The organism is bacterium (genome assembly GCA_022763185.1).
GTDB lineage: Bacteria > Bdellovibrionota_G > JALEGL01 > JALEGL01 > JALEGL01 > JALEGL01.
This window is the reverse complement of the sequence record JALEGL010000012.1, coordinates 1-57671: the sequence shown is the minus strand read 5'-3', so window position 1 is coordinate 57671 and position 57671 is coordinate 1. Positions and strand designations below refer to the sequence as shown.

The 57671-nt window shown below is 36.0% G+C and carries 60 protein-coding genes, 2 tRNA genes and 1 pseudogene (1 of these 63 running past the window's edge); 26 read left to right on the top strand and 37 right to left on the bottom strand.

Going from position 1 to position 57671, the window contains the following annotated elements:
- Positions 1 to 246, bottom strand: the 5' portion of a protein-coding gene (gene rpmB / locus MRY82_07355; GenBank protein ID MCI5072736.1) for a 50S ribosomal protein L28. 27 nt of this gene lie to the left of the window's left edge; 246 of the gene's 273 nt are visible here — the first part of the coding sequence; its start codon is at positions 244 to 246; its stop codon lies off the left edge, out of view.
- A gap of 29 nt (positions 247 to 275) precedes the next feature.
- Positions 276 to 467 carry a 50S ribosomal protein L33 gene (gene rpmG / locus MRY82_07350; GenBank protein MCI5072735.1) on the bottom strand — a complete coding sequence of 64 codons (192 nt, stop codon included), beginning with the start codon at positions 465 to 467 and terminating at the stop codon, positions 276 to 278.
- A 188-nt stretch (positions 468 to 655) separates the two neighbouring features.
- Between rpmG and rpsN the strand changes: the two genes are divergently transcribed.
- Positions 656 to 961 (top strand): 30S ribosomal protein S14, encoded by a 306-nt coding sequence (gene rpsN, locus MRY82_07345; GenBank protein MCI5072734.1) that lies wholly within the window; start codon positions 656 to 658, stop codon positions 959 to 961.
- Between the two features lie 74 nt (positions 962 to 1035).
- A complete protein-coding gene (locus tag MRY82_07340; GenBank protein MCI5072733.1) occupies positions 1036 to 1419 on the top strand; it encodes a hypothetical protein in 384 nt (127 codons plus the stop codon).
- A gap of 22 nt (positions 1420 to 1441) precedes the next feature.
- Here MRY82_07340 and MRY82_07335 read toward each other — a convergent pair whose 3' ends face one another.
- From MRY82_07335 to MRY82_07305, 7 genes are all read right to left on the bottom strand, one after another.
- Entirely contained in the window at positions 1442 to 1951 is a 510-nt protein-coding gene (locus MRY82_07335) for a hypothetical protein (protein MCI5072732.1), read from the bottom strand.
- Between the two features lie 104 nt (positions 1952 to 2055).
- Positions 2056 to 2631, bottom strand: a complete 576-nt coding sequence (locus MRY82_07330) for a hypothetical protein (GenBank protein MCI5072731.1) — start codon at positions 2629 to 2631, stop codon at positions 2056 to 2058.
- Positions 2632 to 2777: 146 nt separating this feature from the next.
- A tRNA-Met gene (locus tag MRY82_07325) sits at positions 2778 to 2854 on the bottom strand.
- Positions 2855 to 2911: 57 nt separating this feature from the next.
- On the bottom strand, positions 2912 to 4012 hold the full coding sequence (locus MRY82_07320) for a PQQ-like beta-propeller repeat protein (protein MCI5072730.1): 1101 nt from the start codon (positions 4010 to 4012) through the stop codon (positions 2912 to 2914).
- Between the two features lie 5 nt (positions 4013 to 4017).
- Positions 4018 to 4668 carry a hypothetical protein gene (locus MRY82_07315; protein ID MCI5072729.1) on the bottom strand — a complete coding sequence of 217 codons (651 nt, stop codon included), beginning with the start codon at positions 4666 to 4668 and terminating at the stop codon, positions 4018 to 4020.
- Between the two features lie 22 nt (positions 4669 to 4690).
- Positions 4691 to 5353, bottom strand: coding sequence for a tetratricopeptide repeat protein (locus MRY82_07310; GenBank protein ID MCI5072728.1), 663 nt, complete (start codon positions 5351 to 5353; stop codon positions 4691 to 4693).
- Positions 5354 to 5732: 379 nt separating this feature from the next.
- Positions 5733 to 5819 (bottom strand) — tRNA-Leu (locus MRY82_07305).
- On the opposite strand from MRY82_07305, the gene MRY82_07300 reads away from it, so the two are divergent.
- Together MRY82_07300 and MRY82_07295 are read left to right on the top strand one after the other, a co-directional pair.
- Positions 5783 to 6592 (top strand): hypothetical protein, encoded by an 810-nt coding sequence (locus MRY82_07300; protein ID MCI5072727.1) that lies wholly within the window; start codon positions 5783 to 5785, stop codon positions 6590 to 6592. The two genes, MRY82_07305 and MRY82_07300, sit on opposite strands and share 37 nt — an antisense overlap.
- A gap of 123 nt (positions 6593 to 6715) precedes the next feature.
- Positions 6716 to 7606 carry a hypothetical protein gene (locus MRY82_07295; protein ID MCI5072726.1) on the top strand — a complete coding sequence of 297 codons (891 nt, stop codon included), beginning with the start codon at positions 6716 to 6718 and terminating at the stop codon, positions 7604 to 7606.
- A 400-nt stretch (positions 7607 to 8006) separates the two neighbouring features.
- Here the strand turns inward: MRY82_07295 and MRY82_07290 are convergent, their stop codons facing one another.
- Positions 8007 to 9191: a hypothetical protein gene (locus MRY82_07290; GenBank protein MCI5072725.1), complete on the bottom strand. Its 1185-nt coding sequence runs from the start codon at positions 9189 to 9191 to the stop codon at positions 8007 to 8009.
- A 26-nt stretch (positions 9192 to 9217) separates the two neighbouring features.
- Here MRY82_07290 and MRY82_07285 point away from each other — a divergent pair, with 26 nt between their 5' ends.
- Positions 9218 to 11335 carry a transglycosylase SLT domain-containing protein gene (locus MRY82_07285; protein ID MCI5072724.1) on the top strand — a complete coding sequence of 706 codons (2118 nt, stop codon included), beginning with the start codon at positions 9218 to 9220 and terminating at the stop codon, positions 11333 to 11335.
- 123 nt (positions 11336 to 11458) lie between these two features.
- The gene (locus MRY82_07280; GenBank protein MCI5072723.1) at positions 11459 to 11737 is read left to right on the top strand and encodes an HU family DNA-binding protein; all 279 of its coding nucleotides are present in this window, start codon (positions 11459 to 11461) and stop codon (positions 11735 to 11737) included.
- A gap of 58 nt (positions 11738 to 11795) precedes the next feature.
- Here MRY82_07280 and nei read toward each other — a convergent pair whose 3' ends face one another.
- The 5 genes from nei to MRY82_07255 all read right to left on the bottom strand — a co-directional run bounded on the left by nei (position 11796) and on the right by MRY82_07255 (position 16362).
- On the bottom strand, positions 11796 to 12611 hold the full coding sequence (gene nei, locus MRY82_07275) for an endonuclease VIII (GenBank protein ID MCI5072722.1): 816 nt from the start codon (positions 12609 to 12611) through the stop codon (positions 11796 to 11798).
- A gap of 298 nt (positions 12612 to 12909) precedes the next feature.
- Complete coding sequence (locus MRY82_07270) at positions 12910 to 13905, bottom strand: succinylglutamate desuccinylase/aspartoacylase family protein (GenBank protein MCI5072721.1); 996 nt, start codon at positions 13903 to 13905, stop codon at positions 12910 to 12912.
- Between the two features lie 2 nt (positions 13906 to 13907).
- Complete coding sequence (locus MRY82_07265; GenBank protein MCI5072720.1) at positions 13908 to 15113, bottom strand: RimK family alpha-L-glutamate ligase; 1206 nt, start codon at positions 15111 to 15113, stop codon at positions 13908 to 13910.
- Positions 15110 to 15556, bottom strand: coding sequence for a RimK/LysX family protein (locus tag MRY82_07260; protein MCI5072719.1), 447 nt, complete (start codon positions 15554 to 15556; stop codon positions 15110 to 15112). The genes MRY82_07265 and MRY82_07260 overlap by 4 nt, the downstream gene beginning before the upstream one ends.
- On the bottom strand, positions 15553 to 16362 hold the full coding sequence (locus MRY82_07255) for a mechanosensitive ion channel family protein (GenBank protein MCI5072718.1): 810 nt from the start codon (positions 16360 to 16362) through the stop codon (positions 15553 to 15555). Before MRY82_07255 ends, MRY82_07260 begins: the two co-directional genes overlap by 4 nt.
- 83 nt (positions 16363 to 16445) lie before the next feature.
- Here MRY82_07255 and MRY82_07250 point away from each other — a divergent pair, with 83 nt between their 5' ends.
- Both MRY82_07250 and MRY82_07245 read left to right on the top strand, forming a co-directional pair.
- Positions 16446 to 17366 (top strand): mechanosensitive ion channel, encoded by a 921-nt coding sequence (locus MRY82_07250; GenBank protein MCI5072717.1) that lies wholly within the window; start codon positions 16446 to 16448, stop codon positions 17364 to 17366.
- A 223-nt stretch (positions 17367 to 17589) separates the two neighbouring features.
- Positions 17590 to 19482 (top strand): hypothetical protein, encoded by a 1893-nt coding sequence (locus MRY82_07245; protein MCI5072716.1) that lies wholly within the window; start codon positions 17590 to 17592, stop codon positions 19480 to 19482.
- Positions 19483 to 19684: 202 nt separating this feature from the next.
- Here the strand turns inward: MRY82_07245 and MRY82_07240 are convergent.
- The 22 genes and pseudogenes from MRY82_07240 to MRY82_07135 form a co-directional block, all read right to left on the bottom strand.
- Positions 19685 to 19855: pseudogene (locus tag MRY82_07240) on the bottom strand (nucleotidyltransferase domain-containing protein).
- Positions 19856 to 20010: 155 nt separating this feature from the next.
- On the bottom strand, positions 20011 to 21054 hold the full coding sequence (locus tag MRY82_07235; protein ID MCI5072715.1) for a Fic family protein: 1044 nt from the start codon (positions 21052 to 21054) through the stop codon (positions 20011 to 20013).
- Between the two features lie 436 nt (positions 21055 to 21490).
- A complete protein-coding gene (locus MRY82_07230) occupies positions 21491 to 22363 on the bottom strand; it encodes an alpha/beta hydrolase (GenBank protein ID MCI5072714.1) in 873 nt (290 codons plus the stop codon).
- 52 nt (positions 22364 to 22415) lie between these two features.
- Entirely contained in the window at positions 22416 to 22565 is a 150-nt protein-coding gene (locus MRY82_07225; protein MCI5072713.1) for a hypothetical protein, read from the bottom strand.
- A gap of 30 nt (positions 22566 to 22595) precedes the next feature.
- The gene (locus tag MRY82_07220; GenBank protein MCI5072712.1) at positions 22596 to 23342 is read right to left on the bottom strand and encodes a glutaredoxin; all 747 of its coding nucleotides are present in this window, start codon (positions 23340 to 23342) and stop codon (positions 22596 to 22598) included.
- Positions 23342 to 23854, bottom strand: a complete 513-nt coding sequence (locus MRY82_07215; protein MCI5072711.1) for a DUF305 domain-containing protein — start codon at positions 23852 to 23854, stop codon at positions 23342 to 23344. The genes MRY82_07220 and MRY82_07215 overlap by 1 nt, the downstream gene beginning before the upstream one ends.
- Positions 23855 to 24050: 196 nt before the next feature.
- Positions 24051 to 24590, bottom strand: coding sequence for a hypothetical protein (locus MRY82_07210; protein ID MCI5072710.1), 540 nt, complete (start codon positions 24588 to 24590; stop codon positions 24051 to 24053).
- Between the two features lies 1 nt (position 24591).
- Positions 24592 to 25122, bottom strand: a complete 531-nt coding sequence (locus tag MRY82_07205) for a heme-binding domain-containing protein (protein ID MCI5072709.1) — start codon at positions 25120 to 25122, stop codon at positions 24592 to 24594.
- A 14-nt stretch (positions 25123 to 25136) separates the two neighbouring features.
- Entirely contained in the window at positions 25137 to 28820 is a 3684-nt protein-coding gene (locus tag MRY82_07200; GenBank protein ID MCI5072708.1) for an efflux RND transporter permease subunit, read from the bottom strand.
- Positions 28821 to 28835: 15 nt separating this feature from the next.
- On the bottom strand, positions 28836 to 30332 hold the full coding sequence (locus MRY82_07195; GenBank protein MCI5072707.1) for an efflux RND transporter periplasmic adaptor subunit: 1497 nt from the start codon (positions 30330 to 30332) through the stop codon (positions 28836 to 28838).
- Positions 30332 to 31696 carry a TolC family protein gene (locus MRY82_07190; protein MCI5072706.1) on the bottom strand — a complete coding sequence of 455 codons (1365 nt, stop codon included), beginning with the start codon at positions 31694 to 31696 and terminating at the stop codon, positions 30332 to 30334. Before MRY82_07190 ends, MRY82_07195 begins: the two co-directional genes overlap by 1 nt.
- Positions 31697 to 31778: 82 nt before the next feature.
- Positions 31779 to 32201, bottom strand: coding sequence for a hypothetical protein (locus MRY82_07185; protein MCI5072705.1), 423 nt, complete (start codon positions 32199 to 32201; stop codon positions 31779 to 31781).
- On the bottom strand, positions 32202 to 32516 hold the full coding sequence (locus tag MRY82_07180) for a metal-sensitive transcriptional regulator (protein MCI5072704.1): 315 nt from the start codon (positions 32514 to 32516) through the stop codon (positions 32202 to 32204).
- Between the two features lie 247 nt (positions 32517 to 32763).
- Entirely contained in the window at positions 32764 to 33354 is a 591-nt protein-coding gene (locus MRY82_07175) for a cation diffusion facilitator family transporter (protein MCI5072703.1), read from the bottom strand.
- 11 nt (positions 33355 to 33365) lie between these two features.
- Positions 33366 to 34223, bottom strand: coding sequence for a cation diffusion facilitator family transporter (locus MRY82_07170; protein MCI5072702.1), 858 nt, complete (start codon positions 34221 to 34223; stop codon positions 33366 to 33368).
- Between the two features lie 3 nt (positions 34224 to 34226).
- The gene (locus tag MRY82_07165) at positions 34227 to 37346 is read right to left on the bottom strand and encodes a CusA/CzcA family heavy metal efflux RND transporter (GenBank protein MCI5072701.1); all 3120 of its coding nucleotides are present in this window, start codon (positions 37344 to 37346) and stop codon (positions 34227 to 34229) included.
- A 12-nt stretch (positions 37347 to 37358) separates the two neighbouring features.
- A complete protein-coding gene (locus MRY82_07160; GenBank protein MCI5072700.1) occupies positions 37359 to 37934 on the bottom strand; it encodes a hypothetical protein in 576 nt (191 codons plus the stop codon).
- Positions 37931 to 39157 carry a TolC family protein gene (locus MRY82_07155; protein ID MCI5072699.1) on the bottom strand — a complete coding sequence of 409 codons (1227 nt, stop codon included), beginning with the start codon at positions 39155 to 39157 and terminating at the stop codon, positions 37931 to 37933. The genes MRY82_07160 and MRY82_07155 overlap by 4 nt, the downstream gene beginning before the upstream one ends.
- A gap of 759 nt (positions 39158 to 39916) precedes the next feature.
- The gene (locus MRY82_07150) at positions 39917 to 40414 is read right to left on the bottom strand and encodes a hypothetical protein (protein MCI5072698.1); all 498 of its coding nucleotides are present in this window, start codon (positions 40412 to 40414) and stop codon (positions 39917 to 39919) included.
- Positions 40415 to 40569: 155 nt separating this feature from the next.
- Positions 40570 to 42090 carry a serine/threonine protein kinase gene (locus MRY82_07145; protein MCI5072697.1) on the bottom strand — a complete coding sequence of 507 codons (1521 nt, stop codon included), beginning with the start codon at positions 42088 to 42090 and terminating at the stop codon, positions 40570 to 40572.
- 3 nt (positions 42091 to 42093) lie between these two features.
- Positions 42094 to 43269, bottom strand: coding sequence for a hypothetical protein (locus MRY82_07140; GenBank protein MCI5072696.1), 1176 nt, complete (start codon positions 43267 to 43269; stop codon positions 42094 to 42096).
- Positions 43270 to 43424: 155 nt separating this feature from the next.
- Positions 43425 to 43790 carry a helix-turn-helix domain-containing protein gene (locus MRY82_07135; GenBank protein MCI5072695.1) on the bottom strand — a complete coding sequence of 122 codons (366 nt, stop codon included), beginning with the start codon at positions 43788 to 43790 and terminating at the stop codon, positions 43425 to 43427.
- A gap of 160 nt (positions 43791 to 43950) precedes the next feature.
- Between MRY82_07135 and MRY82_07130 the strand changes: the two genes are divergently transcribed.
- From MRY82_07130 to MRY82_07045, 18 genes are all read left to right on the top strand, one after another.
- The gene (locus tag MRY82_07130; protein MCI5072694.1) at positions 43951 to 44427 is read left to right on the top strand and encodes a hypothetical protein; all 477 of its coding nucleotides are present in this window, start codon (positions 43951 to 43953) and stop codon (positions 44425 to 44427) included.
- A gap of 13 nt (positions 44428 to 44440) precedes the next feature.
- Complete coding sequence (locus tag MRY82_07125) at positions 44441 to 44716, top strand: hypothetical protein (GenBank protein MCI5072693.1); 276 nt, start codon at positions 44441 to 44443, stop codon at positions 44714 to 44716.
- Between the two features lie 148 nt (positions 44717 to 44864).
- On the top strand, positions 44865 to 45626 hold the full coding sequence (locus tag MRY82_07120) for a type IV toxin-antitoxin system AbiEi family antitoxin (GenBank protein ID MCI5072692.1): 762 nt from the start codon (positions 44865 to 44867) through the stop codon (positions 45624 to 45626).
- Complete coding sequence (locus MRY82_07115) at positions 45623 to 46537, top strand: nucleotidyl transferase AbiEii/AbiGii toxin family protein (GenBank protein MCI5072691.1); 915 nt, start codon at positions 45623 to 45625, stop codon at positions 46535 to 46537. Before MRY82_07120 ends, MRY82_07115 begins: the two co-directional genes overlap by 4 nt.
- Positions 46538 to 46859: 322 nt before the next feature.
- Positions 46860 to 47153, top strand: coding sequence for a hypothetical protein (locus MRY82_07110; GenBank protein ID MCI5072690.1), 294 nt, complete (start codon positions 46860 to 46862; stop codon positions 47151 to 47153).
- A gap of 55 nt (positions 47154 to 47208) precedes the next feature.
- Entirely contained in the window at positions 47209 to 47550 is a 342-nt protein-coding gene (locus MRY82_07105) for a hypothetical protein (protein MCI5072689.1), read from the top strand.
- On the top strand, positions 47547 to 47831 hold the full coding sequence (locus MRY82_07100; GenBank protein MCI5072688.1) for a hypothetical protein: 285 nt from the start codon (positions 47547 to 47549) through the stop codon (positions 47829 to 47831). The genes MRY82_07105 and MRY82_07100 overlap by 4 nt, the downstream gene beginning before the upstream one ends.
- Positions 47832 to 47836: 5 nt before the next feature.
- Complete coding sequence (locus MRY82_07095) at positions 47837 to 48157, top strand: hypothetical protein (protein MCI5072687.1); 321 nt, start codon at positions 47837 to 47839, stop codon at positions 48155 to 48157.
- Positions 48141 to 50615 (top strand): TraC family protein, encoded by a 2475-nt coding sequence (locus MRY82_07090; GenBank protein MCI5072686.1) that lies wholly within the window; start codon positions 48141 to 48143, stop codon positions 50613 to 50615. Before MRY82_07095 ends, MRY82_07090 begins: the two co-directional genes overlap by 17 nt.
- Positions 50612 to 51298, top strand: a complete 687-nt coding sequence (locus MRY82_07085) for a hypothetical protein (protein MCI5072685.1) — start codon at positions 50612 to 50614, stop codon at positions 51296 to 51298. The genes MRY82_07090 and MRY82_07085 overlap by 4 nt, the downstream gene beginning before the upstream one ends.
- Positions 51298 to 52167, top strand: coding sequence for a hypothetical protein (locus MRY82_07080; protein MCI5072684.1), 870 nt, complete (start codon positions 51298 to 51300; stop codon positions 52165 to 52167). The genes MRY82_07085 and MRY82_07080 overlap by 1 nt, the downstream gene beginning before the upstream one ends.
- Positions 52168 to 52183: 16 nt before the next feature.
- Complete coding sequence (locus MRY82_07075; protein ID MCI5072683.1) at positions 52184 to 52954, top strand: hypothetical protein; 771 nt, start codon at positions 52184 to 52186, stop codon at positions 52952 to 52954.
- Complete coding sequence (locus MRY82_07070) at positions 52951 to 53661, top strand: pilus assembly protein N-terminal domain-containing protein (protein ID MCI5072682.1); 711 nt, start codon at positions 52951 to 52953, stop codon at positions 53659 to 53661. Before MRY82_07075 ends, MRY82_07070 begins: the two co-directional genes overlap by 4 nt.
- The gene (locus MRY82_07065; GenBank protein MCI5072681.1) at positions 53658 to 54572 is read left to right on the top strand and encodes a hypothetical protein; all 915 of its coding nucleotides are present in this window, start codon (positions 53658 to 53660) and stop codon (positions 54570 to 54572) included. Before MRY82_07070 ends, MRY82_07065 begins: the two co-directional genes overlap by 4 nt.
- Positions 54573 to 54582: 10 nt before the next feature.
- The gene (locus MRY82_07060; GenBank protein MCI5072680.1) at positions 54583 to 56088 is read left to right on the top strand and encodes a hypothetical protein; all 1506 of its coding nucleotides are present in this window, start codon (positions 54583 to 54585) and stop codon (positions 56086 to 56088) included.
- Entirely contained in the window at positions 56075 to 56830 is a 756-nt protein-coding gene (locus MRY82_07055) for a hypothetical protein (protein MCI5072679.1), read from the top strand. Before MRY82_07060 ends, MRY82_07055 begins: the two co-directional genes overlap by 14 nt.
- Positions 56831 to 57011: 181 nt before the next feature.
- On the top strand, positions 57012 to 57401 hold the full coding sequence (locus MRY82_07050) for a hypothetical protein (protein MCI5072678.1): 390 nt from the start codon (positions 57012 to 57014) through the stop codon (positions 57399 to 57401).
- The coding region (locus tag MRY82_07045) for a helix-turn-helix domain-containing protein (GenBank protein MCI5072677.1) at positions 57398 to 57671 on the top strand (274 nt) is incomplete at its 3' end. The genes MRY82_07050 and MRY82_07045, both read left to right, overlap by 4 nt.

The window sequence follows — 57671 nt, the reverse complement described above, 5'->3', positions numbered from 1 at the left end:
TTGCAAACGTTCAGACAACTTTGATGCGTCTGTTTTAACAATCGCTGCACTGATACCGCCCATTTTCTCAATTGAACGAATTGCACTGGTTGATAATGTTAATGTAATATTACGCTTCGCTTCTGGAATATAATATTTTTTTGATTTCAAGTTAGGTAACTGTCTATGTTTGGTCTTATTATTGGCATGACTTACTCTGTTGCCTGTCATAGGTTTAATTCCAGTTATTTCACATACTTTAGCCACAATCTTATCTCCTAAAACTTATAATAAATTTACAACTGACTTGAAAAGTCTTTTCCTTTAGACTTGCTCAGCTTTCTGTCTTCAATGAAAACAACATGCTTTCTTACTTTGGGATCATATTTTTTAATTTTTAATTTCTCGGTGCTGGTTCGCTTATTGCGCATGGTTGTATAAAAATACCCTGTGCCAGCTGTTGACAATAAATAAATAATTTCACGCATGATTCAATCCTTTTTGGCCATGACACAAGACATAAGGTTTTTTATACTTAAAAACTGACTTAATATCTGACCTTGTGTATAAAATTACAAACTGCTGGCTTGGTTTACTTTAATTTAGAAAAAAATCAAGCTAATTATGCATTTTTTGTTTGCATTTTATATTTTCTTGCGTTAAACCTGCTCTCCTAATGGCAAAACAAGGAAAAATAGCACAAAACAATCATAGAATTGATCTTGTAAAAAAATACAAAGCTAAGCGTGAGGCCTTAAAAAAGCTGACCACAGACTTATCCATCCCTCTTGAGGAAAGAATGCTTGCAAGTCAAAAGCTTGCTGCATTACCCAGAAACTCAGCACCTTCTCGTGTGAGGAACCGCTGTTTGCTTTCAGGCCGTCCTAGAGGAAATTATCGTAAGTTTAAGCTTTCTCGTCTTATGTTCAGAAAACTTGCTTCTGAAGGGCAAATATCTGGCGTGAGAAAAGCAAGCTGGTAGCTTAGTAACATATAAACCATAAAATTTTTTTAATGGATTAGGCAAGTTCTTGTAAAATTAACTTGCCTTTTTTTATGATGTCTCAAGCCCTAATATTTTATTTCAATCCCTCATGCAGCAAGTCTCAAAAAGCATTTGAAATACTCGATCAGTACAACTGTTCTTATTGTGCTGTTGATTATATTAAGGTGGGTTTACAACGGCAAGAATTGGCTGACCTGGTCCGTATTCTTAACGTTTCTGCTTGGGACATTGTTCGTCATAAGGATTTAGACACCTACTCTATAGAGCTCAATGCAAGCTCCACTCAAGACCAAATCTTTTCTGCATTGATTACTCACCCCATATTATTGCAACGCCCTATTCTTCTTTTTAACGCTAAACATGGGATTATTGCTCGGCCACCTGAAAAAATAGAGTCTTTTCTTGAGTCAATTAAAATCAAAGCAAAAGATTAATTTTTCAATATTATCAATCAGTTCACTGGTTTAGTTCATGCTTTACTTTCTCAATAAAGTCTTGATCTTCATTGGATAAAAATAAAGTTTGATACCAAATACATTTTTTCTCTAACCATTGAATGGCTATGCTTGAAGACAGCATGTACACTTTAAATTCAGTAGAAAAATGATGGGTAAGTCTTTGGACTAAATCTGCTTTTATTTTGGGTTGATAAACACCGCAGAGATTCATTGTTTTTGCTGTTTGTGCAAAGTTTCTATAATGCGGTAAAAAACTGTATGGAGCGTAAATGGAACCATTCATTTTTTGAGCCAGTTCATTGACGTAAGGTCCGCTTTGCATATGGCATGAACTTAACCAAATTTCTGTTTTTTTTTGTTGTATTTCTTTGGGTGTTACCTGCTTTAAAATAGCTGCATGATTTAAAGCAGGATCAATGATAATGGTATGTTTTGCTGTTCTGGCAATCCATGTATCTGGAAAATTAGCTTTTGTGCTCTCAATGAAAGATATGTCGAGTTTTGACATACCCTCTACTCTATCTTAATTTTTTGAAAAACACACAACAATCATGTCTAAGCTTGATCCTAATTCTGCAAAATTAATGCTTTATTCACGGTATGGCTTTGAGTTTATACCTTCCAAGGCAATAAAACAATTGGAGCCTGATTATCTACTTTAAGCAATAAAACAAAATAAGCGTATCCTCGGCTGCTGTAACGTTTTTGCAAATCTACACTCACGGTTTCTGCTTCTCTTAAGGCATGCAGTTGTTTTGTATTTAAATCAATTTTACTCGATTGAACGTCAAACTCCAATACTCGGTCATGACGTCCATTATGAGCATATTGTTTTTCTTCAAGATTTAAGATGTTTTTAACCTTGTGATTGCCGGTTTTTGGATCCAAACTGGGCTTCACTGCTTTATAGCTCGTGGCTTGAATATTTCTTACCACACCAGAAAATGACTTAATGTATCGTTTAGCATAATCTACTTCAATCAATATATCGCCATCACGCAAGTTAAACGCAACCATATTGTTGGTATTGCTGGTTGAGCTGTAGTAACGGTCTTGGATTTTATATTCTTTACTCCAAATCTCATTTTGTCGAAGCACTTTGGCGTCGACAGAAAAACTGAGAAGTCCAAGTATTGCCATGAATGTTCTTAATTTTTTAACTTTTTTAGTATCAATTTCATTTCCCATAGTGAGCACTATAATTTGCAAAAACTATTCCAACAAATAAAGCAATATTTACAAGCACTTACAAAGAAAAGTAACTGCCTAAATTTAAGCACTGCGCGCATTGAATCACAGAATTTTGGGCGCCCTGAAAAATCTTTTGATGTGTATGGTAGCGACGAGCAGATTTGAACTGCTGACCTATGGCTTATGAGACCATCGCTCTAACCAACTGAGCTACGTCGCCACAAAAGATTGCTCTTCATAACACAAGCGAACAGTCTAAGCAAAATTTTTGTATCATTCATCTTAGCTTTAAGGTGTAAATGGCCCCTTCTTGCGTAAACAGAGACACCTTTCCCTTATGTACAACGGGATGACCAATAATGTTGCGTCTATGCTTGAAGGTCCACAAAAGATCACCCTTGTTGCTATCTACCAGGTAGGTATTGCCTCTGGAATCAGACAGTAATAAAAAATCTTTGTATTTAGCCATGGACAGCCACGAGTTGGTTTTAAGATTAGATGTCCATAAAACTTCACCGGTATTCAAGTTTATTTTTTCTACACTCCCATCCCATAATGGCATATACGCTCTATCTTGTGTCAGCACAGGCAGTGCATAGGTTCCCAAGCTGCTGGTTTCCCAAACAATGTCTCCAGATTCAGTATTTTTTAAAAACGTTTTGGATTTGTACTGAGCGATGTAAATATGCTGTTTAAATTGCTTATGCGCAGACAAACCTTCATTTTTGATAACAGAAAACTGAGTATTTTCATCTAGACTTCTACCATTGGCTAAATTTAACTGTATGATTCTTCCATCCAAGAGAGGAAATTGGCCCGTGTTTTTATTGATATCCAGCACTGGAGCGGCCCACAAGCCAGTCATGTTTTTTGCTTCATAAAATTCTTTTTCGTATTTCCAAATGACTTTGCCCGAGGCTTGATCTAAGGCAACCACGCTATCTTGAGCCGTTGTCACATAAATGTAACGTTCATCACCTACAATTGTACCAATACCCGCTTCTTTAATATTATTGGCCCATAGGTTTTTTTTAGTTTTGATATCAATGCCGTAAACCGTACCTTTGATGGTTGCTACAAACACATTGCCATTGTTTATAAAAGGCGTGCTGTCCACACGTGCATCCAATTTATATTTTCTTATAACTCTTCCTTTGTCCAGATTATAAGCAGCCAGTTTGCGTGCTCCCAAGGGGAAAAAGACCAAATTCTCATGATGGGCAAAAACATCAAGCCCCAAATAATTGCGTTTGAAGCCCGTTTTAAGTCCAGAAGCAACATCTCTTTGCTTGACCAACGTTAAAGGTGCTTTAGTGCATGCTTGACTAAGAAAACAAAACAGTAAAAAAAACAAAACTTTATATCTTGGTTTAAACATAAGCATTAAAAAGTATGAAAGGTAAAGGTTCCCATGATTGAAATTGCATTAAATGATATTTTATCGACATTTAACAGGTTCAACACATCTTGCTCTTGATTCTCTCCAAACAAAAACCTGTACATAAACTCTACATCAAAAGAAAACCTATCTTTGGCATAAAAGCTTCTTAAACCCACAGACACAGGCACTTCAAAGTTAAATGGAAAGGCTAACGCTGTTTGAGCATCTTCACCAAAAAAATGATACCCGCCCACTCCAACTGAAACATAGGGTTGAAAACGCCTTTTATCAAAAACATAACTGGCTCTGATCACTTGTTCTGATATACCCGCTCTGGTCAATAAGGGGTCTGCACCCGATACAGGGTCTGGTGAGTAAAATTTAAAACTGGAGACTTGATAAAAAACCTCAGCGATTAAATTTTTACTGAGATGGTGCCCAGCCATAATACGAAAAGAAAAACCATGCCTGCCCTCTATTGTGTCTCCACCATGAACCAACTGCGTACTTCCAAAACCAACTCCAAAATTAAAATGCGGCCGATCCAAATAGGTTAATTTCTTTTTAGGGAGTTCAAAGGCATTGGCAGTGTCAAAGCTTCCCATGAGGGATACAGCAATCGTAATACTTATCAATAGTTTTTTTAACATCATAAAAATCCAAGTCTTTACCGGCTTACTGAGCACAATAAATTTTGACTTTATCCAAAAAAGCTGACTCCGGATAACGTTGAGAAAAATTTTCACATAAGCTGTTTAGATCTTCTAATTTATTGTCTTGCTTGTATAACACAATCAAGTTCCAAGCATAATAGTCTTGAAGAGGAACTTCTTTCATTCTAAGAATATCTTGATAATACTTTTGAGCCTCTCCTAATTTTTCTTGTTTTGATGCCAGCTGGGCCAGAGATTCTAGAGCAAAAATCTTTTGATTGTGTGGTAATTTTTCTTTAGCCAACTCAAAAGCCTTCTGAGCTTCTTGTTCTTGACCAAGGTTCATCTGTTCAATACCAGAATACATATAGGCCATAGCAACAATGGGGGTATTTTTATACTTATTGATGTATTGATCTATTCTTTCTACTTTTTTATTGGGCTCATCTATGCTTTTCAAGTCATCCTGAAGCTCAATAAAAGCATCCATCGCAACTGTGTGACGCTTTTTATCCAAAGCTTTTTTATACGTTATGCCTGCAACTGCCAACACAACAACTACCGCTAGAAGGATAATTTTTTGCTTATGTTCGGCAAACCATCCACCCACAGAATCCCAAAAATTTTCAAATTGGTCAGGGGCTTTGATTTCATCTCTAAATTGTTTTCGTTCACTTCTTGCCATCGCAGCTTCGTAACAAGAGAACGCTTAAATGTCTATTTTTTATGCTGATTGTTTACTCTGATTTATCAAACATTTAAGTGCTTCTATACAGTGCTCAAGGCCCATGCCAGAGAATCAAGCTTAACAAAAGACGAGCGGCAAGCGCTCAGAGTAGCCTGGGCAAAATTCTATTTGATTAGAAAACATAAAATAAGCACCCAATAAAAATATATAAACGGTACTTGCAATAGCTTTGAATTTGCTGGGGACATGTGAGCATAGCGAGCTCAATTAAAGTCGAACGGCGACCGCATGGAGCCTGGGTTGGATTACCCTCAATTGGATTTAGGTTTAAGGATTAGCTATTAATGACCACTGAAACGAAGAATCTATGTTTCAGTGGTACCGAGGGGGGGAATCGAACCCCCACATTGTTGCCAATACTGGATTTTGAATCCAGCGCGTCTACCAGTTCCGCCACCTCGGCAGGTGAAAAATGGGCTATACCTATTTTTTCTTACAAAAGCCAGAAATAATTGGCTTGTCATAAAATCAATCCTTTTGAGCCATATTGACGCACCGAAAGAAAGGGCTTCACTTAAGCTGCTCTTGCATGCTATTGAAAGTATGTTTTTAATTAAGGAGAAACTATACATGCCTGTAAAAAAAATAAAACTATTGTTTTTAACAGTATTATTATCAACAACAGCTTTTGCTCAAAGTCCTGCAGTAGCTCTCAAGGAACTTGACATTAATCCCGATATTTTACCTGAGATTGAAAAACACCTAACTGCACTTTCAGAACAAGCCACGTATAAAAAGGACGATCTTTTTGGCCGATTTCAAAAAATGAATGCTTCGCTTTCAGCATATTTTGATGTCAGCCAACTTTCTGTTGAAGAACTAAAAGTTACAATAAGTAATATTAGTGAAACCCTACCTTTAAATAAAAATTTATCCAGCTTTAAAGGAAAGTTGTCTTCTACGACTCAAAACAATGAGAGAGAGAGAACCACTTACATCAATCATGCCATATACTTGGGGCTTATGGGTAAATGCGTTAAAGCGTATGCTTCAAAAGCGTTAGGCTATAATCTATCTGATCGATTCACTGTTGGTAGGTTCATTCTTGCAATATCTACAAGCAATTCTGATGATTATACGTTTATCAAAACCTATTTTGATAATTTATCTTTTCTGCTTAACGACGTTTTCGAAGTTGATTATGTGTATCAAACGGATCTTGTTGTACAAATGTAAACATTCTAAATTTTCAGGATAAATCATTAAATGGCATATTGACGCATTTTATTTTTTCACTTTACCACAGACTGAAAAATCAGTAATTCTGTGGCAAACACAAACCATTTTAGGAGGAAACATATGTTTAAAAAATTAGTATTAAGTTTAATTTTGGCGGGCTCAACGCTGAGTATGGCTCAAAGCCTTCTTGAGGCTAAAAGAGCTCTTTATGAAACAATCAAAAGTAAACATACGGCTGAACAGGACTTATGGTCTGTTCTAAATAATGCCCTATTAGAACTCAGTCATGAAGAGTATTTTATATATGATGAAGAGGATGAAGTTTTTATATCAAAAATTTATTATTCTCCTCAACGGCTAACGTCTAGTCAAAAAGACGAAATCCGTAGACTGTATAGCAATGTTGAAAAAGCAATTACCTTGACCCTATCAAGTAAAGAAAAGAGTTTGATTCGTTCATATTTAGATTCATCTGAATCCAATAGAAGCAATTACTATAATGATCAAATAATATTAGATTATATAAAAGAGAATTTGTACAAAGATTATTTTGTAATTCTCAAAGACATGTACAACAATGACCTAGATAATCGTAAGCCTGAGCATAGTTTGTCCGTTAATTATGGCACAACTATTGACCCTAAGAAAAAACGTAGTTTGATCGAATTATTTTATGCCCTTAACTTAAGTTCTTTCTTAACATCAGTGCCTGGGTGTACAAAATATCTTGAGGATGGTGATGAAAGTCCGGAGTACAGTGCCTATCTAACCAATGTCGGATACCAAACTCGCATCATTCCATTTGATTTTCTTGCTGCTAATGACCTATATTCTAAATCTTATGCTTATGAATATGAAGCATCTCTATCTAGAGTTTTTAACTTCAACTTTGTAGAGCAGTCTGAGCAAATGAAAACATTGCTGGGTGATAAAGATGAAAGAACAGGAAAGTACAGCAACTGTCCACGAATTCAAAATTTTCTTGCTGAAAACGGTTATCTAGAAAACTAAAATTTTATAAAAGCAAAGAAGTGCCCCTCTCAAATTTCTTGTGAGGGGTTCTTTTTTGCCACCAAAACAACTACTATCAGCTTTGATTTCACCAAAAAAAAAATTTTTATTTCAACTTCTGAAATATTTTCTCTTAGCTAAATAAATAATGATAAGTCCCTCTTATTAGTATTAATTGTTGATTGTTCAATCAACCCTGATGCATACCAACTTTTTAATACAAAAAAGCTTTATTAAGCTTTCATTTTTTTTCGCTAAACTCATTCCAAGTACTTGTATCTTCTAACATACGAATAGCTCTGTTAATGCCTAAAAATAAAAAGCAGCAAGATATAATAATACCTTACTGCTTGATATGAGATAACTTACAAGTTTTATTTTATTTAAACGCAGTAAACAGTTAAGGTCCTTGAACCTCTATATCAACTGAACCTCTGCCTTTTTTAACAATAATATTGTCTCTAGAATCTGGCATCTGGCTCAGTAAAATAAATACTCTTGCAATACTGCTGCCCTGAGGGTTCACAAATTGCTCTGTTTTTATGCCTGTAACGTTACCGCCTGAGCTTTGAGAAACCTGCAGTTTGTTTAAGGATACGTCTTTCAGCTCAACCACAGCCTGGTTTGGGCGTCTTAGAAAACGTTTAATAGGCACTCTTCCACCTTCATGGTTAATGCTGACACGCCCACCTCCATCAACATTGATATTGGTGATTGAAGGAAGGTTAGCTAAAGCAGCACTGGTATCAATCATGGGCTCTTGTGCCTGTTCATTGGCAGCAAATGCATCATCAATGGATGCGGCTTCATCAGTAAACCCTGGATCATCTGCAAAAGGATCATCAGACAGTGCTAAATCATCCGGTTGAACGGCCCCACCTAAATCATCTTCAAAGCCTAAATCTTCTTCTGTGCCTCCCAAATCAAAATCATCTCCTGTGTCTGTAGCTGGCGCACTATCCTCAAAACCTAATTCTGAAATCAAATCATCTGGCTCAGGAGCGGGTGCAGGTGCTGGAGCTGGGGCAGGTTTTCTTGGTGCTGGCTTGGGTCTACTGGCTTGTCTTCTTACCGGTTGAGATGGCGCTTGAGGTGCTGTCTCCTCAGCTGCTGCGAGCTCATCACCCATAACCTCTGCCTGACCTTCTCCAGGTCTATTAAAACGAACCATCAACATATTACCAACGAGTTCAGCATTATGTTCAAAAGCTTCGGTCAAGGTAATTTTTACTTTTGAGCCAGAGCCAGACTCTTCTGCTTCAATCAATTCAATCATAGGGTGAGGCAAAGGAATCATTTTTCTTTCTAAGCTTAGTGGCGTTTGAGGAAACTCAATCAGCAATGTACGTTCATCATTGGTTTGCGCTGAATAATCCATATTGTCAGCACCCACAATTTCCAAAAAGACTCCAGTGTCTGCCTGAGATACATTTAGACTTTGAATACCATTATTGGAGTTTTGTGTTTCTTCCACTTTTGCTTCTTGTTTCTTATTTTTATCTCCAGGTAGAAAAATAGAAAACAAAGCAAAGAATAAAACAACCAAAATAACTATTCCAGAACCAATTTTTAGTAGTGACTTCATCGTTTTTTATGTAACCTTTCTTGGACATGATTAGACATTCCAGTTTTGTATACGCTTACTTATTAATTTTACACATATTTTTTATCTTTACGAGTTTTTACCGCATCCAAGCACAAAATATTTTTGATCAAAATGCACTTTTTTTGTCATCGTTTAAAGAAAATATCAGCAAAAAAAACTTTGAAAGCCTCAATGCTCAGGAACAACAAGCTTTGTATGTGTTTAAAGCACAATCTTCGCTTGAACAAAAAAAGTATAAAACCGCCTTACAATGGGTTGAAAAAATATCCAGTAAAGGCTTTTTTGCGTCCATAAAGCCTTATTTAAAGTTTAAAATATACTTAAATAACTGCCATGACCTTTTAAATAGCACTAGTTTTACTAAAAAAACATTGAAATCATTCAATAAATGTCATCAGAAAAGTTTACACTATATTGGAAATCTTAATTTGGGTCTTTTGCCCGGTCTAAAACAAACTATAAGCCGTGAACTTGAATTGCTCATGTTTCATAATTATCTCAGCTACTTCACTGATAAAAAGAATTTAGCCCAAGAACAGCCCTACTTGTTGACACACATTAAACTTAATGAAGAACAGAAAAAAACAATTGAAAAAGTAATTCAAGTTTTTCCACGTAAAAAACAGCGTCAGCATGCACAACAACTTTTTCAAAAAGAAAGTTTCACACAAGCACCTGTCAATATCAGCAAGCAAGCTCTTCCTGAAAATGATGCCTCTCTTGTATATTTCAATCAAATTGGCTCAGGGACACGGCAAAATGATATTGAAAAACATTTAAAGCTCATAAGTCTTTATCCAAACAGTTTAGGCGCTAAACGTTCTTTCAATGCAATCCTTACTGCTTGTCGTCAAAATGCTAAAAGTACTTTTTTAACCCTTTATTACAGCAAACAATCTGCATTGCCCTTTGAGTTGCTTTATAAAGTTGGCCATATTTTATGGAATCAAAAACTTTATACTAATGCACAAATGGCTTTTGAAAAAGCTGTTAAATTGAATACTTTTCATGAAGATGCTCATAAAGCAAAATTTTATACGGCAAGAATTTATGAAGACCAATTAAAATGGAATCAAGCTAAACAAGAATACATGAATTTTATTGCAACTTACCCTTCTTCTGATTTGTATAAACGATCTATTTTTAAACTAGGCTTAATCAGTTATATCTTAAACCAAGAAGAAAAATCTCGCAGGTATCTCAACACATTTTATAGTTTAGCAGAGTCTGCGAATGAAAAAGGCCAAGCTCTGTATTGGCAACTAAAACTAGCTCAAAAATTTGGACAAAAAAATCGTATTGACACCCTAAAACAAGCTTTGAAAGAAGAAGCTCCTTTGTCATTTTATACGGCCAAAGAAAAACTTTGGCCTGACTTATTTCAAAGCTCGAACTATACCCATAGTATTTCTTCTCAATCAAAGTTATATTCAGCTTATATCTGGACACTTGCAGGTTTTAAAGAACTCGCTCTTTGGGAGTTGGAAAAACTTTCTTCAGTAGATTATAAAGATAAAGAGTTTGCTAACTATCTCAACCTTTGGCATGCCAACCAAGACCATACAACACCTGTTATTTTAGCGTATAGAGCCATTCATGCTGAAACAGGTAAACCTATTGATAGCCGATTAATAGCAAGTGTTTTCCCTAAGCAGTATCAACAAGAGATAAAAACAACGGCAGAAAAGTTAAAGTTATCCAATGAACTGGTGCTTGCCATCATAAAACAAGAAAGTGCTTTTAACCCAAAAGCAAAAAGTCCAGCCGGTGCCTATGGTTTGATGCAACTTATGCCCAATACTGCAAAACAGTTTTTTGGTTTACTTGAAGATAAAAAGACTTTTAATGAAGCTTTTTTATATGAACCCAAAACCAATATAAAGCTTGGTAAGTTATACCTTCAGAAATTAACACAAGATCATAATGATAATTTAGTTTATATTACTTCAAACTATAATGCAGGCGCAAACCCTTTAAAAATATGGCGTAGAAGATGGGAAAGTTTAGATGAAGACCTTTTTATTGAAATGATTCCCTATAAAGAAACCCGCCATTATGTAAAGCTTGTTCTACGCAATTATTATTTTTATCGCTTCTTAAACCATAAAAATATTGACAAATAAAAATATATCATTCGCAAACCTATATTTAAAGCCTTCTTGCAAAACAATTTTATTGACGTACCTGATAGTACGCGGTAACAAAGAGTATAGTTATTATTAATCTAACTTTTCAAGGAGAAGAGAATGACAAAAGCTGAATTAGTTGAAAAAGTAACCAAAGAAGTAAAACACAGAGAGCTTTCAAAAGCTGCTATCAATGAAGTATCTGATGCTATTTTTACTGTGCTTTCAAAAGGCATTAAAAAAGACAAAAGATTTACTTACCCAGGATTTGGTACTTTTACAGTTAGATCAAGAAAAGCTAGAAAAGGTAGAAACCCACAAACAGGTGAAGCGATCAGCATCCCTGCTAGCAAAACTGTAGGTTTTAAACCTTCACCAGATTTTAAAACTTCTTTATAAGCCAAGTTTTAAATTTCAAAAAAGCTCTGTTTCATTTTGAACGGAGCTTTTTTTGTTTTTAGCTCTGACAGCGTGGACAATAATAAAGACGTCTACTGGCAACATTAATTTTTTCAATTTTTGCCCGACATGCATAACAGTTCTCTCCGACTCTAGTAAACACAGCATGCCTGTATTTTCTTCGAGAAAAACCTTTCTGCTTTAAACCCTCTGCTCTTTTAAGATCATTGGTAACTCCGCGGTGCTCCAGAGATTGTAATGACAAACGTTGACAGGTTCTATATAAATTTAAAACTTGTTCTTTACTCAAGGCTTTTAGCTTTTCATAAGGATGAATTTTTGAAAAAAATAAAGCTTCACTTCTAAGATAATTGCCCATCCCTGCAATAAACTCTTGATCCAGCAATAAATTTCCCACCCACCGATTCAGAAACTTTTTAGTGTAAAGATAATCAATCACCTCTTTATCTGTATAACTGTCAAACACGTCTAAGCCCAGCTTAACAAGATAGCTGTGTTGAGCAAGGTCATCTTTGTGAAGTACATCAATATCCGATGCGCTGTAAAGAAATGCAGAGTAATCCTTGTTTTGTAGTTTCACTCTCAGATCTCTATTGGTTTTTGGATCTTGACCATTCTTTTTTATGAACCACTTGCCGTACAGTTGATTATGAGAATACATCACCCAATCATTATTGAAGTGAATAAGCAAAGCTTTTCCTTTTGAGTCAACGCGAACAATGGATTGCCCTTCCAACTCTTCTTCATACGATTTTAAAAAAGAAAACTTAAAAAACAATGCTGTTAAAGGAGTATTTAAAAACCTTCGCTCAATGGATTGAGCGACTTTTTTTATTTCGGGACCTTCTGGCATACGCATCATATATCACTAGAGCTGTCACTCATACTAGAAGAAAGTCTTTCTTAAACGATGTCTGAATTAATTGATCGTTTTTTAACCGATAAACAATGGTCTTTATAATTCAAATTAAAATGATTATTTACTGCAAAGTATCGGATACAATTTTTTTTAATATGTATTTTTTAAAAATGTTTATAAACGCTACTTCAAAGTTCATAAATTAGAGCTGAGGCAGAGGATAAAATAAAAAACTAAACGCTAACTCAGCATGAATACGAATAATTTCAATGATATTTAAGTTTATATGAAATCAATTGATATCTTCTATACGGTCTATGGCTTTACGAACTTTGCTGACATTTTCAAATGTAGCAATATGAAACATGGCATCTCCTCGATTAACTAGCGGGATGTTACTTATACCAATAATAATCCCATTTTCATCGGTTTTAACTTCATATTCATGGTTACCAAAGGTATCGGATATGACTGCAAGCGTTTCGCCAACAGAAACTGTCTCGCCAAGTTTTTTTAATGTCCTAAACGATCCACTTCGTCCAGCGCGCAGCCAAAAGCTATCTTTGGCAATGTAGGCTTTTTTGTGTCTTTTGACATCGCTTTTTTTAGATTTTCTTAGCATGCCAATGTCTCTCATCACTGCAATACAGCCTTTTAGCCCAACTCTGATGACGTCTTCTTCAAATCTCAATGCTTGCCCCCCCTCAAACAGCAGCATGCTGATATTCTTTTTTCTTGCGGCTTCTCTTAGTGATCCATCACGTAAGCTCGAATCAATGATGACTGGTGCGTTAAAGACAGACGCCAAACGCCTGGTTTCATCGTGATCAAGGCAAGCTCTAATTTGAGGTAAGTTGGATCGATGCAAACTTCCGGTATGGAGATCTATACCATGCGTGCACTTTTCAACAACCTGCTTCATAAAAATGTACGCAATACGCCTAGCCAGCGAGCCTTTTTTTGAACCTGGAAAACTGCGATTTAAGTCTCTTCTATCTGGCAAATAACGAGACTTAGCATTAAACCCAAATACGTTCACCACTGGAACAATAATCAAACTGCCAGAAATAGTTTTTGTTTTTAAATATTGTAATAGTCTTTTGATGATTTCTACACCATTGATTTCATCACCATGAATTGCAGCTGAGACAAAAAGAACGGGACCGTCTTTTTTTCCACGGATTACCTCAATGGGTATGCTCAAGTTGGTGTAGTCATAGAGTGCGCCAACGTCTAGGTGAATTGTTTTACACTCACCTTTGTTTACTTTTTCTTTTCCAAATTTCATGGTCATGGATCAATGTGAATGTCTCGTGCCGAAGCAGGCAGCTGCTTCAGTTTAGGTCTTCTGCGTTTTCTTTCTTTTTCAGGAATTAACGTTTTCATCTCTTTTAACTTACCAAAACACAACAACCTATCTTCAGCTTCAAGCACACGTGCCGCTTTTGGATTAGGAATAACTTTTACTCCTCTATATAAGGTGAGTATATTAATGTCTTTTTCTCTTAAACCTGTTTCTTCAATCGTTTGCCCTAAATAATCTGAACCTTCAGGTATATAAAGCTCTGCCACACCATAACCACTACTGACGGTCAACCTTTGGCGAATATCTAGCTCTGGAAAATCCACTTGTGCCGCAATATAATCAACAATGGATCCAGCAACATCCAAGCCTGAGCACATTTCTATACCTTCTAAACCTGGAGAAGAGTTGATTTCCATAACTTGCGGGCCTTGTTCACTCTCTAGCATATCTACACCTGCAACTTTTAAACCCATAATTTGAGCAGCTCTAACTGCTGTTTTTTTGTATGTTTCATCTAACTCAACTTGCTCAGTTTTTCCGCCTCTATGGATATTACTTCTAAACTCTTGTCCTTGCGCAACTCTACGCATGGCTGCAACCACTTGATCACCAACGACAATCGCTCTGATGTCTTTACCACGGCTTTCTTTGACAAATTTTTGAATTAAAATGTTTTGTTTTTGACTTTGTAAAAGTTCAATAATAGAGGCTGCAACCTCAGCTTTCTCCGCAAGAAGCACACCAATACCTTGAGTGCCTTCAATCAACTTAATAATCACTGGTGCTCCCCCTACTCTTTCAATTGCAGGAAACACATCATTTTTTTGTTTTACAAAAGTTGTTTTAGGCAACCCAATATTATGGCGACTTAAAATTTGAAAACTTTTTAGCTTGTCTCTTGAGTTTAAAATGCTATCTGCCGTATTCACACAAAAAACATTCATTTGTTGAAACTGCCTCACCACTGCCGTACCAAAGTATGTTAAAGATGCGCCTACTCTAGGTATAACGGCGTCGTATTCGGCAAGTCGTTTTTGCTTGTAAAACAACTCAGGGGCTCCCATTTCAAGGTCAATCGCAAATTTATCTGTATCGAGAACTTTTACTTTATGCCCCCTGCTTAATGCAGCCTCTCTTAACCTTTGTGTGCTGTAGAGTTTTTTATTCCTTGATAAAATTGCTAACTTCATAAAGTTTTTACCCCCTTCGATGTTATAAAAGATTTAGAGACATCAATTAAAAACCGTTTAGAAATACTGGTTCTGCCCAGCAACATTCTAAAGCCCATTTCATCCCTGTTGGTTAATGATAAATTGATCAACCAAGACTGATCCATTATTTTTATAATGGTTTGTACAATGGGGCGCTTTTCTGTCAAGCCATTAGAGCTTTTTATATTTCTATATTCTATAATTTTTGCTTCACAAAAAACTTTGTCTTTAGAAGAGTCTTGATGAGGATGAACAAAAAACTGAGCATAGTCCCCATCACTTTTTTTTATAAGCTTGAGCTTATGCGCATGCAAACTTGAGGTTCTTGCTCCAGAGTCAACTTTAGCCTTAATCTTCTCTATTTCTAACTCAGGTAAAGCAATCCATTCTCTCCAACCAATAATATTTAAGTTTTTTTTCATATAGACTCTAAAAATGCGCGGGTTATTTTTTGTTCTATAAAATTAGCTTCACCCTCAGGGCAGGCGATTCTAACGGTAAATTTAATTTTTTCTGCCTCAGAAAGATCAATGGCTATTTTTGGCTCTGTAGACGGTTTGTAAATACCTTTTTCTTGAGCCAATGCTGATATGGCCTTTTTAGCTTTGGCTTCAAAGACTTGATATTCATTGAAACATACTTTTAACAAGTTTTCTTCATGTATTTTCCATTTTTCATCTAATTTAAGAACAATTTGAAATGAATGAAAGATATATTGACTGCCCAGACTTTCATTTTTAATCACTTGCACCAGTAGCTGGCTGTTAGGAATAAAAACTTTCTTTCCTGAAAGATGATGAACGGTTTCTCCAGGGCCAATTTCCATTAATGTTGTTCCTAAAAGACTCTGACGAATAACAATCCCTCTAACTGGACCAATTTGAATTCTATCACCAAAGGTAAAAGCTTGATTCGATGACTTAACAATACTTCCTAATACACACAGCAATAGCTCTTTGGTAGCTAATACAAGGGCCGCTGCAAATGCCGCTATAGAAACCGCAAATCCTTTAATCGAGGCTCCCCAAATCATAAAAACTGCAAACAACAAGACCACAGACAAAACTCTTTTTAAGGTGTTTCTATACTTTAACTGCATCTCAAAACTGGGAATGTTCCAGGTATTGATTACCTTTTTACCCATGAATCTTAAAAAGACCGTTACAATAAAAATACCCGCGGTCAATAGCAACTTTAAAGAGTAATCATCATTGAAGTTTTCAAACATATTGCCTTTATAAACCATTTTTATAGACAAATCTCACTATATTTTCTTTACCAAAGTATTGATTTTGCATAGAAGTAAAAACAATGCACTTTATGGTCAACCCTACTTTCCAATCGCAATATTTAGAAAAGTTTACAGCTATCTGGAATTTTCCTTTAGTAACTTTTTCTGGAAGAACCATTGCAATCAACAATATTATCATTGCTGTTTTAGTTCTCATCTCAGGTCTCATTTTATCCAAACTGATCAGCAAGTTTTTAGAACGTCACTTTTTTAAAAAGTTTAAACTGGATATTGCAACATCTGCAACGGTAAGGGTAGTAACCAACTATATTTTTATTGTTTTATTTTCGTTATTAGCACTGCATTTTGCCAACATTCCCTTAACAATATTTACGTTTCTTGGCGGTGCTATTGCTTTGGGAATTGGTTTTGGAAGTCAAAATATCATCAATAATTTTATCAGTGGTCTGATTGTTCTTTTTGAACGCCCCATTAAAGTCGGTGATTTTGTAGATATTGATCAAAATTTAGGCCTGGTAGAGCATATCGGCCCGCGCAGCACAAGGCTACTCAAGCCAGATAACACCCATGTCATTGTTCCCAACAGTTGGTTACTTGAAAAGAAAGTATTAAACTGGAATTTCAGAGATAGAAAGGTCAGAACCTCTGTATTGGTAGGTGTTGCTTACGGCAGTGATCTTGAAACCGTTTTTAAACAACTCTACCAGGCATGTGAACAAAGCTCTCAAATTTTAAAAAAACCTGCTCCCACGGTGCTGTTTGAGTCTTTTGGTGATAACGCTTTGTTATTTGATGTCATTTTTTGGGTAGAAGTGGATACTTTATTACAAAGAAGACAAATAGAAAGCGGACTAAGGTTTGAAATCAATCAACTCTTTATAAAAAGCAATATTACCATTGCTTTCCCACAAAGAGACATACACCTAGATGCCTCAAAACCTTTACCCATACAGCTAATCAATAAATCAAAAATAAATTGATAAAAAACTTACTTAAACAAATAGGTCCAACTCTAAATTTCACTCAAAAACTATGTCGATCTGTTCATAATAAGTAAATTTTTTCATTAATACACTCTTTTTTTACTTTTAATGTTATGTATTTTTAATAATGTATAAACTTAGCATTTGCATAAGTATTATATTATGATTATTTTAGATATTACATAAATTTTAAAAGCTTTGGACCAATGAGGAAAATAAAATGAAGAAATATACGTTCATAGAATTAATTGTTAGCATTATATTTATTCTTATTTGTTCTGGCTGTGGATCAAATTCAGATTCTGATAAGCCCATTAATCCTCCTGATACTGCAACACAGTGGAACCAAAGAAGTGAACCGCTTTATATTGTGAATATCTCAGATATGATTTTTGATAGCTCAAACAACCGTATCCTAATGATAGATGAAATATTGGATGCACTAATTTCAGTTGACAGAACTACAGATGCAAAGCAAATCATTTCTGATGACATTACAGGAAACGGTACAAACATAGAGAACCCAACAGCAATTGCCTATGATAACGCTTCTAATCTTGCATTAGTTACAGATAGGCAGCTGGATGCTTTGTTTTCCATAAACTTAAACACAGGTGATCGTACAATCATTTCAGATGATAACACTGGCAGTGGGCCAAATTTAGAAGGCCCAACCGATATTGCCTACGACAACTCTTCAAGTCGCGTTTTAATTCTTGATGATATTTTAGGCTCAGTTTTTGAAGTGAATCTAACTACTGGCAATCGCTCTATTATTTCAAATGATTCAAATGGCACTGGCCCCAGTTTAGCGGATCCGGTTGCAATGTTTCATGACACAAATAACAATCGCGTTCTAGTTGTTGATAATGACTTGGATGCATTATTATCCATTGATTTGACTTCGGGTAATCGAACCATAATTTCTGATAGCAATACAGGAAATGGAACAGATTTCAGTTGGCCAACCAGTATTGTCTATGATGATTCTATTAATATCGCATTTATTCTAGACAGAAGTATGGATGCTTTGTTTGCAGTTTCTATGACAACAGGAAATCGCATTATTGTATCTAATGATTCAAACGGCAGTGGGCCAACTTTCAATAGACCAACATCCATGTCGTTCGATAACTCTACAAATCAAATTTTGATCGTTGACAGTGTCTTAGATGTCATCTTTTCAGTCGACTTAAATAATGGCAACCGTACCATTGTTTCAAATGACACAACAGGAAATGGACCCAGTATGACCTTCCCAAGAGGCATGGCTTATGACGCCTCAGAAAATCGAGTATTCGTTAACGATGAAACTTTAGATGCATTAATAGAAATAGATTTAATCACGGGCAATCGAAGCATTGTTTCTGATGACGCTAATGGCACTGGCCCTAATTTAAATTGGCCTATTGGCATTGTCTATGACGAATCTGCCAATAGAGCTTTAATTACCGATGCAGGTATAGACGCATTGATTTCTATAAACTTGTCTACTGGAGACCGTACCATTATTTCAAACAGTTCCATTGGAAATGGTCCTAATTTCAGTGCTGCGCAAGATCTTTTTATTGATACTACAAACAATCGAGTGCTGGTTATTGACAGTAACATAGATACTTTGCTTGCTGTTGACCTAACTACAGGGGATCGTACCGTCATTTCAAATGATGCGAACGGCAGTGGCCCAGACTTCAGTCAACCAGTAAGCATCACTTATGACACATCAAGCAGTGCTGCTTTGGTTGTTGATAGAGGGCTTGATGCTTTACTTTCAGTGGACTTAATTACCGGTGACCGCACTATTGTTTCAGATGACAGTACAGGTAGTGGGCAAGGAATGGTGGCTCCTACAAGCTCAAGTTATGACTCTGAAGGTAATCGAGTACTTATCACAGATGAAAGCAGTATAGATGCAATTCTTTCAGTGGACTTAACGACAGGCAACCGTACCATCCTTGCTGATAACAGCACTGGTAATAAACCAACCTTCCATGAACTAAAAAACATTATATATGACGCATCTAGGAATCAATCATTGGCGGTTGATGCAATATCAAATGCTCTTATTGCTATCGATTGGACAAGTGGCGAGCGATGGGTTGTGTCAAGGTAAATAAAAAACCATTGAATATGCCATGTGTTTCTAACGCAAATTATGTTTGTTCAAGGCAATGTAAATACATGGCAGGCTCATCAAACAATCAACTGTTATCGCTACACAGAAAGTTCAAATATTAATTTTATTGTAAGATAATATATCTTAAAACAGTTTATGTGATTTATAAATCAATTCCATATTACTCAACCGTATTTTGTATGGACAGGTACCAATTTTGATGGCGAACGTATAAAAAACAGACATCATAATCACTATCAGGCGATGGAAATCCTCAGGCTCTGCTTCCTGATTCACAGGCAAATACAATACGTATATCCTCTAGGCATTCAACCTTTTTAATTTGCTCAACAATATCTTTTTTATCCACTTTTTAACGACCCACTCTGTATTTTTCATAAGCCTTTTATAAATTTACCATAAAACTAAATATGAAAAAATTAGAAATTACTTTTGATATTTTTTAACTACCAACTTATTTGAATTAACAAACTGCTCAAACATCATCCTTTTTCTTTGCCCACATTATTTTTCAATAATTTCATATACTGTAGAACGACCTCCACCCACTCTTTTAATATATCCCAAATTTACCAACTGCTTTAAATCATCTACTGCTTGAGTTCTGCCTAGCCCCATGATGGCTGCGTAATCAGATGCTTTGAGTTTTTTGTGCTTCCTAAAAAAACTTAAAGCGGATTTTAACCGTTCAGGTAAAGTTTGATCATCTATTGATACATTACCCAAACGTTCTTTTGCTTCAACATACGCGCTCTTTAAACACCTCAGCCAGTATTCTATCCATTCATTTAACTTCTGATCTGGGTTTATATCATAATAGGTCTGTGCTTGATGCTTTCTCAACATTTGATAATAGAGTGCCCTATCGCTTTCATGTTGTTTTTCTAACGCACTGTAATTTAAAACTGTATAGCCATTTGCATATAAAACATAGTTTGACAACAGTCTAGACAAACGACCATTGCCATCCATAAATGGGTGTATTGTCACAAATTGAAAGTGCAACAATGCCGATACAATAAGAGGACTCGTATCAGCAAATAAACTTTGATTTGTCCATACAATCAAGTCATGCATTAATCTTTCTACTTCTTCCCACTGAGGTGGCATATAAACTATAGACTTAGATTTTGTATCTTGAATGATGTTTTGTGCTTCTCTAAAATGACCTTTCAACTTTCCACTCACAATGCCATTAAGTAAAGTTTGATGTAAGTTTAAAACCTGCTTAACTGTTATTGTTTTTTCTTTTGCAAACTCATGTATAATTTTATTTCTAGCTTTGGCATAATTAAGGACTTCTTTTAAATCTCTTTGATTTTTTATTTTCAAACTAGACTTATCACTCAATGCTAACGTCACCTGCTCTAGGGTTAGAGCATTACCCTCTATCTTTGTTGAATAATGAACAGCTTCAATGGATGCTTTTGATGCAAACAATTCTTTCTCATTAATTGTATACTTGGTTGCTTGAAGTTCACCTTCAAGCTTTGATATTTCTTGTAATAATTTAATGATTGATGGGGTATAATCAAACAATAGCTTCATTGAATATTTAGCATACTATTCTTTCGCTTTTCTTTCAATAATCTTTCAATACAAACAAACACAACTTAACTTTTATTATTCCTAAATAAAAATGGTCGGGACAGCTGTTGAAGAACTCTAGTTTCATTCAATGATTTCAATAATTTAAATCCAGAAATGGTCGGAACGACTGGGCGAAATTGCCCTTTTTCTAAGATATTAAAATCATTGCTAAATTCAACAATAACAATAACTTAATCACACTTTGATAACATCGTATTACATCGCAAATCATCTCTTGTCATGATTCTTCTTTCCCATTTCTTTCCCTTAGTCTAATGCAAACAGTTGGAAATGAATGTAGAATCATCGCTAAAATATGGCTATATCAAGACAAGATATTTTAACGTAATTGTAATTACAATTCCCAACTATCGTTAGCTTTATTTATAAATAACTATCTTCCAAAACTATGGCTTAAAATAAATTTTACATTATCTGAATTTTCCCAGATAAAATTATGCCCTCCGATTAAAAGTCTATAACTAGTCTGATCTAAAGTAGAAGTAAGGGGTTTACTATAGGGATCTGATACTCCCATATAAATATCAATACCTTCAAAATCATTATTTAAATAGTTGCTGCTCTGTTTATTTAAAACAATATTCTCCAATGACCCATTATAAGATTCCCAACGATGAAGTCTAGCACCTTCTACAATATTATCGGGAAGATATTTTGGAATGAAAGGTCTAAGCATATAAAAAGAAAGTGGCCCTAGCGCTTCATGTATATGACAGACTAAAGGTGCCCAAAATCTATCTAACGCCATAACAGATTCAATCATATTTCGCTTTTTCAGAATCTTCTTTAAAACATCTCTATCTTTTATTTCGAGAGGTGCTAGCAAAACTAACTTTTTAAATCGTTCAGGATATCTATGCTTAAGCTCAAGTGCGATTAACGTACCTAAAGAATGTGCGACGATAGTAAATTCTCCTGGATCAAGGGAAGAAAGAATCGCATTAATATGATCATCCATCGAATATTCAACATCTGGCCATGGAGACTGTCCAAAACCTAGTAAATCTAGCGCTACGGTGTGGTACCTACTTTTATCCAAAGAATTTTTGAGCGGCACCCAATAGGCGTGAGTTCCAGATAGTCCATGTAAAAACAGAACTTTTTTCCCGTTTCCTGAGGAAGTTTTGAACAGTGGTCTATAGGCATTTTTATTGTGAACAAAATTTCTAATTTTAGGTGCGCTATAGAAAAAGACTATAACTGCAAGTGCTAACAACAGTGAAGTATATTTGACACTATTTTTCATTTGGTTGCTTTTCCAGCCTTGTTCCCAATAGATATTTTCGTTTTAACAATTTTCAGGTCATGCTTTTTTTATGAATTTCTTTTTCTAAGCTTGATTTCGCCCACAAAAGAAGATTAAATCCCCATGACATAGCAGCTACGAAGGTTCCTTTTATTGCAAAATCTGAAATAAATTGTCTTCTTGAGTATTTGTATTTCATCATTAAGTTCCTTATTTTTTTGTTCTAAATATTTTAACTGACTTTTACATTAATGATCATCCATATTGCCATACTCACCATCATAATATTCTCAGTTAGAGAAATGAACCCTAAAGGTACATTGCTATTTCCTCCCACACAAGCGCATTTCAAATCTCGTTTTTGAATATAAACGGCATAAAAAACTGATATGCCTCCAATCAAACCTATAAACATTGCTACTGGGGCTGAAATAAATGTTAATTGTTTTCCAGCCATTAAAATACCTGATCCAGCTTCAGCAAAAGGATAAATATATGCATAAGGAACCCACCGCTTAGCCAACAAGTCATAGCCAAGAAATTGATTTGTAAAAGACTCCAGATCTCTTAATTTTAAAATTGCCAGCACACACATGCTCAAAGCAATAAATAACTCCAAAGATCGTACTAGCTGAAACTTACCTGAGCTGAAATATACCAAAGAAATTGCTAAAAGAGATGTAACAGAAAATACAGCGATAATAGGCTTATAGGTTTTTTTATTAGCAGTTTCATTTTTAGCTTTGCCAAAATATTTTAGAAGGTCTGTATAGCCACCAATCCTCTCACCATTTATAAAAGCTTGTGGTGTTGTCTCAACACTATGTTTATCTTTAAATCGATCTGTTTCCTCTCGAGTTTTTAAGTGATGATCCTCAACCGTATATCCATTTTTCTCAAGCAAATATTTAGCTTTTATGCCAAATGGACAAATATGTTTTTCCATCACCATACGGTAAAGCTGTGCAGTTTTTTCCATTATAAATCTCCTTTAAATTGTGGAATGGGCCTGTTGTTTGCCTCTACTTGATTTTTTGCAATACCATTTTTCTTTATATCCTGAATTAACCACTTCATCTCTTTGATTTCTCTACGCTGTGCTTCTATAATTTGATTTGCTAATTTTTTCACTCTAAGGTCTTCAATACCAGCACGTTCACTGGTTAGTACAGCAATTGAATGGTGAGGAATCATTGCTTTCATCCATGACTTATCTTCAATCGTTGCTTGGGAGCGAACCAAAAAAAATCCAGCGATAAAAAACGTAAACGAAACCAGTAAAATAGTAATATTCTTGCTTTTATTTTCGTACATATGAAGCATAAATAAAAGCATAATAATTGCCATTGCAGCTCCCATATAGATGGTCATGTATAATCGGGTTTCGCTAAAGAACACATGATCTATTGAATATGTATTTAAATACATAAGTACTAACATGACCAATGTAGATGTAAAAATCATGCTAAAAAATCGTGTATAAGAATTCATTTTCTTCTCCTTTTAATAGTTTTTAGGTTTAAAATATCTTAACATTTTATCTCTCTAGCTTTTTTAAAAAGACTACAGTTCTATTAATTGATAGTTCAGCTAGATGGGTATTAAATAATATAATCAAATATCTAGCCGAACTAACCTAAGTTATATTCAATCTATTTTTTAAAAAATATACTCTCCATCTTAAATTTTAAGACTTTCTTACTCCACAGCTTTTCATTTCTGGTGCATATGGGTTTTTGGTTTTATTGTTGTCTTTAACTGTGTTTTGTATCCAATCCTTCTTCACCATTGGACAGTGATATCTGCTATATGTTTCACTTGGACGATATTGATCTAAAACTTCTATCAATTGAATATTAAAAAGATGATACTTTTCGTTAAATATTTCCCTTGAACTTTCTTCACTCAAACCTTCAAAGCTTTGAGTGGCTACTGAAAGTTTTTTTTGAAGTTCACTATTTTTTATTTCTTTAACGTATGATGTAATAGAAACAATATGTTTTTTTATCGCATCTTGATCATAGTTAAAGTATGCTGCATGTAAGTCTTCATTTATTTTTAAAAGGCCATTCAGCTCTTCAGGAATATTTTCTGAATTAACTTTTTTTTGTTCTATATTTTTATTAGACATTTTTTTTTCATGTTTGTGCCCTTCTTGAACAGGCTGGTTATTATCACAAGCTGATACTAAAATTGCCAAAACAATTACGCTTAATTTTTTTTTCATTTTACTTTCCTTTTTTTATTTTTATTATTTTTTTACTTTCTTCAATCCACTGATGAATTGTAGACTTTTCTTTTGCTGTTACTCCAGACCACCAGTGCACTAGCTTATAACGAAATGGTGGCATGGAATCCTCTTTTAAAACTCTTTCAATAGCATCAAGGTCATCAACAGGTGCTCCATGTCCTTTAAAAGGAAAACCCTTGCTCATATCCATATGCTTCTTAGCTTCTTTAATATCATTGTTGATTAGTTTTTTTGGGCCAGGAATTTGGGCATACCATGGCTTTGAGTTAGAACTACCATGACAATCTAGACATTTTTTTTTGAAAATTTTGTATACTTTTTTCTGATATAAAGCGTTTATTTTATCAAGCTGTTTTTTTGTTGGTTCATTAGAAATGATTTCAAAACCATTTTGATCTACCTTTAAAGATTTTTTATTATTAAAATTTAAAGTTTCTTTGTTTTTATGAAGAGCTGGCTCATGCGCATTTACCCACTCACATAGTAAAACAAAACCTATTGCAATCACTGCTAATCTCAGTTTCATTTCAATAACTTCCTTTCTTGTATGCTGCTGAATAAAACTGGAACCAATAGAGTTGTGATTACAGCAACTAACATTCCTCCTACAGAAGGTATCGCCATAGGAAGCATAATATCGGAACCTCTACCTGAACTCGTTAACACTGGAACTAAAGCTAACACTGTGGTAGCCGTCGTCATCATACATGGGCGTATTCTTTTCTTTGCTCCAATCACAACTGCTTTTTGAATTTCATTTATAGACTGTGGCTTAGACTTTTCAAAACTTTGCTTAAGGTATGTCGCCATCATTACGCCGTCATCAGATGCAATTCCAAATAAAGCTAAAAACCCAACCCAAACAGCCACACTAAGGTTGATTGGACCCATTTGAAAAAGATTATGAAGGTTGACTCCAAAGAATCCAAAATTCATAAACCAGTTCTGCCCATAAAGCCATATCAATATGAAACCGCCTGACCATGCTAGCAAAATCCCGGAAAACACAATAAGTGTTGTCGATACCGCCTTAAACTGAAAATAAAGAATAAGAAAAATAATAAATAATGCCAGTGGCAACACCACACGTAGCTTCTTTTCAGAACGCAATTGGTTTTCATAGTTTCCTGCAAAATCAAATGAAATACCAGAAGGCACAGTCAAAGCACCACTTTTAATCTGTTGGTTTAAAAATGCTGAAGCTTCTTCAACGACGTCAACCTCGGCTTTTTGTGGTTTTTTATCAAATAGCACGTATCCCGTAAGAAATGTGTCTTCGCTCTTAATTACTTGTGGCCCTCGAACGTATTGAATCTCTGATAATTGAATCAATGGGATTTGCGTACCATCAGAAGCCGGAACCAAAATATCCTCAAGAGACTCAATATCATCTCGAAGTTCTCTTTGATAACGGACTCGTACCGGATAACGCTCTCGCCCTTCCACTGTTGTTGTAACTTGACGACCACCAATAGCGATTTCAATAATATCCTGAACTTTTCTTATTGAAATTCCGTAACGAGCTATAGCATCTCGATCAATTTTAATTTCTAAATATGGTTTTCCTACAATTCTATCTGCAATGACTGAATCAGCTTCAATGGAAGGAACTTCCTTTAAAAGTTGTTCAATTTGTAAACCAAAAGACTCAATGGTTTTTAAATCTGGTCCTTTAATCTTTAACCCCATCGGAGCTCGCATTCCACTTTGCAACATAATGATACGTGCTGCAATAGGTTGAAGTTTAGGCGCAGATGTCGTTCCAGGCATCTGGGCTACTTTTGTCAACTCCTTCCAAATATCATCAGCATGCTTAATATGTTTTCGCCAATTTCTATATGGCTTACCTCTTCTGTCTGGAATTAATTCACCCTTGAATGAACGAACAAAATCATCTTTTTTTCGATCATATTTAAAGCGTAATCTTTTCCCGTTTTTATCTACTTTATATTCAGGTTTGTAATTCACTACAATTTCAAACATTGAAATTGGAGCTGGATCAAGAGGGGTATCTGCACGCCCTAATTTTCCAACTGCTGTTTCGACTTCGGGTATAGACCCCATAGCAAGATCTAATTTTTGAAGCACATCTAATGCTTCACCAATAGAAGCATGTGGCATAGTGGTAGGCATATATAAATAAGAGCCTTCGTCTAATGGAGGCATAAACTCTTTACCTAAATTTGCCCATACCCATCCACCAAACACGAAAATTATACCAGGAATCAAAAGAAACTTTTTTTTATTCGTCAAAGCCCATACCAAAATACCTTCATAACGTTTTTGAAAATAATAAAAACTACCGAGAACTAAGGTTGTAACTAAAGCCACAAAGAGTAAATTAGGTAAAAATCCTTTTTGATTGCCTAAAGGAAGCCAATTTTTGGTAAGTATAAAGCCTACCAATAGAACAGCCATCGCAATTAAGGGCTCTTTAATTTTATTCATGATTGTAACTGGTAAGCGCTCTTTGAAACCAAGGTAAAGTGAAAAAAGAATAAGAAGAGCGCCAATCCATACATGATAAAGAGCAGTATAAAGAATTCCACCAAGCAAAAGACCTAAAGCTATAAAACGATGTTGCACTTTTTCTAATTTTGGTTTTTTTATACGAAATAAAATGTCTGCTATGGCTGGAAGAATAAAAAGAGCGACAACAAGAGATGCAATTAAAGCAAATGTTTTGGTAAATGCTAAGGGTTTAAAAAGTTTACCTTCAGCACCTTCCATCGCAAATACTGGAAGAAAACTTACCACTGTTGTTGCTACAGCAGTCATTACGGCACTTGCAACCTCTCTAGTTGCTTCAAAAATTACAGCGGTTTGAGACTCTTCAGGCTTTTTATCTTTTAAATGTTTAAGAATATTTTCACTCAGTACAATACCCATATCAACCATGGTTCCGATCGCAATTGCAATACCAGAAAGAGCTACAACATTTGCATCTACTCCGAATTGTTTCATAGCGATAAAACACATCAAAACCGAAAGAGGCAGCAATCCAGAAATAAGAAAAGAGCTTCTAAAATGAAGGACTGTGAGAAGAATCACAATTATAGTCACTAAAATTTCTTCGGCCAATGCTTTATTTAAGGTTCCTAAGGTTTCATAAATAAGTCCTGATCGATCATAAAATGGAACAATAGAAAGTTGAGAGTGCGTTCCATCATTTAATATTTTACTGGGTAGACCGGGTGTAATTTTTTTAATTTGCTCTTTGACGCGTTTTATTGTGGCCAACGGGTTTTCTCCATAACGAGCCACAACCACACCGCCGACAGCTTCTGCCCCGCCTTTGTCTAAAGCTCCTCTACGTAAAGCTGGACCAAAACTAACATGGGCAATATCTCGTACATAAACAGGAGAATTATTTCGAACGGTGACAACCGTACGTTCAACATCTTTAAGGTTTTTGATAAAACCCAAACCACGAATAACATATTCAGCGCTGTTGACTTCGATCGTGCGGGCACCCACATCCACATTTGAATTTCGAATCGCATGATACACATGATCCAAAGTAACTTTATTCGCGCGCATAGCATCAGGATCGACATCAATTTGATACTCTTTGATAAAACCACCTACAGAAGCAACTTCTGAAACACCTTCAACTGCTTGAAGTGCATAACGAACATACCAATCTTGTTGGGTTCTCAGTTCATCTAAATCCCATCCTCCAGTTGGTTTACCCTCTTTATCTCTTCCTTCTAGTGTGTACCAAAAAACTTGCCCCAAAGCGGTGGCATCTGGTCCCAAGCTTGGCTTCACCCCTTCAGGAAGTGTATCCGCAGGAAGACTAGAAAGTTTTTCAAGAATCCTCGAACGAGACCAGTAAAAATCAACGTCTTCTTTAAAAATAATATAGATACTAGAGAATCCAAAAAACGAGTTGCTCCTAATGGTTTTGACTCCAGGAATGCCTAAAAGTGAAACAGTTAAAGGATACGTAATTTGATCATCTACATCTTGTGGCGATCTCCCCATCCACTTGGTAAATACAATTTGTTGGTTTTCACCAATATCTGGAATGGCATCAACTGGGACAGGGTTACGAGGAAGCCCTGGTATGTCCCAATCAAATGGAGCCACCATAGCTCCCCAAGTTAAGAAGAAAGCCACAAGCAAAAACACCACGAGTTTATTTTCTAAGAAAAATCCAATCGTTTTGTTTAACATAGCGTCATTTTGATTTGAGTTATTCATTTTATGATCCTCATTTTAATGATTGTGCTCACTTGGAGTCTTTCCACCGTCAGGATTCATCATGCTTGGTTTGGCCTGAATTTGAAGTGAACTGTCGATCTTAAAGTTTCCTTTAGTCACAACTTCTTCGCCTTCACTCAGTCCATGTTTAACAATGTAATAATCTCCTGCTCGACTTCCAAGATGAATTTCTCTTCCCTCAAATGTCGGACGATCAGCATTAGGAACACGAACATATACAATGGCTCTTTCTCCAGTTAGAAGAGGAGCAGAAACTGGAATCACCAAAGGCAAATCTTCTTGTTTTGGATCAGATATATAACCCAAAGTTTCTATGGGAACGAGTGCCATCCCACATACATCACATTTTCCTGGTCCATCTTTGATAATTTCTGGATGCATAGGAGAAATCCACTTTCCTTTCATCGATGCATCAGCAACAGGCCCCACGCTTGCTATGTTCGATTTTATAGATGCACGCACAAACATGCCTGGTTTTAGTTTACCTTCCTCATTACTCACATTAACTCTAAGTTTAACTGTTCGCGTTTTTGGGTTTAATACAGGGTCAACAAAAGACACTTGTCCATGAAATTTTTCTCCAGGGTGTGCAGCAGTAGAAAATTCAACGTATTGACCATATCGCACCCAACGTAAATCTGATTCATAGGCTTCTATCTCAACCCATAGTTTAGAAAGGTCAGCGATGGTGTAAATTCGATCTCCCGTTTTTACATAAGCACCTTCAGAAACATGTTTTTTAATAACAATACCAGCCGTTGGTGACGTAATAGTTGTATGATCTGTAGCTTTTTTTTGTTTAGCTATGCGTTCAACTTGTCTTCTCGTTAAACCCCATAATCTTAATCGTTCTTTTGTAGCCGTTATTGTTTCAATTGAAGCTTGATTCTTGATGGCTTGAATCATTTCTTCCTGAGCTGAAATGAGCTCTGGGCTATACAAATAAACCATATGATCACCACGCTTTACATTGACTCCAGTATAGTCAACAAACATTCGATCAATTCTTCCACCAACTCTAGCTGTTACAAACTCTACTTTAGTTTCATCGTAATTTATGGTTCCATTTAGATTGATTTTAGCTTCTGCGATTTTACGTTCCACTTTTGTTGTTGAAATTTCTGCCAATTTTTGAGCTGCTTCAGACATTTCAAAAACCGTATCTTTAGAATGTTCACTCATATTGTTCTCAATGGGAATAAGATCCATACCGCAAAGTGGGCATTGCCCAGGTTTATCCTTTTGAATCTGTGGGTGCATGGAACATGTCCAAGTTGCTATCTTTCTTTCAGCCATACTTTCTGAGTGCTTGTGCCCTTGATGTGATGTAGAATTTTCTTTCATATCCATTGAATGTTGAGACTTTGGCGAAAATAACAAAGCACCCAATATGCCACCAATAAGAAGACTAATCAAAGCTACTTTACGCGGATCATTTTCTAAAAAGGACTTTAGTGAAATTTTTTGAAATAAATGTAATGGATTTTTCATTACTTGTTCTCCTTTAACAATATAGATGTTGAAACTGGCTTTGATTTATTTTTTAAGGACTGATCTCCAATCAACATATCAATTGAAGCCTCTGCTTTACTTGCACGAGTTAGAGCTTCTTCGCTGGCAAGTTGAAATTCAAGAAGCAAGCGTTCCGAATCTATTAAATCACTAAACGAAGCTTTGCCCGCCTCATACCCTCTTTTTGTAGCCTCAAAAGACTGCCTTCCTTTTGGAACTAAGTTATTTCGATAAAGTTCAACTTTTCGAACCCCCTCTGAATACTCATAAATGGCTTGAGACAAATCAGCAGTGAGTTGATTTAACTTTTCCTTTTGTGTATTGCGGGCTGATATTTCTTTTGATTTTGCCTCTTTGGTCTGATTAGTGTACTTACCACGCCAAAGGGGAAAGCCCATTGAAACCATCACCGCCATAGCATCTTTTCCACTATCAGTAACAGCATTCGCCGCTTCTCCTGTCATAATATAGTCAAACCCGAGACTAAAATTAGGGAGCCCATCTTTCTTAGCTAATTTAATTTTCTTTTGTTCTTTCTGTGTCACTTTATCCAACGCTTTGAGTTGTGGATTAGATATTTCCATAAGTTCTCGCATTTTGTTCATATCAATGTACCTTTGAGGCAATGGAATAGCATTAGGCCATTCTAAAATCGTATGACCTGAGTCATTCAAGGCAGAATTAAATCGTGCAATCAAAGGTTTTTTTAAATCTTTTATGCTTACCAATTGGTCTTTCACTTTCTCTAACTCTACTTGTGAACGAATCACATCAGAAAACTGGCCAATACCAGATTGATACCTCGACCGAGTAACACGCTCAAGATTAGCAAGGAGGTCCATGTTTTGATGCAATATTTTGATTGAACGTTCAAGAAAGTAAGCATCGTAAAAAATATCCTTCACATTTCGTATCAGTTCAAGTCGCTTTGCTTCAAATTGATAAAGCAAAAACTGAGCATCATCTTGTGCAACCTTAGATTGAAGAGATAATGTGCCAAACCAAGGAAAAGACTGAGAGACTCCAAATTTATGTTCTTGAGGCCCTACCCGGGTTTCAACCGATTGAATAAAGTTTGCATACGATAGTTTGGGATCAGGAAGTGCACCAACGTATTTAGATTTATAGTTCTGCGCTTTATAAGACTCGAATATTGCCTTAAGACCGGCATTGTTAGCAATGGCCGTATCGATATATTCCTGTAATTGCTCACTTTGAACACTTACTTTAACTGTATGATTTATTTCTTCTTGAGTATTTTCTGCATGGGCAAAGCCTACATAAAAAACTATAATTAACATTAAAGACATACCAAGTATGCTTTCATGAAATACATATTTCATAATTACTACCTTTAAAAAATATAACTGCAAAACCCAAACTTTTACGCATGGGAACAACTTTAAATATTAGAATAAAGGATAGTCAGATCAAGAAGGTTTGATTTTGAATATAGATCGGCCTAGGATTTGGCCTTAGATAGAATTCTTTTGTAAAAGCATTTGGAGGAAGAGCCAAAACAAAAGAAGGTGTTATAAGCTGTGAACTTATAAATGGGATAAGCGCAAGATCAACCACTCTTTGAGTTATTCTCTTTACAACATCTTTAGATTCTACAACTAGATCTATTGCGCATATGTGGCCTTCATCACCACAGCAATTCTTTTTTTTAGAATTTGATGCATCAGAATTAGCCGCTTGATCATGACAATGGCTAGAGGGATGTTTGTTCTCTTTTTTTTCTGCCGTCCCAAGGTCTTTAACTGAGCACAAGCAAAGATGTGGTGATACAAAAAACAGAGCTATAAATAAGCTCATAATCTTCAAGTATGTTGATCCGTATTTCATCTAAGTGTTTTTACGAAAAAGTTCCGTAAGCTCCTTAATTTTTTCTTCTCTAGCTTTCTTATTTTTAGCACTAAATGCTTTAAGAACGCAATGTTCTAAATGTTTTTCTAAAATAGAGGCCTCAAGTGATTTGATTGCCGCTTTTACTGCACGCGTTTGCATAAGTATTTCTGGACAATACCTTTGCTCCTCTATCATTTTACGAATGCCGCCAAGTTGCCCTTCGATTCGATTTAGGCGAATCACATCCTTTGTATGATCTGGATGACAAGTCTCATTAACTTGTTTGATTTTTTTCTGTACATTACCAGGCATCGTATTTTTAATTATATACCCCCTACAGGTATATTGTCAATTCAATTTTATGCATTTACTAATTATATAGTTACAATTTTATTTTGACCTCAACAGCGGCTGTAAATAGATATCTTTAAATTCTCTCATTTATTATCAATCCAACTCTTGCCTTGAGTTTTTAAATTCACAAGTGAGCCTTTCAGCTTTAAATTGATTTTTTGATTGTTTTTTAAACATCTAAAATTGTATTTTTTTATATACGTGATCAAGAATTTTTTGCGTCTTTGATGATGTGACGTGCGCCTCTCAAAATAATAGTGGCAATAATTAAGCCAATAGCAAGATCAGGCCAGCGTACACCTAGTTTCCACACAAGTATGCCGCCAAGAATCACACCTATGTTTGCAATAACGTCATTGGCTGAAAATATCCAACTCGCGCGCATATGAACTTCTCCATCTTTATGTTTTTTAATCAAAAGAAGGCATACAACATTGGCCACTAAGGCGATAGCTCCCATCCCCATCATAAATAGAGATTCGGGTTCACTTCCAAAGGCGATTCTTCGAACAATATCCACAATCACCATAAAACCTAGCAAGCTTTGAAAATAACCGCTAAAAAGAGCGGCTTTTGTTTTATGCTGAGATGATCTACCTACAGCGTACAAAGCAATACTATAAACAATGGCATCCGCAAACATATCTAATGCGTCTGCTATCAATGCCGTGGATTGAGCAAACCACCCAACACCAATTTCAAAGAAAAACATCGTAAGATTTATGCCCAAAAGCCAATACAACACTCCCCTTTGCTCTTGGTCTTTGATTTCTATTTCACATCCGCAATCTGACACTTCATTAATTTCTATATCATCTCTGCATCAATCGTCGAGTGCTCAATATGAAATTGAGTTCGAAGTATTTCTTTTAGAGTCTTTTTTACATTCCGTACATTGCTAGCTTCATCTAATTCTATGTGCCCTTCAAAACAAATTCTGTGATCATCCAATTGCCAAACATGAATATGAAAGACTCTTTTAACACCTTCAACTTTTTCTAACCTGTCCTTAATTTCGTTTATATTAATACCATCGGGTGTTGCCTGCATCAAAATCAGGATGGCCTTTTTCGTGAGTACACCTCCATGAAAGATGACATAAAGAGAAATTCCAATGGTTGCAAGCAGGTCGACTATGTTCCATTGATAATAAATGATCAAAATACCTGCAATAATCACAACCACCGATGCAAGTGCATCTGATATATTGTGAATAAAGGCCGCGCGAATATTCATATTGTATTTTGCACCCGCTGAATGCGTGAGAAGTGCAGTTGCTATGTCAATTACAAGAGCAATTCCAGCAACCCAAATCACTATCCATCCATCAATTGTTTGAGGACTTGTATAGCGAGAGATGGATTCGTACATGAGGTAGAAACCAACAAGAATAAGTGAGACACTGTTGATAAGTGTCCCCAATGTTTCAGCCCTTTGATACCCATAGGTCATGGTTGGACTGGGCGGTGTTTGTCCTATCTTTCGTGCAATTACAGCAACCAAAATTGCTCCAGCATCACTAAAGTTGTGAAGCGCATCTGCCAGTAAAGATAAACTTCCTGATATTAGTCCCCCAACAATTTGAGCTATGGTCAGAAGAATATTGATCCCAATGGCAATGTAAAGCTTTTTTGATTGTATTTCATAATCATGAATGTGTGCCATATTTTAAATCCCCCTTTGTACCATAAACCGGCTAAACACACTGTATAAACAAGGTAACACAACCAATGTTAGTATGGTTACCAAGAACATTCCAACCACTACAACCGTAGCTAAAGGCCTTTGGACTTCAGCTCCCAAGCCTGTTGACAACATCATTGGCAAGAATCCAAAAATATCAATAAGTGCTGTCATAAGCACAGGTCGCAAACGAACCATTGTTCCCTTATGAACCACTTCATCGACACTTAGACCTTGAGCTCGAAGTGTATTGAAATATGTTACCAACACCACACCATTAAGAATACTAATCCCTGATAAGGCAATAAAACCAACTCCTGCTGAGATACTAAACGGCATTCCCATAAACTTCAGGGCTAGCACACCACCAATCAAAGACATAGGCGCACAGAAAAAGATGAGTAAAACTTGTCCTATATTCTGAAAAGCAAAGTAGATCATCATCAGAATAGCTAACAAGGCCAAAGGAATAAGAATCTTTAACCGTTCTTTTGCAGTCTGTAGATTTTTAAAACTCCCTCCCCATTCAATGAAATATCCTTCAGGTAATTTAATTTGTTCATCGGCAAGTTTCTGTGCTTTTTTGACAAAACCCTCAATGTCTCTGGTTTCAGGATTAATTAAAACTGCGACTCTTCGTTGAGAGTTTTCTCTAGAAACAGAAGAAAAGGTTTCTACATAATCAATCGTAGCCACTTTCTCAATTGGGACGGTATACCCTTCGGAGATACCCACCGGAAGAGTTCGGATAGTTTTAAGATCCTTACGTTCTTCTCCAGAAAGTCTAGCAATAATGGGATAACGTTTTACACCTTCATAAATACTACCTATCTCTCGCCCACCCAAAGCTGTTTCAATAACGTCCAACACCGGACGATCACTGACGCCTAATTGACTCAACACTTCCTGCTTCGGTGAATACTGAAGCATGGGTGCCTTACCACTGGACTCTGACTCCGCTTCACCAACACCTGGAACTTGACTGAGGACATTGGCAAGATCCTTTGAATAGTCAATCAAGAGATCAAGATCGTCACCATAGATTTTTGCAGACACTTCCGCCCGAGTTCCTTCAAGCAGTTCATTAAAGCGTAGTTCTACAGGTTGTGAAATAAGAAGAGTCTGCCCAGGAACTGTTAATTCGAGCTTTTTCCGAACTGCCTCAATGAGTTCTTTCTTGCTTTGAATCGACCCACTCCATTTGTTTTTTTCATTGAGCATCACATAACTGTCAGAGATATTTACTCCCATCGGATCAGTTGCAACTTCGGCTGCACCAGTTCGCGCAAATACATCTTTTACTTCTGGAAATGACTTTATAACCTTCTCAGAAATTCGCTGTAAGTCAACCGAGTTTTGTGTACTGATGTTAGCAGGCCTAATAAACTGAACTGCGAAATCCCCTTCATCTAATTTGGGAATAAACTCTGACCCCATCTGGGAAAACAAAAACACACCACCAAAAATAGAAGCTATACCTATAGACATCACCAAGTATTTAAACCTGAGTGCCTGCTTTAAAACAGGTTGAAATAGTTTTTCTGTAACTCGCATCAAAATGGTTTTGTTTTCACGAACCTTTCCGCTCATGATCGTCGCACTTAATGCCGGTACTAACGTAAAGGACAAAAACAATGCCGAAGCCAAGGCCATAATAAAGGTCTGAGCCATCGGAACAAACATTTTTCCCTCTACGCCGGTAAGAACAAGTAATGGAATAAATACAACGATCACAATCATTTCGCCAAATCCTGCTGCTTGTCGAATTTCAATCGAAGCATCAATGACTTCTTGTTTAACTTCTTGACGTGATAAATCTCTTTTTAATTCTTGACCCTTTGCATGTATACGTCTGACACAATTCTCCACCACAATAACAGCACCATCAACAATGATTCCAAAGTCTAAAGCACCTAAACTCATAAGGTTTCCGGAAACCCCACGCCATTTCATTAAAATAAATGTAATCAAGAGAGATAATGGAATAACAATGGCCGTGATTAAAGCTGCACGAAGGTTTCCAACCAAAAGCATGAGAATAATGATCACGAGCGAAGCACCTAAAAGAAGGTTATGTTCTACGGTACCTAAGGTAGAGTTAACCATCGTTGATCGATCATACAGAACATTGATTTCAACCCACTTTGGGAGTGTTTTTTTAATTTCGTCCAGTTGTTCTACGACACGAATAGATACGGTTCTACTATTTTCTCCTAAGAGCATGAAGGTGGTTCCGATAATGGACTCTTCACCATTGACCGTAGCCGCTCCGGTTCGAATCTCTTTGTCTAATTTAACAGTAGCAATATCTTTAACTCGAATAACTTTTAAGGTTGAAAGCTGTTTAACAACCACATTCTCAATATCTTCTATACCTTTAAGGAGGCCGATCCCACGTACCAACAATTGTTCACCGGTTTGTTGAATGTAACTCCCCCCTACATTTACATTTGTTTGAGAGATGGATTGCTCTATGTCGTCGAAGTGAATTCCATATTGAGTCATTTTAGGAATATTGGGTTGAACAAAAAATTGTTTCTCAAAGCCTCCGATCGTATTAACTTCTGTCACACCTTTTGTAGTCAAGAGTCTAGGTTTAATCTGCCACTCCTGGATAGACCTTAACTCCATAAGTTCCTGTAGTCGCTCTTCAGGATCTTGAGAAGGCTGCTTGGCTTCCACAGAGTAGTGAACAATTTCCCCTAAGCCCGTACTGATAGGTCCCATTTGTGGCATGACATTTTCAGGAAGTTCAATGGTTTGAAGACGCTCAGAAACCAATTGACGGGCTCGGTAAATATCAAAGCCCTCATCAAACACCACCGTCACTTGAGAGATACCGTAACGAGAAATCGACCGAACGGTTTCCACCCCTGGCATTCCATTCATGACATACTCAATCGGAAAGGTAATCATACGTTCGATCTCTTCGGGGATAAGCCCATCAACCGGTGTATTGATTTGAACTTGCGTATTGGTAATGTCGGGGACCGCGTCAATAGAGAGCGCTTGAAAAGCTTTAACTCCAAACACAGCAAGAGCCCCTGTCGCGATAAAAACCAATAATCTGTTTTGTACTGAAAATTTTATAATTCGATTAATCATACTTGTACCTTCCTAATGCCCGTGACTGTAGTCTGAGGTGTCCTGCGCGTAAACATCAGCCACACGTAACAATTCTACCCCTTGAGTAACAATGAGTTCGCCTACCTTGATAACCGCCGTCACTATATAGTGGTTTTCCTCTTCACTTTGAATATTGACCGGGATCAATTTGAAGAAGTGATCGTGGTATCGGTAAACAGCAGTGGTATTTTTGATTTGAACCAAAGCTGATTTCGGAATTTTAAATAAGGAACCATTTACTTTTTGATGATCAATACCTAAAGCAACATAAGCCTGTGTAGAAAGACGAAATCCTTTTTCATCATGAATTTCAACGACGGCTTTGCCTTCACCCACTTTACGATTGCCTTCTTCATGCCCTTCTTCTCCATGCTCATCATGTGCTGAATCTTGATCATGAGATTCATATTTTGCATGATCTTTTGCTTCCTTTACTTCAGCCTCTTGTTCGTGAGAGTGTTGATGTTTTTCAGTTTCTGCACTAACCACGGCCGTAAATATCAAACACACAATCAGGGTTGCTATCGCCCAAGAAAACGCATGTATTTTAAAAAACGTTTTTCTCATTGCAGTTTTCCTTTGTCTAAATTTCCAGTGAGTCGATATATATTCCATAATGCCTCAATTGCTCCAAGTTCAAATGACAATTGAGCCTCACTAAAATCAATCAGTTGTCGATGAGCTTCAATTACCAGTGCCGTAGATACTACACCTCTGTGAAATAACGACTCAATTCGCTTGTGTTTCTCATCCATAGTTTCACGCCCTTTGTAAGTTTGAAGGGCTTTATAAAAGCGTTGATATTTTTCCTTCCAAATATCCAAATCCATAGCTGCTTCACGTTCTATATTTCTCCAAGAAAGTTCAGCAGTTTTTACATTTGCGTCTTCAAAAGCTCGACGTCCTTTATTTTTATTCAAGAGAGGGAGCGGCATACTTAGTGCCGCTCCAAACAAAACTGCCTCTGATCCTATGCTCTTCCCATAGCCAACAGCAGGACCTAAATTTATATTTGGAGTTTTTTTTGAGTTCTCTTGCGCAAGCCGTGTGTGTGCAATTTTAAGTTTTTGTTTTGCATCTAAGACCTTTAAAGATTTATGAATGTCCTTGAACGCATAAATATCACTTGGCAATGAAACTTCTGCCGGAACAACCCTGTCAATTGCAAGTGAAGGACATTCACTAAAAAAAGCTAAATGTTTTTCAATATAAATTTTTTCAGATTCTTTTTGGATAATATCAAAACCATACGCACTTGATGCCAATTCAAGTGTATCCATTTCTATTTGTTGTTCAGGTGAACGAGATGGTAATTTTTTTAGACGCTCCCGAATACGGTCAAATGCATTTGTGGCTTCATAATATAATTTAGATATTTCTTGTATCTGTTTCAGCCGGTAAAGCTTTACAACTGAGTCAATCATAACGGCCTCTAAAGCTTCTCTTTTTTGCAATTCCGTCATCTCAATTTGTGCTTCAGCTGATTTGATTCGAGCTGATCGTTTCCCTCCCAATTCAATCGTATGTTGAAGAGAAAAAAACGTGTCCGCTGCAAATTGAGAATTTGGACTTCCAAAAAGTGCCTCTGCATTTAAATTTGGATTGGGGCGTTGTTTTGAAACATCAGTTAATTTTTGACTTACTTGAGTTTGAAGTTTAGCTTCTAATATCAAGGGGTGGACCTCCTGAATACGACTCAGCAATTCATTTACGTTGTTTATTTGGCATAGCTCACTTCCATAAGCTAAGCTTGCAAAAACAAAATTTAATACCAAAATATATATTTTCATCACGGCAAACCTTTCTAGTGATGTTATTTACAATAATATCAACAATATTTTGTAAATGTATATCAATGCGTTAATTTAACTGTATTGCTGTTAGTTTATATACAGATAACTATTAGCTTGATTAAATTAGATCGTTAAATAATTTGGTTGTATATATTTGGCGGCTGCCCAGGACATTTAAGAAAGGGAGTTTGAATTTTTAAGTTTGAGTTAAAATAAGAAAGACTTTTAGTCTGATCTAAAAGATTTAAACTTTGATTTGTCAAAGTCACATAGTGCAATCCATTACAATGATGACGACAGTGGTCTGAAGATCCGCAGTCAGTACAATCTTGATGCTCTTTAAGAGTCTCTATTTTAGATCCACTATCAGCTTTAATTTGTGAAGTTGAGTCATTTGAAACAAGATGATCGGAGATGTTAAGAAACTCAATACTGGTTCCTAATAACAAGCAAAAACAGATAATATATCTCACAACACTATTATGAATCATAACTCAAAAAAACACTAGCATAAATATTTCATTATACAAATTTTTTAAACCTATCTTATGGTCACCTCACACATAGTTTTGAATAAAAACAAAACAGGAGGGTTTATTTTTTAGTGAGGTTTAATCAAAAGTAATCACATCTAAAATCAACCCCTAAGAACTCCAACATGTTTTTTGACAAGCTTTTGCTCTGTTTGGATTTATGATTTCTCTATAAGCGCACTCTCACTTAATATTAATATAACAAAAATAATTAAAATCGTATTTACTTTAAACCAAATAAATCTATAGAAACCAGCCCTATGTTAGCTCCAACTGCAGACCAAAAAATTGTTTGGTATCTCTTTGCTTTTCCAGGGTTATAATGTCTTCCGCCAATAGTATCTTCACTGGCAAATAATATTGCTGAGGTAATTGCTATAGTCGTTAAAGCGCCTTCAGAAATAGCAAAGAACTTTCCTTTTTTCTTATTTCCTCTTTTATAATGACCGATGCCATAGGGTAAGTAGCGTTTAATATCTTTTTTTGGTTCATACGGTTTAAGGTTTAGTTTGTTTGTAGGGCTTGCAATAGATTTTTGAATTTGTTTAAACTTTCTTTTACATTGCTTAGAAACATCAAACTTGTCTAAATTTTCCACATATTGATACGTTAACGCAGAGTTAAAAAAAGACTCCATTTTGTCAAACTGACCTAGCTCACAATAAGAAAAACCCATAATCAAATTAGCTTCTACAATTTGATCTATATTATTGATTTTCATCTGATTTAAAGGCTTTTCTAATTCGTTAATAGCTTTAAAATAGTTTTTTTCTTCTAAAAAACTCTTGGCTTTAAAAATTGTAAATTCTGATTGCTCTGCACTATATGCAGACGCTATAAGCATAAATAGAAAAGCAGAAAAAAATGATGCTAGCCTCACGATTCAGGGCTCCAATTAACGCTATACTCCTTACCTGATCCAATCATTATTTTTTCAATATAGCGTAAACCTTCAGGAGATCTTATTGCAACAAGATATTCGCCATACTTTAATTTCATATTTTTTTTATTTAGATCTACAGGCGCACCATTGATATATGCTTCTGAATTATTTGGAGCATTGATAGTTAAAAAGCCATATTGAGCTTTTTGCTTAGGTTTTGTTTTCTTATTTATATTAAAATTAACAGAAGTTTTTTTCTTTAAAATTTCAGGTTTATTTAACTCATCTTCAAAGGGTAAAACGGCGTTTTCTAGTACTAAGTTTAAGCCTGACAGTGAGTTTTCTTTTTCCACTTTATTTTCTAACTCAGCCGGTTTCACAACAACTTGCTTGTTCTTATATTGATATAGCCCATATGCAATAGGAACACTGATTATTAATACAAGCAGTATAATAAATGCATTTAAGACTTTTTCGGCTCTAGTATTAATTCCATCGTATACATCTAGTACTTTTTGTAACTTCGTTTCTTTGTTTTTTGAAATCGTTGATAACGCGCTTTCAACATTCAGTACTTTAGTAAAAGGCATAAGCTGCTCATCTTTTTTGTATGTTTTTAAATAGTCTTTGAGTTTATCTGCACCCTCCTCTTTCCATTCTGAAGACAAAAACTTTAACAAACTTAATCTGAGGCTTTTAGCGTCTTCAAAGCGATCATCAGAATTACGAGCCATAGCCTTATTCATTATTTCTATTAACTCATCGGGTACATCTATAATTGGATCTGCATTAGAAACTTTCTTATATTCACGAATTTGATTTGCAATTTCATTATGAGTCATCCCTTTTAATACAAATGGACTAAAACCATAAATATACTCATGCAGCATGACGCCAACTGCATAAATGTCTATTTTATGTGTTATGGTTTCAAAGTTTACTTGCTCAGGAGAAAAGTAATTGTCTTTGCCCTTAATAAAACCAAGCTGAGTTTCATTCCTTGGTAAAGCACCTAAAGCAATACCAAAGTCTGCTAATTTAACAAAACCGTCGTAAGACAAAAGAATATTCTGAGGACTGACATCTCTATGAATGATGCTCAGAGGCTCATTATTGTGTTGTTTTTTATGAGCATAATCGAGGGCTTTAAGAATTTCAGTTATAACATGGAGATAGACTTGCAAAGGAAGTGTTTTGTTTACTTTTCTATGTTCTTTTAAAAGCTCATTTAAATCTATTCCTTCAATGTATTCAAAAGCAATACAAGGATCATTGTCATACAAAAAGTACTCATCAAAAGACACAATATTGGGGTGATTGAGCAAGCTAATGATCTTGGCTTCTTCACTAAACATGGTTTTAAATTCATCTGAATCTGCTTTAGGTCTGATAATTTTCTTAATAGCAACCGTCTTTTTACAATTGTCTAAACCAAGTTTTTCAGCCTTAAATATTTCTGCCATGCCCCCTTGAGCGACTTTGCCCAAGATTGTATATTGCTCAGAAATACCCATTGTCTAGTCCTGACAAAGATAGTGATTTGCTGCAAACTGTTTACTGTTGCCGTTGATTGTATTGAATAACGTGGCTCTAACATCATTATGACGGGTCCAAATAAAGCTTTCTTCCCAATAGCGAACTTCCAGGTTTCTAGTATAGGTCGCGAAACCTTGATTATTACTTACAGCTGCTCCAAGATCATACCAATCTTGATGATAAGGGGCTGTTTGATCATAGTCACAAGGTGATGCAATTTGAGCACTCCATCTACGTTCAAACTGCACTGGCTCATCAATTAAAACCGCATCACACTCACCTAAGACTTTTACAGTAAACGCAAAATCATGAGTTTGATCATGAGGGCTCTCTGAATATTGAACATCAGAAGAAACTGCTTCGATAAACTTATCTCGTGTTGTTTCTAACTCTAAAATAATTGGTTGAACATCCAACATACTGGGAACAACCGCAGTTACTCTAACTTCTTTTTTGTATTGATCAAGGTCAGTAGCACCTGCAACAACATCAAAAGTAATTTTTCCGTTACTTGCAGTTGTATAGGTTACACTGTTTTCAAAGCTTGATTGATCAAGTGAGCCATTGCTTATGGTCACTAACACATCTGTATTAGCTATAGGCTGATCATTGGGTCCAATAAGCTCAACAACATAGGGAACACCAAATTCTTGGTTTTCACGAACACAGTCAGGAGCGCCGTTATAACCAGGTCCAGACTCAACTTGTAAAATAGCAATACTGGCTGTTATATCAAAAATCGCTTCTCTTTCACCTCTTGGCCAATAGGCTTTAATTTGAACCTGCTCAGTATTGGGCCCAAGACTTACAGTTGCTTCTGCTAAACCGTTAGCATCAGTATAGGAAACTGAAGTAACACTTGCACTGCCCATGATAACAGTAAATTCAATTCTTTCATTTTCAGAGGGCAATGCTTCATCGTCAATAGCTCTAACAACCAATGGAAAAGCCAAGGCTTGATTGATTACACCTACTTGTCCATTTCCACTGATGATTTCTAAAGCAACATCCCTATCTTCTACAAATTCAGTTTGACTTAAAATATCTTGGCCTAGACCACATGATTGAAAAAGGATTATCAATAGTGCTAAAACCGCAAATTGCGCTAAAATTTTAAAGTTATTTTCTATGTAAGCATGTACCATTTGATGTGTCATTACCATATTTTACATACTATCCGCAAGCGGCATATTGTGCTTTGCGTTACTTGACACTTATTCTCAACTCTTTAACTTTTTACTGGGTTTAGTTTAAATAAAACTCTATTTTCAGAAGTTATAATACTGAATTTTTGAATTATTTTAAACTAAACTCAGCCTATGTCTTTTAAGGCTTTAGCAATTTCAAAGATGTAAGCCATTTGACTTTCATCAAACTTACTCATGATATCCATAGTTTCAGACTTTAACTGTGTTTTTGAACCATACTTTTGCCGTATTCTCAGGTTTTTTAAGGGCAAAAGGTCAAAGTCATTGATGATCAGATATTTTAAGAACGTTAACAATGCAGGTGTAGATCTCAAACTCTCTATTGAACTGACATAGTTTGCTGTCATACCTAGCTTTTTAGCAACATCTTTGCTTTTAATTTGAGAGTGCTTTTTACGCTCTTGTTTACACTGAGCCATGATTTCTTCTAATAAAGCTTTGGCTTGTTGATCAATATTGTTTTTCTTCATTTAAAACCTGTCTAAGTTGTTAAAAGTTAAATTAACAGGCTTTTTCAACATAATAAATAGCTATATAAGTGCTATTTTTTATTTATAGTAGCTCTATTTGTGTTATAATTATATTAAACTATTACTTATAGTGTTAAAACCCCTTAAATGAGGCTTATCTATGAAACAAAAAAGTAGAATCTATAAAAAGGATTTGGATGCTGCCCTTAACTTCTTAAACAATCACCCCGATGGACAATGCATTATGCTTGCTGAACATATCTTAACCGCTATGGCCAAAGGCAAATTACCAAGAGTAAAACAATACATTATCAATGCAAACTTCGACTTTAGAGAAATTATAGATTCAAAACAGTTTCAAGAAGATTTAGAAAACAATCAAAACAGTGAAAGTTACCTTAATCATTCAAAAACCAACGGTTTGGTTAAAGTCATTCTAAACCAGGACCGTTTTCACTTTGTTATGTTTTATAAGCCCAATTTAAATAAAAACGAAGCTGCTTTATTTTCTCAAAACTATTCAGCAGTCATTAGATCCATTTATTCGCTTTTGGGTATAGACATGAGCAAACACAAAGCCAAGCATGCAGCTTTTACAAAAGAAACTTCTAGTTTTGATAGTCTGGTTTCAGAGTAATTAAATTACTGCTATGAATAAAAAGAACACTCACATTATTCATCTACACAATGAACTAGATAATAAAAAGTATCAGCGCTACTTTTTACAACAAGCCTTAGATGAAACTGTATCTCTTCGTATAGAGATTGCCTATATCTATGATGTCCTTGAAACTCTATGTGCCTCAGATGATGAGTTAAGAGCTTTCTTAAAAATCACAGATAGACTTGAAAAATCTTCTTTGAGACTTAACATCATTTTTAAAGCGCTTGAAAAAATTCAAAATCAGATAAAAGAGAAAGCTTAAATATTCGCTTTTAATAGCTAAAATAATGCACTATTGTTACAAACAACTATACATTTCACAACTAATAGTTGTTAAATTATATGCTATATTTAACTTGACTTTAGTTATACTTTTATGTTAATATCACAACTATAGGTTGTTGAATAAGATGACAAAATTAACTAAAATATTGCAAGAATGGCTCCCTGAAGATATCCACTCTATGAAATGGTTTAAACAACACGGTATCAGTCAACAATTGGTTCACAAATACTATACCTCAGGCTATTTTGATAAAATAGGACCAGGAGTCTATAAAAGGCCAAATGATAAATTAAACTGGGAAGCTGGTATACGTCTCCTTCAACATGAACTAAATAAAAAAATACATGTAGCCTCAAAATCAGCATTAGAACTTAATTCAGTAATTCATTATGGCGTATTAGGTAAAAAACCAAGTGTGTTTGTTTGGACATACTCAAAAGAAACTATCCCCACGTGGTTCAAAAAATTGAATTTTAATTGTAACTTTTTTTGGACTCAATCAAATTTACTGAAAAGTCAAAAGCTTGAGCTTAAAACTCAAAATTCAGGTTTTGATCTAATCATAGCATCAAGAGAACAAGCAATATTAGAGTATATATATGCAAGCGATTTAAGGTATTCATTTGAAGACGTTACACATTATCTTGAAATGCTTCATTCATTAAGACCAGACGTATTACAAAAATTACTGGAAAACTGTTCTTCAATAAAAGTAAAACGAACCTTTCTATACCTTTCTGAACAGCTGAACCATCCCTACTATAAAAAGCTCAATTTAAAAAAAATACATCTAGGCACTAGTCGTTATGTAATTGTAAAAAATGGTATGCTTGATAAGAAGTATAATATTACAGTACCTAAACAATATCCGGAAAATCCATTTTGAATAATAATCCATATCAACAACAAGTTGAATTGTTGCTTAAGGTCATTCCTTATGTTTTTAAGCACTCATTCTTTGCTTTAAAAGGTGGAACAGCAATTAATCTATACTACAGAAACATGCCTAGATTTTCTGTTGATATTGATCTTTGTTTTTTACCCGTAGTAGATAGAAAAGAAACTTATACTAAGATCCATAAAGCTCTAGATACCATCAAGACTGATATAGAAAAATATCAAAAATTAAAAGTCACTCTCTCAACTCCAACACATCAAAACAAAGAAACTAAACTAACCGTCTATGACCAAAACATATTCATCAAAATTGAACCCAATTATATTTTAAGGGGATCAGTATACAAAGTTAGCCAAAAAGAATTATGCATAGATGCTAAACAACAATTCAAACTTGAAAACACGATTCAATGTCTTGATATAGCTGACATATATGGCGGAAAGCTTTGTGCTGCCCTAGATAGACAACACCCAAGAGATCTTTTTGATATTATGATCTTATTAAACAACGAAGGAATTACTGAAGAAATAAAAAACAGCTTTATTTATCACCTACTGTCATCGAATAGACCTATACATGAGCTTTTAGAGCCTAATGAAGTTGAAATTGAGCAAGCATATCTCCAAAACTTTCTTGGCATGTCTAATACCGAAGTATCTCTCAATAAATTGCTATCCATAAGAAAAAAGTTTTTTGCCTTAATTAAAAATATTCTAAAAGATCAAGACAAACAATTCTTATTAAGTTTTGTTCAAAATCAACCTAATTGGGAATTATATGCTTTTCCAAAAATCAAAGAGCACCCTTCAATCAAATGGAAGCTTCTTAACCAGAGCAAAATGAATGAACAAAAATCTAAAAACTATATTAAAAAAGTAAAACAGACTTTAAACATATAAAAATAACCATAATGAGACACTGTTGCCTAAGACAAAGTCACATCAATGCCTCAGCCGCGTCGCATTATATTTTGCTGTTATTTTTTCATCTTTGTAAAAACCGTTCGACTTCCAAACTCGACCGATTTTTTTTCGGTCAATGTTGACTCAAAATCCTACGCTTTTTTTATTTTTATCCTTTTTTAAAAGTTGGCACGCATCCTGCTTTGTAGATTTGCATGTCACTTAGACCATGGTGGTTTAAGTAAAATAAAAAAGGAGAAAAATATGATTAGTAACATCAACTGGCGGGTTTTTATAAATTTCAACCTAATCCCTGGTCGTGCTTAACACAGACATTGGCGGGTTAGAGATTATTGAAGATGAATTCAGTGAACATGAAAGAAGATTTGTTGCACAGCAAATGCACTATCTTCCGATGTCTGAGTTCTTGGTAGCACATCTTCATTTTTACAGAGGACATTCTTTACAAGAGATTGCTTCAACAAGCGGCATCTCAGTGAAAAAGATTGAGGCTCTGTATAAGCAAGCATTGGCTAGCTTAAGGCGTGTCTATCACAAAAGGTTTAACAGACCTAAGCCCTTGGGCTTGAAGGCGGGTTTATTAACAATTTAAACTTTGTAAGAAAAACAAAGCAATTTTTAAAATTTAACAAAAAGGAAAATAACAAATGAATAATTATAACAACAATAAAAATCAGCGAGACAAGTCTCGTGTGTTTCAACTAGAGTGGCGTGATCAGGATAGAAAATATCCAGCAGGTGTAGGCTTTCATGAAGAAGGCTATGATGAATACAGACTAAAAATTGATGTGTTCTCCCCTTCTCGCAGATACTACGTCAGAGCTGTGGAGTTTCATAGTGCTGATACCAAGTATCGCTTGGAGACCATTGATGACAATGAAACCAAATCACGTAAAACTTTGGGTGAAGGTTATGAGACTACTACTGGTAGCATCAAGATAGAAATCCCACCGTACAAACATGACCTAGTCCTAAGAAAGGTAAAGTGAGTCGTGTAGTACTTGGCGGGTTTATATTAATTTTTTCTATGGCTATCCCAGAGATAGCCTGGGCCTTTGGTGGATTTGAAAGCAGAATGAACAATCTCACCAATCAGCTCATTAGCGTGGTTTTACCCCTAATGAGTGTATTGGGATTGATTTATGCTGTGCTCTTATCTGTCACAGGGAGTGGTGAAGCAAAAGGTAAAATCTATGCTGTTTTAGCATGCAGTGCCATTGGTTTCATGGCTCCACAAATCATAGCATTCATTCAGAGTGCTGCGGGGTAATTGTGATGTCGTATCTTGAACAAAGCGAGATTCATCGGCATCTTGATAGCCAATTTAAGATCTTGGGCTTTAATGCCCAAGATCTCCTCTTGGTTCTATTGATTGCCTCAATCAACAATCTTATTTTTGGGCAAACACCTTTAAATCTCATCATGGTGTTTATTGTGCCTGCTGTTTTAGCCTTGTTGCTGATTCTTGGCAAGCGCAATAAACCTGATGACTTTTTAAAGCATTATCTGCGCTATCAAAGCCAATCAGGGTTTTTTAGTGCTGCTCAACAATCTAAACACATTCACCAAAGGAACAAACATGTTATTACAAAATAAAACAAACATGGAGGCTGCTGATAAGCGGCAGCTTCCAGCGTATCAAAGCTTAAGCGATCAACTGCCCTTTTGGCGTCCATTTAGAAACTGTATGGTCTATGAAGACGGCTCATTAGGGAAGGCTTTTCAACTCCAGGGTATCGATATTAATTTATCTACTCCAGAGAGTATCAACAATACACTGTTACACATAAAAAACATGATTAATAGTGCACATGAAGGGTTGAGTCTGCAGTTTTTCTACAGGCTAACCTCCAATGTTGATCCAATCATCAATAAGCATAAAGCTCTATCAAGTGAAAGTAATAGTAGCTATAAAAGTATCGCTCAGCATCGCTTTAACTTTTTAAATAAAAAGAACACAGACAAACTGTTCTTTCAACCAGAGCTTTATGTTTTTGTTCGGTCACAAGCGCATAAACTTTCAAAAGGCAATGTCTTACAAAGCACTAAGAAGTTTATACAACTCTCTCAAGCGGACTTTGATCAACACTATTATGCTTTTGAACGGCACGTCAAGCAGATAGAGTCTTCACTGCAGCATTGTAATTTTAAGCCGATCAAACTTAAAATCAATGAATGGTTTGACCTGCTTTATGAGCATTTAAATTTAGACAGGTTAGATAAAGTACAAAGAGCTCAATACAATGCAGCGGGTGACTTTGTCTCTCAGTTAACCCTTACCGATCTGCATGTCAGCAAAGAAAATATCGAACTAGGTAGACTCAAGTTTAGAACCATTAGTCTACACACTTTACCTGAAGGTGTGAGTACTGCTTCGATGGTGCAGAGTATTTTAAAACTGCCCTTTCACTGCTGGATCTCTCATACCATTGAAATACCCACACAGAAAAAAGAAATGGAAAAGATGGCAGTGCATAGGCGTTTAGCCCATTCTATGGCCAACGGTTCTAATGGTGTTAGAGACTTAGAGTCTGAAAACAAACTCAATCAGATTGAGTCTTTATCCAAAGATTTATTAGAAGGTACAGAAAAGTTAGTGAATTGTTCTATGAACGTGATTGTCTGGGGATACACCGATCAAGATCTTGATTTAAAATGTGATGAAGTTTTAAAAGCATTTACCCATATGAATCAAGCGCAAGGGGTGATTGAAACCTATGCTGGACTTGATGCGTTTATGGTTAACATACCTGGTGTCTGCAATACTTTTAGAAGCAAGAAAGTAAAAAGCAGCAATGCTGCACATATGTTCCCTGTGTTTAGCGCATGGCAAGGCAATAACGAACCCGTATGTTTATTAAGCAATCAAGACAACATACCCTTTAGTCTTAATCCATTTGACTCAAGCTTACCCAACTGGAATGGCTTGGTTTTTGGCGGTTCAGGATCTGGTAAAAGCTTTACTATCTCACAACTAATGCTTCAGTTCTATGGACAAAAGCCAACGCCAAAGATCATTTGGATAGATAATGGTGCCTCTTCACAAAAACTGATTGAAGTCTTGGGTGGTGAGTTTATCAACCTAACCACTGATTCAGATATTTGTCTGAATATGTTTGATCTACCCAAAGGTCAAACAGTTCCCAGTGCCAACAAGATCAAGCTGATCCTAGCTGTTTTGGAAAATATCTTAGTCGATAAACATCAACATATCTTACCCAAAAGAGATAAAGCACAGTTAGAAGAACTGATTTTTAAAACTTATGATGACATTGGTGTTGATCAAACACCAACACTATCAGATTTTAAAGAACAGTTAACTAACAGTGAAAACCCAAACATGCATGCCTATGCCCAGATTTTATACACTTGGACCGGGGATACTATGTACGGGAAAATGCTGGATGGTCAAAGCAATGTCAACATTGATAAAGACTTAGTCACCATTGAGATTAAGGGCTTGGATGCTTATGAAGATCTGCAAAATGTATTCTTACTGCTGTTTACTGACTTCATTCAATCTGAAGCATCACGTGAGCTGGATAGGCCGTACTTATTGATTATAGATGAAGCTTGGAAATTGTTTGAAACACCCAGTGGTTTGGCTTTTACTTTAGAAGCATACAGGACCTTTAGAAAGTTCAACGCCGGCATTTGGGCCATCAGTCAAAACTACAAAGACTTTCTAAGCAATACCGCCATGGCCAATTCTATTTTCCCTAACACAACATCTACCTTTATCCTAAAACAAAGAGGCATTGACTGGGAAGACTTTAAAGATAAGCTGCAGCTCAGTAGTACTGAGGTAGATGCTGTAAAGTTTTTGACCATGCAAAAAGGGAAATTCAGTGAACTGTTTTATATGCAAGATACTGGAAGATCTGTATTGCGATTGTCTTCTGACCAACTGGCCTATTGGATCTGCACCACTGATCCCAAAGATAAACAAATCATTCATACTGTTCAACAACAGTTTCCAGAGAAAACATTGCTCGAAGTTTTAGAGCATATTGTTTCTGAAGACTTTAATAATAACCAAAAGGAGAAAAAGTGAGATCACTTAAACTTGGCGGGTTTATTTTAATCATATGCATAAGCACCAATGCTTATGCCATATTTGGTAGTGCTGCGGCTATTCCACATCTTATAAAGATCGTAGTTGAAAGTAAAAAACGTTACAATCAACTACGCAGTGTCTTGCGTGAAGGCAGAGCACAAAGACATATTCTTGAGCAGGTCAACAGTGGTTTGGATAGACTTAATCATATTCAAAGCGCTTTACCTATTGAAGATGAAGCAGTTTTAAAAGAACTGCAAAGTATGGGCATTGCTCTAAGCACGATCAAAGAACTGTATGGAGATATCCCAGACAGTGCTGAGTCTGCAATTCAAGAACTGCATGATAAAAGCATTGCTGAGAGCTTAAAGATGAACGTGAACATCTCTAAGTACGCCAAAGAGCAAGAAGACAATGCCATCAAGATTACAGAATCTGCCAATGCTTTGAGCCCTAAAGGTGCTTTGCGTGCTAATGCTCAAACCAATGCCCAAATTCTGCATACCTTAAATCAATTGCTTAAAGTCAATGGTCAGATGCTTAAACTGCAAAGTGAGAAGCTGGCTTTGGATAACAAGTACAGCAAAGACTCAGTCAATCACTTTAACACTGTAGGCGACGATCTTAAAAAGTCTAAATCCATGTTCAGTGATGGCTTTAAACTGCCGGAGTTTGAGTAATGTTTGGCTTTTTACCAGAGGTCTGTGGTGAAATTAGAGGTCATTTGGTGTCCGCTTATTGGATGATGCTGGTTCCTTTTGTGCTGTTTTTGATCATTCTAGAATTCTTAAATGTGGATGAGCATACCCCCAATCCAATGAATATCCTTAAAAGAACCGTGATATCAATTATCATACTGCTGTCTTTTGAACAGATCATGGGGATCATTGCTATGGTGGGTGATGGCTTAACTGAGCACATCAATGGCATTGGACAATTGACTGATCTATTGGATGAGATTCAAAAGAACTATGAAGAAACGTCCCCTAAGTGGTTACAGTTTAGAGAAGCTCTAATCTTTGTGATTAACTTGGTGTCTTATCTCATAGCCTATATTGGCATCTTCATTACCAACATTCTCATCCAATTTGTCTGGAGCATATTGTATGTGGTGTCACCTTTGATGATTCTGATGTATGTGTCACGCTACACATCGTTCATAACAGCAAGTCTGTTTAAAGGTTTGATTCAGGTAACCATTTGGAAAGTGCTATGGAGCATTCTAGGAGTCATGCTGTTAAAGTTTGCTGTCAGTCCAGAAGTACAAAGTTGGGATAACTTTTTTACCACAGCTTTAGTTAACTTATGTATTGGCTTCAGCATGATTTTTGTACCCATTGCTACCAACTCACTGATCAGCAGTGGATTGCAATCAGTAGCAACTGGCGTATCAGCCATGCCCGTCATCAGTGCCGGACATAAGTTTAAACAAAGCTTTATGTCTTCCAATGAAGATAACACAAAGTTTGATGAGCCAAAAGCTCAGCAAAAACACTACGGTCAGCATAGGGCTAATCGTAGTTTTAACAATAAACAACAGGAGAAGTAACACTAAGGAAACCACCATGAACAATACAAAACAAACGGCGGGTATCAATAATCTTAACCAAGGAGTCACAAAAGAAACATCTTCTTTTGACTCCGATCAAGTCACGACAAAGTCTGATATCAGACTTCGCGATGACCTTATAAACCATCATGATGAAGAACACTTCATCAAAGATGAAACAAAAATTGAAAATCTGGATTATAAAGAAGACAAATCCTCTTCTTACATTGATCCAGCCGTCAAGCAATGGACAAGCACAGTAAAAAGCTTAGAGCTGTTTAAGTTTTTAAGCATAGGACTGATTGTTATTACAATTGCATTGTCTGGACTTCTTTACATGCAGATCAACAAACCTTTTTTGGCGTATGATCGCGCAGATAAAAAAGTCAAAGAACTCTCAAGTATGAAGCTGACCAATGAAGACGTCAAAGACTTTATTGAGAAGTTTGTTGAACAGCGCTACACTTGGAAAGAGTTTGATCCAAAAAAGATCACCTATGCGCTTAAGCCCTATGCCACCAAGACTTTTTTAAAAGGTCTTTCAGATCTTTTAGGAAACAAAAAGGCCAAGAACAAACCGGGCGAATCCATTGAGCAGTATGTCACAAGAATCAAACCGATTTTAACCAATACTGATTCTTTTGCCATCTTTGATCGGATCTTACGTATCAATGATATCCCCATCATTGTCCCAGTTCAAATTAAGCTTGGGATTATTAAAGGCCGTAAAACGTCTTTTAATCCCATGGGTTTGTATGTTAATTCATTAATCGAGTTTGAGAATTGATTCGCTATCTATTGGCGGGTCTATTTTTAATTAACATAACAAACAGTCAAGCAGATGTCATACGACATCTGCAGGCTTCTCAGCATACGCTAAAACCTATTTATCTTAAAGTAGGCAAAGCGACCATCTTGCGCTTTACTCAAGCGCCATCTCATATTGTTCTGGGCAATCCAGCACATTTTGAGACGCAGTTTCTGGGTAATGACTTGATCATTCGCCCCAAGAATGAAGGCAAGAGCAATCTCTTTGTGTACAATGATACGGGTACCTTAAGCTTTATTTTAAGGGTTGAACGTGACGGGCTAAACTTTGATGACTTGGTTTATATCAATGCATCCAAGTCTAAAAAAACACGTAAAGCACACACCAAAAAGTTTAATCGGCATCTGTATTTAGGCAAACGTTTGATCTTTAAAATTGATTCTATCGCCTTTGATCCCAACTCAAAGGTCCACAGAATCAACTTTAAAGTCAAAAACCTAAAAAGCAAAAAGCTTAAGTCTAAGCATATTAAAGCTAGGTTTAGACTCTTTAACCGTGTCTTTAAAGTTAAGCATAAACTAGATATCAACAAAGAACGCTTGAGCAAACATCAGGTAGTTTCTGGTCGATTAAGGCTAAAGCTTAAAGACAGGAAAAGCTTTACGCTTGTCATTCAATACAAACATTTAAACACATCCATCATCATTCCAGGGAGGTTTTTATGAACAGTAGTACTGTTAGTAAAAAAGGGTTCAAGGCTTGGTTAACCAAAGAAGATGGCGCAAAGACGGTGATCCATGTCAGAAATTTTGGCATTGGATTATGCTCATTGATGCTTGTGGTGTCTTTGGTCTCTATCTACTTTAGAAAGTCCAAAAACAAAGTGATTCGTCAAAGCAATGTCATGCTGATTGAATCTGTTCCAGAAGATACAGTTGCAGCGGTTGTTTCTGAAGAAAATATAATGGGGATTTCACCTAAACCTGTTAGACAAAGACCAAGGCGAAGTAAAAGAAAGCCAGCAAAGCGCAGGCGTTTGTATGACTATGGTGGTCCCATGGTGATTCAAAACACCAATCACCATAAAATACCACCCAGAGGTATCCGTATGCAAGGTACACTCATGCATCAAATTGATACAAGAATGCCTTCAGCTGTAGAAGTGCTTTTGACTTCTGGCATCCACTACAAGGAAAAAGAGTACTTCCCTCAAGGCACCATTGTCTTAGGCAGTTTCTCTTATCCAGGTTCTGGAAGTCAGGTCTACCTTAAAATGGATAAAGCCATTAAACCTGATGGCAGTATTCATCAAGTCAATATACGGGCACTTAATTTAAAAAACAAGCAGCTGGGCATTGCAGGCAAACGCAAAAGACAACATGGCAAACGTCTTTTATCCACCCTTGGAACTACCATGGTGGGTACCACCAGCGACGTCTTAACCCAGCGTGAAGCCTTAAATCAATTTGGTGAAGCCACCATCAAAGCAAGCTTAGGTAATGCAGCACTGCAAAGTGTGTATCGCATGGCTGAACTTGAAACCCAAAGAAACTTAAACGAATTTGCTCAAAACAAAGAGTACGTCATTGTCCCACAAGACACCGTCCTTTGGATTGAGCTTTTACCCAAAAGATAGGAGAAGCATTATGGAAAAACACAAAAACGATTTTGACTCTATGGGAGAGATTTTAATCTTCATAGGCACCATCATCAACATTATTTTTACTGGAATCTGGAGAGGAATCAAAAACTTTCCAGCCAATCACATACTAACGTATGCCTTTATAGCCTTAGGTATTGGTTTAGCTCACTTTTTATCTGGGAGTAAGCAACATTTATTAACCTTTACTGCTTGGACTGGGTTTATAGGCAAGTTTATAGATCCATGGGCCTACATGATCTTTGATTCACACAGGATCTATTACTATTTAGGTCTGCTCAGTGTGTACATGGTTATCATGTTGTTCTTCATTGGTGGGCACTTTGTCCTGCAGCAAAAAAGCATTCAAAATAAGCTCGATAGACTCAGCCTAAAGAATGGCTCAGGAGCTAAAGCACAAGTCAAAAGCTATCACAAGCTCAACTCCATGCAATCGAAGATGCATGTCTTTGCTCCAGGCTTAAGCTTAAATGACTTTGAAAGCAAAAAAGATCAGCTTGCTTCTGCCATGCAAGTAGCCGTAGAAGATATACAGCAAAGTCATAAGCATGGCTATGTAGATATCTACTTATCCAAGAAGCCTATGCCGCAAAAGTGTAATTATTCAGACATCATCTTACCTTCTGAGTATACATTTAAATTGGGAGCATGTCGTGAAGGGAGTTTTACTCAGGACATAACTAAGCTTCCTCATATGCTCATAGCAGGAACCACTGGTGGTGGTAAATCCATGTTCTTTAGGCAAGCCTTGCTTGGTTTGTTGGAAAGTTCAAAGAACATTCAGCTCCACTTAATCGATTTAAAAAATGGTGTTGAAATGAGTGACTTTGGTATTTTGCCCAATGTTCACATTGCCAAAAACAATCAAGAAGCCAGTAAGCTCATCAAAAAAATACACGATGAAATGCAATCACGTTTTAACCTCATTGCCAAAATCGGTAAGAAGTTTATCGTTCCAGAACGGGATGAACTTGATCGCATTGTTGTCGGTATTGATGAAGCCAGTGTCTTATTTGCTAAGCCGCAAAGTGCCCCTGCCGCTGTTAAAGCACAAACGGATTCTACCCGGCATCTTGTCAATGAAATAGCCAAGCTAGGTCGTGCTGCGGGTATTCATTTGGTTATGGCAACTCAAAAAGTAACCAAAGAAACCATTGATACACATATCCAAGACAACGTTGAAGGTCGCATGATCTTTAGAATGCAAACCTTTCATGGGTCTAGCAATGTCCTTGGAACCAATGCTGCTAATAAACTCCCTAACATTCCAGGGAGAGGTATTTGGAAATGTGGTCCTAAAGAGTTGGAGCTGCAGGCACCATTTATCTCTGAACAAGAGTTTGATTATCGCCTTAAACAAATCAAAGGCGAGTTTGAACTTGGCAATAGGAAAAACCAACAAGAAAATATGTCTACAAGAAAAGTAGTCCATTCAAAGGCCAATGGCGGCTATAAAAAATCGAAGGAAGGAGAAAAAAATGACCATAGCTAAAGCCAATAAAATTGTTACACCCAGAGATATTGCCATCTTTCAATATCTTTATGAAAATAGAGTCGCAACCGTCCAGCAAATCAATCGTGATGTTTTTGGATACAAAGCCAAAAGTGTCGTTTGTAAAAGGCTTGACAAGCTCAACAATGGTGGCTGGATTAAACGAGGTTTTGCCTTGTTTGGCAGCAGGACCCGTCACACTTATTCTATTACTGAGGAGACGTTTCAGCGTATCATAAAAAACGATGTATTTGATTATACCTATACTCAAATACAGAGTGACTCAAAAACGCATGACATTACCTTAGTTGATATAAAGCATAGCTTAACTCAACTTAAAACGGTCACCGATTATAAAACTGAAAACATCGTTTTACAGAATAAAAAATCAGATGCAATGTCTTATGTAAACCTGTCTTACCACATAAGAAGTGATGCTCTTATGACGGTAACCCTTAATCAGAATAGCGACTTTGTTTTTCCAATTGAGTACGAATCAATCAACAAAAAGGAAAAACGTTATGCCAGCAAAGCTGCCCAGTATTATGCAGCAGCTGAATACAATATTGTCTTATACATTTATTCTGATCCACAAATTTACAAAAACCTGACTCAAGCTGAACAAAGTATTGTCCAAGATGAACAATACCGTTTTTACTTTTGTAAAACCAACGATGTCATAAACCACTCTGGTTCTGTGACATTTACCAATCAGAAAGGAGAAACAATTATGATTGATTAAGTCAATTTTACTAGAGACCTAGTGTTAGAAACAAACTAGAGACCATGTTTGTAGAGCGTAGCTAGGGTGAAAACTTTAAGGTACTGAATTAACTTGTTTTTTAAACGCTAAAAATCAAGAGAAGTTAGGTCAGTTCCTAATATGAACAAACTTATACAATAAACTAAAAGGAAATAAAAACATGAAACAAAAAATGAAAAATGTTCGTTTAAATATAGATGAACAAGCCAATAAAACAGTAGAATTAATGTTAGATCATTTAAAGAATAATAATGATTACATTAAAATAAATGCATCTAAATTGACCTCATGGATCATACAAAGATTCTATGACAATTCATTTAAGAGAGAAAAAAGTAGAATTATTTCTGATCATTTTCAGAAGGTTGATTACTTTAAGTCTATCTTAAATGATATGGATGAATCTCTTGATCCTGAAGCCATGTTAAAAATGATGCAGAAAAAGATAAAATATGCTCAACAAAATGTGGTTTTATCAGAATCTAAATCATCAAGTAGTATGAAACCTGTAGTAGCAAATGTTTCATCAAACTCTGAGGTGCAAGCTTGAATCCAAGCATCTTGGCGGGTTCACATTTAAATCAAAAAGAAACATTAAAAGATCATTCAGAGTATGATATACAAGGACATAAGAGGCAGGATGCTTCTGTGTTCATTGACAAGAGAATAGATGATTTGTTGACTGTAGATGAATTGGCTTTGTTGCTTAAATGCAGCAAAGGTACCATTCGTAACTGGGTCTATCAAGGTAAAATCCCTGTGGTACGCCCTGCTCCAAGAATGGTCCGATTCAACATACATGTAATTCAAAGGTGGTTAT

Bases quoted from the DNA above. Each gene is read 5' to 3' on its own strand.
- rpmG (MCI5072735.1), bottom strand. From the start codon at position 467: ATGCGTGAAATTATTTATTTATTGTCAACAGCTGGCACAGGGTATTTT.
- rpsN (MCI5072734.1), top strand. From the start codon at position 656: ATGGCAAAACAAGGAAAAATAGCACAAAACAATCATAGAATTGATCTT.
- MRY82_07340 (MCI5072733.1), top strand. From the start codon at position 1,036: ATGATGTCTCAAGCCCTAATATTTTATTTCAATCCCTCATGCAGCAAG.
- MRY82_07335 (MCI5072732.1), bottom strand. From the start codon at position 1,951: ATGTCAAAACTCGACATATCTTTCATTGAGAGCACAAAAGCTAATTTT.
- MRY82_07330 (MCI5072731.1), bottom strand. From the start codon at position 2,631: ATGGGAAATGAAATTGATACTAAAAAAGTTAAAAAATTAAGAACATTC.
- MRY82_07320 (MCI5072730.1), bottom strand. From the start codon at position 4,012: ATGTTTAAACCAAGATATAAAGTTTTGTTTTTTTTACTGTTTTGTTTT.
- MRY82_07315 (MCI5072729.1), bottom strand. From the start codon at position 4,668: ATGATGTTAAAAAAACTATTGATAAGTATTACGATTGCTGTATCCCTC.
- MRY82_07310 (MCI5072728.1), bottom strand. From the start codon at position 5,353: ATGGCAAGAAGTGAACGAAAACAATTTAGAGATGAAATCAAAGCCCCT.
- MRY82_07295 (MCI5072726.1), top strand. From the start codon at position 6,716: ATGTTTAAAAAATTAGTATTAAGTTTAATTTTGGCGGGCTCAACGCTG.
- MRY82_07290 (MCI5072725.1), bottom strand. From the start codon at position 9,191: ATGAAGTCACTACTAAAAATTGGTTCTGGAATAGTTATTTTGGTTGTT.
- MRY82_07285 (MCI5072724.1), top strand. From the start codon at position 9,218: ATGATTAGACATTCCAGTTTTGTATACGCTTACTTATTAATTTTACAC.
- MRY82_07280 (MCI5072723.1), top strand. From the start codon at position 11,459: ATGACAAAAGCTGAATTAGTTGAAAAAGTAACCAAAGAAGTAAAACAC.
- nei (MCI5072722.1), bottom strand. From the start codon at position 12,611: ATGCCAGAAGGTCCCGAAATAAAAAAAGTCGCTCAATCCATTGAGCGA.
- MRY82_07270 (MCI5072721.1), bottom strand. From the start codon at position 13,905: ATGAAATTTGGAAAAGAAAAAGTAAACAAAGGTGAGTGTAAAACAATT.
- MRY82_07265 (MCI5072720.1), bottom strand. From the start codon at position 15,113: ATGAAGTTAGCAATTTTATCAAGGAATAAAAAACTCTACAGCACACAA.
- MRY82_07260 (MCI5072719.1), bottom strand. From the start codon at position 15,556: ATGAAAAAAAACTTAAATATTATTGGTTGGAGAGAATGGATTGCTTTA.
- MRY82_07255 (MCI5072718.1), bottom strand. From the start codon at position 16,362: ATGTTTGAAAACTTCAATGATGATTACTCTTTAAAGTTGCTATTGACC.
- MRY82_07250 (MCI5072717.1), top strand. From the start codon at position 16,446: ATGCACTTTATGGTCAACCCTACTTTCCAATCGCAATATTTAGAAAAG.
- MRY82_07245 (MCI5072716.1), top strand. From the start codon at position 17,590: ATGAAGAAATATACGTTCATAGAATTAATTGTTAGCATTATATTTATT.
- MRY82_07235 (MCI5072715.1), bottom strand. From the start codon at position 21,054: ATGAAGCTATTGTTTGATTATACCCCATCAATCATTAAATTATTACAA.
- MRY82_07230 (MCI5072714.1), bottom strand. From the start codon at position 22,363: ATGAAAAATAGTGTCAAATATACTTCACTGTTGTTAGCACTTGCAGTT.
- MRY82_07225 (MCI5072713.1), bottom strand. From the start codon at position 22,565: ATGATGAAATACAAATACTCAAGAAGACAATTTATTTCAGATTTTGCA.
- MRY82_07220 (MCI5072712.1), bottom strand. From the start codon at position 23,342: ATGGAAAAAACTGCACAGCTTTACCGTATGGTGATGGAAAAACATATT.
- MRY82_07215 (MCI5072711.1), bottom strand. From the start codon at position 23,854: ATGAATTCTTATACACGATTTTTTAGCATGATTTTTACATCTACATTG.
- MRY82_07210 (MCI5072710.1), bottom strand. From the start codon at position 24,590: ATGAAAAAAAAATTAAGCGTAATTGTTTTGGCAATTTTAGTATCAGCT.
- MRY82_07200 (MCI5072708.1), bottom strand. From the start codon at position 28,820: ATGAATAACTCAAATCAAAATGACGCTATGTTAAACAAAACGATTGGA.
- MRY82_07195 (MCI5072707.1), bottom strand. From the start codon at position 30,332: ATGAAAAATCCATTACATTTATTTCAAAAAATTTCACTAAAGTCCTTT.
- MRY82_07190 (MCI5072706.1), bottom strand. From the start codon at position 31,696: ATGAAATATGTATTTCATGAAAGCATACTTGGTATGTCTTTAATGTTA.
- MRY82_07185 (MCI5072705.1), bottom strand. From the start codon at position 32,201: ATGAAATACGGATCAACATACTTGAAGATTATGAGCTTATTTATAGCT.
- MRY82_07180 (MCI5072704.1), bottom strand. From the start codon at position 32,516: ATGCCTGGTAATGTACAGAAAAAAATCAAACAAGTTAATGAGACTTGT.
- MRY82_07170 (MCI5072702.1), bottom strand. From the start codon at position 34,223: ATGGCACACATTCATGATTATGAAATACAATCAAAAAAGCTTTACATT.
- MRY82_07165 (MCI5072701.1), bottom strand. From the start codon at position 37,346: ATGATTAATCGAATTATAAAATTTTCAGTACAAAACAGATTATTGGTT.
- MRY82_07160 (MCI5072700.1), bottom strand. From the start codon at position 37,934: ATGAGAAAAACGTTTTTTAAAATACATGCGTTTTCTTGGGCGATAGCA.
- MRY82_07155 (MCI5072699.1), bottom strand. From the start codon at position 39,157: ATGAAAATATATATTTTGGTATTAAATTTTGTTTTTGCAAGCTTAGCT.
- MRY82_07150 (MCI5072698.1), bottom strand. From the start codon at position 40,414: ATGAAAATCAATAATATAGATCAAATTGTAGAAGCTAATTTGATTATG.
- MRY82_07145 (MCI5072697.1), bottom strand. From the start codon at position 42,090: ATGGGTATTTCTGAGCAATATACAATCTTGGGCAAAGTCGCTCAAGGG.
- MRY82_07140 (MCI5072696.1), bottom strand. From the start codon at position 43,269: ATGACACATCAAATGGTACATGCTTACATAGAAAATAACTTTAAAATT.
- MRY82_07135 (MCI5072695.1), bottom strand. From the start codon at position 43,790: ATGAAGAAAAACAATATTGATCAACAAGCCAAAGCTTTATTAGAAGAA.
- MRY82_07130 (MCI5072694.1), top strand. From the start codon at position 43,951: ATGAAACAAAAAAGTAGAATCTATAAAAAGGATTTGGATGCTGCCCTT.
- MRY82_07125 (MCI5072693.1), top strand. From the start codon at position 44,441: ATGAATAAAAAGAACACTCACATTATTCATCTACACAATGAACTAGAT.
- MRY82_07120 (MCI5072692.1), top strand. From the start codon at position 44,865: ATGACAAAATTAACTAAAATATTGCAAGAATGGCTCCCTGAAGATATC.
- MRY82_07105 (MCI5072689.1), top strand. From the start codon at position 47,209: ATGAATAATTATAACAACAATAAAAATCAGCGAGACAAGTCTCGTGTG.
- MRY82_07095 (MCI5072687.1), top strand. From the start codon at position 47,837: ATGTCGTATCTTGAACAAAGCGAGATTCATCGGCATCTTGATAGCCAA.
- MRY82_07090 (MCI5072686.1), top strand. From the start codon at position 48,141: ATGTTATTACAAAATAAAACAAACATGGAGGCTGCTGATAAGCGGCAG.
- MRY82_07080 (MCI5072684.1), top strand. From the start codon at position 51,298: ATGTTTGGCTTTTTACCAGAGGTCTGTGGTGAAATTAGAGGTCATTTG.
- MRY82_07075 (MCI5072683.1), top strand. From the start codon at position 52,184: ATGAACAATACAAAACAAACGGCGGGTATCAATAATCTTAACCAAGGA.
- MRY82_07065 (MCI5072681.1), top strand. From the start codon at position 53,658: ATGAACAGTAGTACTGTTAGTAAAAAAGGGTTCAAGGCTTGGTTAACC.
- MRY82_07060 (MCI5072680.1), top strand. From the start codon at position 54,583: ATGGAAAAACACAAAAACGATTTTGACTCTATGGGAGAGATTTTAATC.
- MRY82_07055 (MCI5072679.1), top strand. From the start codon at position 56,075: ATGACCATAGCTAAAGCCAATAAAATTGTTACACCCAGAGATATTGCC.
- MRY82_07050 (MCI5072678.1), top strand. From the start codon at position 57,012: ATGAAACAAAAAATGAAAAATGTTCGTTTAAATATAGATGAACAAGCC.